We start from the raw sequence: 43,641 nt of genomic DNA on the forward strand, positions 1-43,641 counted from the left end.
AACGGCAAGCGTCTGCCGGAGAAAGACGACCAATTCACCATTACTACCCAGATCCAGACCCGGGAGGGCTGGCTACCGCACCCACTGGATGAGGCTCTGCGCCAGGAGGGTCAGGGCAAGAAACTACGCAGCATTCCCGTCACCCTGCCCTTCAATGATCCGGACCTGAATCTGCGGGCGGAGTACACCTTCTTCGAGCGCAAGAGTGGCCGGCCCCTGTGCAGTGGCGACGGTGAGAGCTGTCGACGCCGCACCGACCAGGGCCTGGAACAACTGCCCTGCCCGTCACCCGACCTATGCGAATTCGGCGCCCACGATCTGTGCAAGCCCTACGGACGGCTGTATGTACGGATCGGGGAAGAGGATGAACTGGGCTGCTTCGTGTTCCGGACCACTGGCTACAACAGCATCCGCACCTTGGCGGCCCGGCTACGCTACTTCCACGCCATCAGTGGTGGCAACCTAGCCACCCTGCCTCTGGAATTGAAGCTACGCGGGAAGAGCACCACCCAGAGTCACCGGGCACCGATCTACTACGTGGATCTGACACTGCGCGCAGAGCAATCCATGGTGGAGGCCGTCAGCCACGCCAGGGAAGCGGCCAAGGTCAGGGAAAGCCAGGGCATTCACCAGGCAGAATTGGACAAGGTAGCCCATGCCGGCCTGCTCAACGCTCAGTTCGAATACTCGGAGGAGGAAGGGTTACAGGTTGTGGAGGAGTTCGTGCCGGAAGGCACTGCCCCACCCGGCAATGCTCAACCACAGCCCGTACAGGGACTCAGCCAGAAGCTGGCCGGGAAACAGGCAGGTTAATCAATCATGGCCAGCAGGCCTTTGCGACGTTTGGCAGTCAGACGCCGGTAGCCCTTGAGTAGTTGGGCTTCGGCGTCATTGCGTACCTGGGCGTCATACTTGGACTTCAGCTCTGAGGCACCCTCAACCTGATCGCCGCAGATCAGATGATCCAGCGATACACCGAGGACCGCCTTCAACTTCGGCAGTAAACGAAATCCGGGCGAATCACGGCCATTTTCCCAGGCGGATATCGTGGATTTGGTCACATGAAGCTCGTCGCCCAACTGCTCCTGGGTCAGACCCAACGCCAACCTTGCCGCCTTCAGGCGCTCGGGAAAGCTCATCACGCCCACTCCATCAATCTGATAGAGCAACGCTACGGCAGTGCCATACCTCTGTCGTACCGGAATACTTGACCCTTAAGGTATAGCATTGCAATACTTTGCGAGTCTTGAATTACATAACACTCAAACTGAGACACACCTTCCAAACCAGCGAACACAGCGCCTGAGCGAGACCGCTCTTCCCAGGCACAGCACTCGACCTGTGCTTGGCTAAAAACCATGGAAGGACAGCCACTACAAGGAATGAACAATGGAAAATAGCACCACGGGGAACGAGATCTGGTTCTACGAACTCAACGGAGAAAGGAAGGGAGGCATCTCTGAAACCGATCTCATCACCCTGATCAGGAACGGCACACTGCGCCACGGATCATCCGTCTGGAAGAAGGGATTCGCGGACTGGACCAGCATCGAAGAAACCCAGCTACGAGAGCACCTTGATGACACGGCCCCACCGCCGCTAACCGGCGCCAAAGTCAACAACACCGTTGTATGGATTCTGGCGTTCGCCCCACTGATTGGTCTCACCCTGGAATATTTTGTGGCCTACATGGTTCACAGCAGCGAGTACCGTGCCGAGCAAGCCGTTGCCAGCGGCCATTTCATTTACATCACCCTGATTCTGAATATCGCCCTGTCTTTCCTGGATGAAAAGAGACTCAAGCAAGCCGGCACTGACACCAGCACATTTGGTGGATGGGTGTGGCTGGTGCCCGTCTATCTCTACCAACGATCCCAAGCCCTGAAGCAGAACCTGGCGTACTTCATCGTCTGGATCGTCTGCTTCCTCTTAATTGTGGTTGGTGCTTAAGCCAATCACCTCATGGAACGATTTTAAAAGGGAACCATCATGAAAAACCTCAAAGTAGCCCTAGCATGCATTTCCCTGGCAGCCCTATCCGGATGTTCTTCTGAAATAGACGTCATTCGGGAAGGGCGCCTTGAATTACTCCCTGAATATACGGTTGGCCAGGCGCTGGATAACCGTAAGCTTTGTGAGAGCACAGACTGGTCTGTCATTGAGGACGAACGGGGCCGAGATGTCGTTCGTTACACCTGTGATTTCAAGGACATAGAAAAGAATTACAGGGATACAGCAAATGAAATGATCGATGCTGCAAAAAACGACAGCAGGCTGATCACATTGCAGGAAAGGTTAAACGAACTCGAATCAGAAATAGCGAGAGAAAAACAGCTATTAAAGAAAGCCCAAGATCATATCGATAGCGGGAATTCTTGGACTGAAACGAAAACAGAAAACGGCTCCGGCTACACGGTTTGGCCTCGTGTCAAACAGCAATCAATAGCCGATATTGAGAATCACGAAAGAGAGATCCGGAGCATAAAAAACCAGATCTCGATGATTGAAAAAGAAAACCAGGACTCCCTCTCTCTGGCTCAGGAGACTCTTGATAAATACAAAGGAGCCAGGGCCTTTGAAACCATTGACTGGGTAGTAATGGAGGACGGCAGTTTCATGGTCCTTTCCGGCAGCATGCATCACACCAACATATTCAAGGGCGTCATCGAGGAAACACCCCACGAAAATATACAGTCCGCCCTCTACCTTATCTACAACGAAAACTTCGACACGCTATTTGCTTATGAAGATGCGCTACAGCAGATAGCGGAGCTTTGATCATACTTCAACAAGAACCATTCGCTGACTTGAACGGGCAGCAAATCTGCCCGTTTTATCAACTCCTCAAACAAGGAAAACTCAATGAGCAAAGATATTGACATCGAAAAATATACCTCCGAAGACATCACTACTGAAAAGCTCTCTGAACTCATTGCCAAGAAAGCTTCCTTTCAAATTGTCGCGGTCAAGAACATCAGCTCCGTGGTAAACAAAGTCGAGGGCGCTATTGAAAAGAAAGGACTACGTTGCCGCGTGTACACGGAATACAGAGCGGCCTCCTTAGCCAGCTTCGCTATCCCGACCGGCTTTACCCAGGTTACTGGCTTTGCCTCAGTGATTGGCATCGCCGCTCATAACCTCGCCACTTTCAACCCTGATTATGAGATAGGTAAGAACAAACCTGCCGGCAAAGTCACCGTCATTTACAAAAAGGACTGATTCTCCACAGAATCAGTTAGTCGATCAGCCCACTTCAGGTTGGTGCACAAACTCTTCTTATACATATTCGGGATGGCAAAACCCTACAACATCAAGAGAATTTGCGAACTCGAAACAACGGCAAAGAAGATCAGTAACCCATGTCCTGATTTTGGGCTTGCTCGGCTAGGGAACGCATGGCTTCCTGACTCTGCTCATCCCGTCTTACTTCGATCAAAAGCTGATCCCAATCATCGGGAGGGTGGCCACTTTTCAACATCTTGCGGAAAACCCGGCAGGCATCATCGGAGCTCTCATACGCCCGCTTGGTGCCCTCATCATTTACCCAAGAATAGACAATCACCTTGCTTGAGGCGTGATAACGAAAGAATAACCGGTATTGCTGAAAAAACTTCGCGCGGAACCAGTGCTTGTGATCAGCGCCAAGCGTACCACCCTGACGGTACTCCGGCCTTGCAGGGTCCTGCGGGATAACCTCGAATGCTAACTTGGCAATCGCAGCCAATCGCTTGGTAGCATTTTTCTTGGCGAACCCCTCGGCATTTTTTTCTTTGTGACTTTCGACTTGTCTTGCCAGGGTTTCAAGCTGTTCCATAAATAATGGGTGAGCGTAAACCGCCCACCCACTGATAGTTAGAGTGGTCGATTGCCTCCCACTCATTCATCGTCTTCCTGTAAAGGCGCATCCAGATCAACCTCGACACCCTTCGTCAGCGACTGAATACGCTGCATTAACGCATCCTCAACCGTAAGGATGTGCTCCGGATGCTCGGCGATATCAATCGCCAGGAAATCCAGGAACGACCCCAGAGCCGGGTCATCGCCTTCGCTGGTAGCCCGCGTCAAGACCACTTCGCCATTCTGGCGGATGACATACTGAATTTTGTCTCGCTTGTTGAGCTTGAGAGCACGGCGAACCGTTTCCGGCACGGTGGTCTGATACCGATCTGTCAGCGTGGATTCGACTTCAAGCGTGGCCATGGCCGCCTCCTGCACTATGGGGGATGACACGCAAATGGTAATGCAACCGCATTACCAAAGACATCACCCTGCCTGATCCCTCTCTCCAATTCTCTCCAGAATCCAGGACTCCACCTCGTCCGAGACCCATCCCGTTGCACGGGCACCCAACGGAACCGGCTTTGGAAAGACCCCGTCCGCAATCAGCTTGTAAATGTAGGACCGTCCCAAGCCGGTGGTATCCATCACTTCTTTCAAACGCATGATTCTCATGAGCAATCTCCTTCATCTCATGAGATGCGGCATGTTGGTAAAATAAGACTGGGCGGACGACCACCCAGCCTCTCATCTCCTACCGGCTACAACGCAGATTCCGGCTTCCGTCTCCGAATTGCTTTGTCTCCTGCTTGGCAAAGTAGCTAAGACGATTGAATAGCCCCGCTATCTGGCTATCGCACTCCATAGACCCACGCCTGACCCAGTACACTCCGCCTTCACAGAAGTGCACCAGCCCCACAGCCTGCTCCATGCTCAAGCCCAGCGCCCTGGACCAGGCAAGTACGATTTTCTTGGCCAAACTGTCGGCTTCCCCGGCAGCAGGATCTACCGGCAAGTCAGGGTCGAAATCCTGAGCTCCGGCCCTGCACCCCTCTGGCATCCGCCCCAATCCCCGGTAGCACTCTCCATTCAGAAAGAGACACAGGTGGTAATGGTGATGGAAGGCATCTGCCGTCTCCTTCACACAGACATAGCCAACCTTGCAAGCAGGCCCTCGGCGCCCCTCTCGTCTACGCCGATCCATATCAGCATCAATCTGTGCTTGCAGGGACTGGATAAAGAAACCAAACAGATCGCCATCACGCATGTAGCCGTGCCTTGGCAATTTCAGATCCACCCTTACGGCCATTGTCCTGGCTTGGCGGTCTGCCTCTCGCTCCATGGCCTGATGAATTCTTTCCAGATACGGAATGAACAGCGGTCCCCGCTGTAGCTGGACGTCATATCCATTCCAGGGGCCAGAGTGGTGAAGGGTAAGGTTGGTGTTCTCGGGATGACGCTTTCTCATGATTACCTCTTAAGAAATGAGGAGGGAATTCTCCATAAGAGGTAGCTATCGAGTAATTATTAATGAAGTTATGTGCTTTGGTCATACTTATCAATGAGTTACGATATACAGTAAATACCCAAGAGGCCAACCTGCCTTATCATTACTATTACCGTTTCCACAAAGCTGAACGAGCCGCAGCATCTCTGAGCTGTAGACTGCAGCCCACTCAAAGGTTAAACCAAATCAATCGCCTTCAGTGGGAGGGGCTCCGGTGACCAAATTGCTGAAACTCGCATCTTCAGCCAGGCCGGATCCATGTGATTTATTCAGAGGATATCTCTTCCCGACACCTCGCAACCCCCATAATTCGGCCTGAGCACCTAACTCTTGCTCTTTCCCCGCATGCCTCCTGTACGATTGCCTATATAGCCGCCTTCCCAGATCAGGCAGCATGCTCACTTTCCAGCACTCCCCCCTCATCTCGTCAGGAATCCCTTCACCAGATAAGACAATAGGAGTAACCACGTGAGCGTCCCGCACTTCAAATAGTGGCAGTATAAGGCAACGTGCCCCTGACATGACCACCCTCCAGATCTCCGCATCCGAAACCAAAACTTCCCATACCCTGACTGCCTCGTGGATTGAAGCACAGACAATCGCATCCACCACAGCCAAAGGTGCCTGAGCCGCCTTGGTACCCAAATGCTGCCTTATTTCGGTCCGAAGCTCTCCATTTTCATCATTACCATCCCAGCCTCCATGATGTAGGCAACTATTAACAATCAGGCTGGCATATCGGTTGATGAGCATCTGCAGGTATCGGGAAAATCTCTCACTGGGAGTATCTCGAAAGTTCTCATGCAAGTTGCAAGGAGCCCTCAACTCTCCCCTTGCAGTAAAAGCCCTCTCAAATTCCATGGCCGTCTGGGTGCTAGGTAGTATTCCCGTATCACCTGCTCTCCACCTAGCCGATTTATTAGCCTCCCTCGCCTCCTTCTGCTGCAAACTACCAATCACTTTGGCTGCGTTGTACATACCAAAAGCCGTACGGTACCGATTCTCTTTACTACTTAGTTTGGCCTCCCTGATTAGAAAGCAGGCAGCGCCACCTATACCCATAAAGTCAGGGTGAGCGAGGTTAATGAAATATGCGCCTTTCGACATTCCCAACAAATACCTCCCGGTTACTCCTGCAACCCTGCTTCGAAGGTATCCACGCTGCATCAGCGTACTCAACTGGGATCTCAATCCGTCATCGGTCAGGCCCGCCAAGCGCTTCAGATCACTCCCCCCAACCCCATATACTGCGCCCGCTGAATTGGACCCAACCAGCAGCGCCGCCAGCACCAAACGATTGTAGGGAGTCAACCATTTCTGGCCTGGTTTGCCTGTATCATCTCCTGTCGCAGTTAACACATGTTCAGCAAGACTGCGGAGCTCAACGACCGGCTGCTCACTTTCCAGACCAGCAAGCGCTTCCTCAAGCTGAGGCTCCAACTCCAAGCACCTCCTTCTTTTTCCCAGCCCCCCATCGACAAATCGTTTCTGTAACACCCCGCTCTCAGACAACTCCCGGATTGCTTTACTCACCACCCTGTCGTTTAGCTTAAAGCGCTCGACATAGTCCTGGACTGTAAACGCAACGCCACGCCCCTCATCGTCGCAAAGCAGCCGATACAAGAAGTAACGGGTTGGCCCTGCAATAGACGCGAGACCATTCCGCCGATCAAATTCCGCTGATGTTCCTAGCAACCCAAGCACGCAACCCCCCCGAAATATGTCATCTCTTTCTATTTGTCGTAATTATACCAGATGGCATGTTTTTAGCAGTACGAATATACGTCTATAATACGTCTTACTCGTACTATTTAATTTTTCGGGGTTTTCAGCATGGCAAGGTCAGAAATACCTCTAGAGGATTGGCTCACGAATGATCAAGAAATGCTGACTTGGCTGGAGCAGCACTTGAGACGAAAAGGCGCGCCCATCCAGGTTTTAAACCCATATAACCTTCGCCCAGCGCTCCTCGATGCCGCTCATTATTTGATCATCAATAGCAGCAGCCAGAAGGAGCTCATGAACCTCAAGGCCGCATGGAGAAGATACAAATCAGACAAAAAGCACGGAAACCAGGTGGTCCAAGTCAGGCTCAGTCCACGCGTGAAAAGACAGCTTGCCAACCTCTCCAAGAGAACAAGTGTTTCCGAAACTGTTGAGAGATTAATCAAGGAGGAAGTCGGCTATTTCAAAGACAGGAATGCAGCAATCCAGAACGCGATTCAGGAGCATATTCAGCGTCACGAAGAGTCCGCCGCAGGCAAACTCGACCACCTGCAGAAGGAACGCTCGAAGCTGATATTTCATAATGAAGAGCTCCAGGCGGAGCTCTCGGAAACCCAGAAAGAGATGAGCAATATATTGTTTAGACTGGTCGAGCTTGAGGTCGCCCTTAACATACAAGCAGAGGAAAGCCTTGAGCTAACACCAGATGAGAAACAAGAAGCCCTGCACAGACACCAGTCTCTGCTCGACTACTTCCGCAAGCAGTTAAAAGCGACGGCCTCACTTGCTCAAGCCGAGAACCACAGCAGCACCAATCAAGGACCCAGACCACAGAAAACCTGAGAAGGAACAGCCACAGCACCTGGTCTCAGCCCCTCTTGAGTAGAGGGCAGGCTTAACCTCCATACCCATCCCTCAAACCAGCAAGCTGCCGGTCAATCAGCTCAGCAACACCACTATCCACTCCGAAATCTCTGGCAACGACAGCGAAATCAGCGAGAAAAGTCACGATCTCCTCAATATCGCGCTGGGCCTGCTCCCATTTGGCGTAGCCCGCCCGCGCCGCCAGCGCTTGGATGGCTTTCAGCGGCGGATTCTTGCCGAAACCGGCATAGGCAGTGGCATGCTCCTGGTATGGGTGAGGGCTAAAGGTCACATCGTAGAAAGGGGCAGGCACCCAGTCGCCGGCATCATCCTGCAGGAAAGCCCAGTTCTTGCTGTGGTCGTCCTGGTTGCAGGCAAACAGGTTGAACATGGCTCTGCGGAACTGCAGCTTGCCGACCGCTGGCGACCGGCAAAGATGGCGGCTGGCCTTGATCAGATCTTCGTAATCCAGGCTGGGGGTACGGAAATCCGCATCCAGCAGGCCGCAGGCGCTGTGCATGTGGAGTCGACCCGCTTTTTGGGGATGGCTTATCCAATCGAACCGCTTTACCCCGAGCCAGGCACGGGCGCCGCTTTGCTCTGGCGCTTCGAACAGCCGCCACTCAGGCGGCTCCAGCCCCAGCTTTCCGGCCAGGTGCAGATAGACCGCTTCACAGAGCCCTTCTTCATGGCCGAGGGGCAGATTCCTGGAGGTAAACTTGACCAGCCAGGCCTCATCGCCTGGCCTCGCCACCGTGCGGCAGCGATCTGGCTCATCCGGGGAGATGTAGAACTGCGCCTTGGGTCTGGCACCACCGGAGCTACCTGCTGCCACCAGATCCGCCAGCACCTCTTCCGTCTGACCGTCAAAAAACGCCTGCGCCTCCAGACCCAGCTTCGCCAGGTCGATGTCGCCGGTTGAGGCAAGCTGGTATTCCGAGGTCGGCGAGAATGACAGGGCACCCATCCCGGAAGCCCCTACAAACGCCAGGCGATCCATGGCGGTGATCTGGGCAGGGAGAATGCCATGCTGTCGGAACACTCGGTCTTGCAGCAGGGAACCCCAACCATCAGGCAGACTATCCCCGAACAGGCCATGCAGGCCAGAATGCGGCCTTTTGGGAGCAAGCTGCAGCTCAGTGGTTGCCTTCAGGCCAAAGGGCGACAAGTTCCCGAAGCGCCCGAGATAATCGGCATCGTACTGAAAAAAGACGCCCTGCCGGTTCTGCGCCAGCACGCCTACCGTCACCGCCTGCCCCGTTGCCAGGGTGCGGGTTACCGTCAGCTTGCGGACCGGCTTAAAGGTCATTGCTCAACACCTCATCGATACTGGATGGCAACTCAGCTTCGCTGAGGGAATGGCGAGTCAGCGCATACAGGCGACGTAGATCATCCAGACTCTGCCAGAGGAATAGCAGCTGCCGGAACGAGATTTGGCCGGTGAGCTCGAATTTCTTGATGGTGGATGCTGGCACACCACTACGCGCAGCTAGCGCATCGCGAGACAGCTTGGCCTGCTTGCGCAAACGTCGCAGATGGGTGGCAAATGCCTGCTGGACATCGGCATCGTCAAGTAGAGCGACCATATCACACCTAATGGATACTATTTTGTCCAATTATCGCATTTAATGGACAAAATAGACACCATAATGCCCAATAATAGCCTCGCGGGTGCAGCAAAGACCAGGAATCGTACTGCCGTCAGCAATTTTGACCAAATCCCTGCACTAACAGACGTGAGAGTCCTGGAGCCTTATTCAGCAATAAGACCAGCGCCGGGCCCAATGAAGAATCCGCTTCCCAGATCCTCAACCCCGACCCTTCTTCATGATTAGCTACCAGCCATCCATCCAGGTAACGCCAACGAATTGTCATCTTGCTCTCCAGTGAATAGATTCACCAGAAACCCTATCGTCACGACCTGAAAAACCGAGCACGTGGACCCTGAATTCTCAGCAGCCCACCCCTCCTCCAAAAGGCCCCGCGTATTTGCTCATTAAGCTAAATCAAGGACTTAAAAGTGGTGGGCAGCATGGTGGGCAAAGCAAAAACCACTATGCAAAAACCACAATAAACTACTGTTTTTAAAATACTTTTATTTTTTAACCAACAAGAAGATCCAGAACATCGAGTAACCCATGCCCCGACGCCAGTGGACCGAGGAGCAGCAGGCAGCCCTGAACCAGCGGCGGGTACTCTTCGCCACGCGCTATCAGCACATCACCCTGAACAAGCGCCATCGTGTCAATCGCACGGCCTGCCCCTGTTGTGGCTACCCCACGCTCAGCGAGCGTGGCCGTTATGAGATTTGCGGCCTGTGTTTCTGGGAAGACGACGGCCAGGATGATGACGATGCCGATACCTGCTGGGGCGGGCCCAATGGTGACTATTCCCTCACCGAGGCGCGTCTCAATGTGCTGCTTCACGACAGCATGTACCACCCGGACAACAACACCACCGTAACCGGGCCCGACACCGCTGAAATCAACGCCATCAAACAGGCGCTGCGCGATCTGTACACACAATTGCCCGCGCAAGCCGATGCAGATTTGCCGGCTGCCTGGAAAACGCTCCTGGAACAGGAGCGCACCCTGCGCAAAGCTCGCGACAAACGCTGGAAAGCCCTCCAGGCGCCGCCCTAGCCCTGCAGCGCCTGAAAACGGCCGGCAATGTCTTTGAGATTCTGTTGCACATAATCCACGAACGCCGACATGGCTGGGGTCGGATACTTGCTCTTGGGGTACACCACACACCAGGAACGCCGCAACGGAAAACCTTCCACCGGCAGCTCCACCAATTGCCCCAACTGCAACTCGCTACGCAGACTCAGCCGCGGCAACACCGCCACCCCCAGCCCCGCCATGACCGCATGCTTGATGGCATCGTTCGCCCCCAACTCCATATAAGAACGCACGGCCACTCTGTGCTGCTGACAGAACAACTCCAGAGTCAGACGGCTGCCGGAGCCAGACTCGCGCAGTAACAGCTTCTCCCCCAGAAAGCGCCGTGCACTGATCGTTTTCGCGTCGGCAAGCGGGTGATCCGGGGCTGCCACCGCGATGAATTCGTTGTCCAGAAACGGCAGCACATTCAGCGGTTTGTCCTCGGGCACGATACCGAGAATCATCAGGTGATCCTCGTTGTCGTCCAGCCGCCGCAGCGCTTCGGCCCGGTTCACCACGCGCAAGTTCACCGTCACATCCGGGTGAGCCGCCACAAACCCCTTGAGCAGATAGGGCACCACATACTGGGCGGTGTTCACCGCCACCAGCTTTAGCTCACCGGCCACCCGGCCTTGCTGGGCGGCCAGATCCGTCTGCAGGTTTTTCAGGGATTCAAAGATGGCCGTGGCGGTGTCCGCCAACCGCTCACCGGCGGCAGTGCAGTACAGCTTGCGCCCCACATACTCGAAGACCGGCATGCCCAATGCGGACTCCAGCTGGCGAATCTGACTACTGACCGCGGGCTGGGTCAGCCCCAACTGCTCCCCGGCGCGGCTATAGCTACGAAACTGGTGCACCATCAGGAACACCTGGAGCTGGCGGAAGGTGAGACGGCTGGTGAGCTGATGCAAGGTATGGGGCATGGTGTCTCGGTGAGTTTTTGGTCGGACGTCTGACGTCGGATGCCGGACGACAAGGTCAACATCCAGAACCCTGGTGTTTAGCGTCCGTCGTCAGGCGTCAGACGTCAGACCACCCTGCAGCCCTTATAAAGCCTGGCCTCGACGCCAACCCATAAGCAATACCTTATATTTACCTAACTATATTCTGATTTCTACTTATGGATTGACCAAAATAGGCTCCTCTCCCTCGATGGAGGAGCTTTACATGCTGAAGAAAGTCCTGATTGCCAACCGGGGCGAGATCGCGGTGCGGATCATTCGTGCCTGTGCCGAGATGGGGATTCGCTCGGTGGCGATCTACACCGAGCCCGACCGCTACGGCCTGCACGTGAAACGTGCAGACGAAGCCTACTCCCTGGGCGACGACCCCATTGCCGGGTATCTGGACCCGCAGAAGATTGTCAGCCTGGCCAAGCAGGTGGGCTGCGATGCGATCCACCCGGGGTACGGGTTCCTGTCGGAAAACGCCGAGTTTGCCCGCCTGTGTGAAGAGCAGGGCGTGCGCTTTATCGGGCCCAAATCCGAGGTCATCCACAAGATGGGTGACAAGACCCAGGCCCGCGACAGCATGCGCGCCGCCGGGGTGCCGGTGACGCCCGGCTCGGAAGGCAACCTGAAGGATCTGGACGATGCTCTCGCCTTGGCCGACGACATCGGCTACCCGGTGATGCTGAAAGCTACCTCCGGCGGTGGCGGCCGCGGCATCCGCCGTTGCGACAGCGCCGACGAACTGCGCACCCAATACCCGCGGGTGATCAGCGAAGCCACCAAGGCCTTCGGCAGCGCCGAAGTGTTCCTGGAAAAGTGCATCGTCAATCCGCGCCATATCGAGGTGCAGATTCTCGCCGACAGCGACGGCAATGTGATTCATCTGTACGAGCGCGACTGCTCCATCCAGCGACGTAATCAGAAGCTGATCGAGATTGCTCCCAGCCCCCAGCTCACCCCCGAGCAGCGCAACTACATTGGCGGCCTGGCGGTGACTGCCGCCGAAGCCGTGGGCTACGAAAATGCCGGCACGGTGGAATTCCTGCTCACCGGCAACGAAGTCTACTTCATGGAAATGAACACCCGGGTGCAGGTGGAGCACACCATCACCGAGCAGATCACCGGGGTGGACATTGTCCGCGAGCAGCTGCGCATCGCCGCCGGCCTGCCGCTGAGCTATCGCCAGCAAGACATCAGCTACCGCGGCTTTGCCTTGCAGTTCCGCATTAATGCGGAAGACCCGAAGAACGACTTTCTGCCCAGCTTTGGGCGGGTGAGCCATTACTACGCGCCGGGCGGTCCGGGCGTACGAGTGGATACCGCCATCTATACCGGTTACGAAATTCCGCCTTACTACGATTCCATGTGCCTGAAGCTGGTGGTGTGGGCGCTGCAGTGGGATGACGCCATCGCCCGTGGTGAGCGCGCCCTGGACGACATGCGTCTGCACGGCATTCGCACCACCGCCAGCTACTACAAACAGATTCTCCAGCACCCGGATTTTCGCGCCGCGAATTTCAACACCAGCTTCGTGCCCGAGCATCCGGAACTGCTGCAGTACTCGGAAAAGAAACATCCCACGGAAATGGCGCTGGCCATCGCCACCGCCCTGGCCGCCCACGCCGGCTGGTAATCCGTCGCCGATAACAGGAATTGATCATGAGCAACAGCAACGCCAAGAAAGTCGAAATTACTGATGTAATCCTGCGCGACGCCCACCAGTCGCTGATCGCCACCCGCATGCGCACCGAAGACATGCTGCCGATCTGCGAGAAGCTGGACAAGGTCGGCTACTGGTCACTGGAAGCCTGGGGCGGCGCCACCTTTGATGCCTGCGTGCGCTTCCTCAAGGAAGATCCGTGGGAGCGTCTGCGCAAGTTGCGTGAAGCCCTGCCCAACACCCGCCTGCAGATGCTGCTGCGCGGCCAGAACCTGCTGGGCTATCGCCACTACGCCGATGATGTGGTGGAAGCGTTCGTACAGAAATCTGCCGACAACGGCATGGACGTGTTCCGGGTGTTCGACGCCCTGAACGATGTGCGCAACCTGGAAACCGCCATGAAGGCCGTGAATAAATCCGGCAAGCATGCCCAGGGCACCCTGTGCTACACCACCAGCCCGGTGCACACCCCGGAGCTGTTTGTGACCATGGCCAAGCAGCTGCGCGACATGGGCGCGCACTCCATCGCCATCAAGGACATGGCCGGCCTGCTCACCCCCTACGCCACCTACGATCTGGTCAAGGCGTTGAAGGAAGCAGTGGACTTGCCGCTGGTACTGCACAGCCACTCCACGGCGGGCCTCGCGCCGCTGTGTCAGATGAAAGCCATCGAAGCGGGTGTAGATCGTATCGACACTGCCATCTCTGCCTTTGCCAGTGGCACCAGCCACCCGGCCACCGAAGCCATGGTGGCGGCTCTGGCCGGCACCGAGCATGACACGGGTCTGGACCTGACCCTGCTCTCCGAAATCGCCGATTACTTCCGCGAAGTGCGCAAGAAGTATCACCAGTTCGAAAGCGAATTCACCCGCGAAGATGTGTCCGTGCAAATCAACCAGGTACCGGGCGGCATGATGTCCAACCTGGCCAACCAGCTGAAAGAACAGAACGCGCTGGATCGCATCCGCGAAGTGTTCGACGAGATCCCCCGCGTGCGTGCCGATCTCGGTTACCCGCCGCTGGTGACGCCGTCCTCGCAGATCGTCGGCACCCAGGCGGTGTACAACGTGCTCTCTGGCGAGCGCTACAAGACCATCACCAATGAAGTGAAACGGTATTTCCAGGGTGGCTACGGCCAGGCCCCGGCGCCGGTGAACCCTGACGTGCAGAAAAAGGCCATCGGTAACGAGAGCCCCATGGAAGGTCGTCCGGCGGACCTGCTGTCACCGGAACTGAACAAGCTGCGTAGCGAGATCGGAGAGCTGGCCGGCAACGAGGAAGACGTGCTGACCTTCGCCATGTTCCCGGAGCTGGGCCGCGAGTTCCTGCAGCAGCGTGCCGACGGCACCCTGAAGCCGGAAGCCCTGCTGCCCGAGCCGGTACCCGGCAAACAGAAAGGCAGCGAAGGCACGCCCACCGAATTTATTATTGATGTGCACGGCGAAACCTATGAAGTGGCCATCACCGGTGTCGGTGAAGCCGGTAGCGGCAAGCGCAAGCTGTACCTGTCTCTCGATGGTATGCCGGAAGAAACCGTATTCGAACCCCTCAACGAATACGCCGCTGAAGGCGGTGGCAGCAAACGCCGCCGCGCCACCGACCCGGGCCATGTGACCACCGCCATGCCGGGCAACGTGGTGGATGTGCTGGTGAAGGAAGGCGACGTGGTGAAAGCCGGCCAGGGCGTCATGGTGACCGAAGCCATGAAGATGGAAAACGAAATCCAGGCCAATATCGCCGGCACCGTGAAAGCGGTGTACGTGGAAAAAGGCGACCGCGTGACCCCAGGCGAGGTACTGATCGAAATCGAAGCCTGATCCTGGCTCCCACCCCGGTGGGAGCTATGCCCTTATGACCCACAAGGAAGGTGCTTCGCAGATTGGTGAATCGGGTTGGAGGTCGGACGTCAGAAGTCTGACCAACCTGTTTTCCCGCTAATCCGCGATGAACCAAAAAAAAGCCCGGCACCAGAAATGGTGCCGGGCTTTTTTGTGGTCCGGAAAAGGCTTACTTGATCATCTTCTTGATCATGTTGACCTTGTCCTTGTACGGGGCATAACGCATCTTGATATCGAACAGGGTGGTGGCCCGCAGAATACCGCGCTTGTGGGAGAACACGTCGAACGAGTTCTTGCCATGGTAGGCCCCCATGCCACTCTCACCCACACCACCGAACGGCAGGTTGGGGTTGGCCACATGCATCACCGTGTTGTTGATGCAGCCGCCACCAAACTGGGTGTTGGCCAGCACCTGGTTTTCCACATCGCGGCTTTCGGTGAACAGGTACAGGGCCAGCGGGTATTCCGGCAGCCTCTTGATGTTACCGATCAGCTCTTCAATGGAAGAATAGGTCACCATCGGCAGCACCGGGCCGAAGATTTCTTCCTGCATCACTTCGTCATCCATGCTCACATCCTTGAGCACGGTGGGCGGAATGAACTTGTCTTCACGATTGGACTCACCACCGACCAGCACCTTGGCCTTGTCGATCAGGCCAGAGACGCGATCAAAGTGACGCTCGTTGATCATGCGGCCCAGGTCCGGACTCTGGCTCGGGTTAGTGCCGTACCACTCTTTCAGGGTCGCAACGATTTCCTTTTCCAGATCCGCCTTGATGTCCTTGTGAACATGGATGTGATCCGGTGCCACACAGGTCTGACCCACGTTCATCATCTTGCCGGCCAGAATACGGCGCACGGCCACTTTCAGGTTGGCATCCTTGTGCACGATGGTCGGGCTCTTGCCACCCAGCTCCAAGGTCACCTTGGTGAGGTGCTTGGCGGCAGCCGCCATGACAATCCGGCCTACCCGCGGGCTACCGGTGAAGAAGATGTGGTCAAAACGCTCTTCCAGCAGCGCATTGGTCACCTCGGTGCTGCCCTTGAAGACCGATACGAAATCTTCGCTGAAGCATTCCTTCATCATCTTCTCCACCACGTCGGCCACGGTGGGATTGAGCGAAGACGGCTTGAGCACCGCGGTGTTACCGGCGGCGATGGCACCGATCAACGGCTGCACCAGCAGCAGGAAGGGATAGTTGTATGGCCCCATCAGCAGGGTCACGCCCTGAGGCGTGGATTCGATACGACTACGGCCCGGCTGCGCCCACAGGGTGGTGCCCACTTTTTGTGGCTTCATCCAGCTCTTGAGGTGCTTGATGGTGTGCTTGAGATCTTCATAGGCGGTACTCATTTCGATGTACGCCTCGAACTCCGGACGACCGATGTCCTGCTTGAGGGCATCGCTGATCTCGGTCTGGTATTTCACCAGGGCATTCTTCAGCTTCTTGAGCTGCTGAACGCGGAATTCATAACTGCGGGTTGCACCGGATTCAAAATAGCGGCGCTGACGAGCCACCGCGTCTGCGGCCCAGCTCTGTTTCAGATTCTCGGTTTCCAGTACGGCACCCATATTCGGCCTCCCAGGTCAGGTGAAGTTCTCCAAGCAACACCGGAGTCTTTCACGGCGCCAGCACCCTGACCATGAGCAAAGTGCTCTCGACCTGACCAAAAACATCAGCCATCGCCCTGAATACGCCAAACCTAAACATGGCATTAAAACCTGTATACCTTTCAGTCACTTATTGCCCCCATGACGTCATAAATGGAGACCTTCGCGCATCGTGACAGTGTGCCGCGGTTCGTGAATCCCTCTACTGATGGTGGCTAGGCCTGAGTCCATCCCCTAGTATCAAGCTGTCTACCTGAATGACAATCAGCAAGGGAACGCCATGAAGAAGGATCTGACTACACGCGCAACGCGGTTTGCACGCCACAGTTTGCTCGCTCTCCCGCTTGCCACCCTGATCTCCGGGTGTGCCTCGCTTGGGATGACCGGAGACACCCCGAACACCCGTCAGCACAACGAACGCACACTGGAATCGCTGACACAGCCCAGCGACCAGCAAGCCTGCTATGACCGGCAAAAAGAACCCTATACGCCGCTGGTAGATGCCCACTTCCACCCTCGCCCCTTTGGCGGGCCGCCCATCAAGGCGGAAAAGCTGCATGCCATGCTTGAAGGTCAAGGGGTTCGCTTTGTGAACTATTTCGGTATTGGCCAGATTCTGGAGCTGGACTCCGGCTGTAACTACTACCTGGATTGCCCCGGCGTCACCGCCATGCCGAGTATCAAGAACGATTTCGTCAATGGCATGGAAACCGTGGCGTACCCCAACGAAAACCTGCACATCACCCTGTCCATGACCTTCATGGACCTGGCCCATCCGGACGATATTGTCAGTCTGATTGAACTCTACGATCGCGAATACCCGGGCATGTTCAGCTGGAGCGGCGAGTTGAATGTGGTCAAACAGGCGTTGTTGAAGAACAACCATGAACCGGCCACGCTGGAAAGCATCGATCAGTGGGGGCCGTTCATGGACGTCCTGCGTGAGCGCGGCATCCCGGTCACTTTCCATTCCGACCTGGGCAACGATGCCAACCCCACTGAATTCCTGCCCTTGATGAAACACATCCTGGAAACCTACCCGGATAACAAGATCGTCTGGGCACACATGGGGCTGTCCAAAGAACTGGGCAATATGGACCCCGCTCGCCATGTGGAAATTCTCAGCGGCCTGCTCGATACCTACCCGAAACTGATGCTGGATATCTCCTGGGACGTGCTCTACAACGAGTATCACCAGTGGGGGGATATTTATGTGCCTTTCCTGAACCAGTATTCCACCCGAATCCTCCCGGGCACCGACTTTGTGGCCGCAGCCAGCAAACCGGATGACCAGTATGGCAAGGAACTGGAAGTCACCAGCCGGGTATTGCGCGCCCTGGATGACGAGGCCTTCCAGAATATTGCTCTTGGCGCCAACTACTTCCGCCTGATGGATCTCGATTACAACGCCCCCAATGTCTGCCCTGCAGATGACAACAGCAACCGCTGATAAAAAGGGAACCGGGAATGCGAACTATCACCCCCATTTCGGCAGCGCTTTGCGCTGCCTTGCTTGCTCCGCCACTGATGGCTGATACCTCTGACCAGGAGGTGCAACGCCAGCTCGAAGAATTGCGCTCCATGCGCAATAACCTTGAACAACAAAGTCAGGAATTCGATCAACGCATCCAGCAGCTGGAAACTGAACTGTATGGAGAAAGCGCCCCCACGCCAGCCAGCAAACCGCAGCCCGGCACCAGTCTCGGCTACCGGCCGGGCAAGGGTTTTAACCTGTTCAGTTCGGATATGGGGGAAGTCAATTTTGGCGTATTCAGTTACACCCGCTACCTGAACCAAAAAGATTTCGATCGCACCTACACCGACAGTTTCGGCAACACCAGCAACATTGATCCGCGTAACGACATCCAGTTCCAGAAGGTCAACATGAGCTTCAAGGGCTGGATTTTCGATCCCAAACTGAACTACCTGTTCTATACCTGGACGTCCAACACCAGCCAAGGTGATCCCGCTCAGGTAGTGGTTGCCGGTAACGTGAGCTACCACTTCAACAAGGCCTTCAAGGTGTTCGCCGGTGTGGGCGCCCTCCCCTCAACCCGCTCCACCAACTACACCTTCCCCAACTGGCTAAAGAACGACCACCGGACCATCGCTGATGAGTTTTTCCGTGGCTCCTACACCATGGGCGTCTGGGCAGAGGGTGAGCTCGCCGAAGGGGTGCAGTACCGTACCATGCTGGGTAATAACCTGAGTCAGCTGGGTGTGAGTGGTACGCAGCTGGATGACGGGCTGAACACCTTCTCCAACGCCCTGTGGTGGATGCCAACCACCGGTGAGTATGGCCCGGGTGAAGAATTGGGCGACTTCGCATTCCATGACGAGCTGGCCACCCGCTTTGGTGTGCATTACACCTACAGCCGGGAAGATGCCCAGTCCCAGCCCGGCACCGATACGGTAGAAAACTCCCAGATTCGCCTGTCCGACGGCACCCTGATCTTCCAGTCTGATCCCTTTGATAATGGCACCCAGATCAATCAGGCCACCTATCAGATGGCGGCCATCAATGCCGGGATGAAATACCGCGGCTGGTTCCTGGAAGCTGAGTTCTACCATCGCTGGGTCGATAACTTCGATGCCACCGGCCCACTCCCCAAGGACAGGCTGGATGACAAGGGCTATCAGGTACAGGCTTCCATGATGGCCATTCCCAAAACCCTGCAACCCTATGTAGCCTACTCGGAAATTCAGGGGGAATACGGCACCCCTCACGATCTGAGCGTGGGCTTCAACTGGTATCCGTTCAAGCGCAAGGAGTTCCGTTTTAACGTGCAGGGGCTGTATCTGAAAGATTCGCCGGTGGGCTACAGCAGCGTGCCCTTCCAGCTGGGCGGCAACGGCTGGGCCTTTACCACGGATATGGTGTTGGCGTTTTAAGAGGCGCTTCACGCAGACAGCACGCTAACGATAAAACCGTAGGGCGGAAATTTCCGAAAGGAAATCTCCGCCTTTTTTATGGTTCATCGCGAATTTCCGGGAAAGCCCGATTTAATCCCCCCTTTGACGTAGGAGCGTCCAGCGGGTTATACCCGCAGATACTTGGCCGCTTTGCTGTCCGCTTTTTTGGCCAGCGGTTTCAGCTCTGCAATTTTCTTGCAGACTTCCTCACACTCTTCCTTGCTCAGCGCATGGCCTTCCACCGCCTTGTGCAGCTGGGACATGTAGTTGTCCAGCACTGAAATCACGGAAAGGTGAATCACCGGCGCCATAGACGCCTTCTTCTTTTCTGGCCGCTGTTGACGGTGTGCCTGCTCCCAGCGTTTTTCAAATTCCTTGTGGCTTAGTGACATGATTTTCTCCTCGTTCAGAACGTCAACTTGCTGACGCTGATCGCGTCCAGTGCCAGTTCACCACCGGCAATCCCTTCCAGAGACACCGGCAGACTGATGTCATTGATGGACACCTTGCCCAAACCGGCGGCCAGGCTGGCGTCGCTCAACGTCATACTGCCCACGTTAAGGTGCACGGTCGGCGTCACCGCCACACTGACCTTGAGAATACCCACGTCGATACCCAGGGACTTGTCTGATGCCGTCGCATCCGCATTGAAAGCACCACTGGTCGCCGCCGGCATGCTGATCGCCGGAATAGCCACGTTCTCCAGGCTGGCGCCCGGCAAGCGGAGCGGCTGAACGGGTGCAGCCCGATTGACACGCAGCGCCTCGCCACCGGCGGACGGTACCGTCACGGAACTCAGCGTCAGATCACCGACGCCCATCCCCGAAATGGTCAAGCCCGCCCCTGGCAGGCTCAGCTTGTCGAGGCGCACCCCGGCCAGTTCCAGACTCCCCAGATCCAGCTGATCGATGGGACGCATGTCCGCCACCAGGCCAGGAATATCGATAGTGGGGATCTGCAGGTTGATATCCCCCAGATCCGGCACCGTGATCGTGCCCAGGTCCACCGGGATATCCAGGCTGCCCATATCCTCGCTGCCATCCCAGCTACCGATCCAGCCAAGGTCAATTTCCCAATTCAACCGGAATCCCAGCTCCACAATGCTGCGCACCTGGTTGAGTACTGCCTTGGCGTTATTGACGCTGGCAGAACCACTTTCCACCTTGAGGCTGCCAATACTGGCACTCCCCAGATTGACCTTTTCGACCTTGAGATTATTGAGCGTACCGCTATCGACGCTGACCTGATCAATGGCGATTTTCCGGGAAACCTGGGCACCTATGAGCCCAAGACGGGTGAGTAAATCCCTGGACACCGGCAGGGAGTCCAGCAGACTGTCGGCAGACAGTCGTTCTTTCAGTGACATGGAATATTGCCTCCTGGCAGAGTTTCATGGCCATGCAGTCCTGCATGGCGGGGCCAACATACCCCCCATGGCTAACCCCGCCTATTCATCCAAAGGACTAATTCCCCGCGAATTGAACCCGGTTGGCAGGCAGAGAGAGAAGAACCTCCGCTGGCTCCTCGCCCCGCTCCAATCACCCCGCATTGCACGCTATACTGGCCAGCCCATCAGGCACCAGGAGTGAGATCGAGTCATGCCCTCTTTTGATATTGTTTCCGAAGTGGATGAAGTCGCCCTGCGTCACGCAACGGAAAACGCCAACCGGGAACTGGCCAGCCGGTTCGACTTTCGCGGCGTAGAGGCCAGCATCGAACAGAGCGGGCTGGCGGTCACCTTCAAGACCGAGTCGGATTTCCAGGTTCAACAACTGGAAGAGATTTTTACCAAGAATGCCGTCAAGCAAGGGATCAGCCCGGCTGGCGCCGACCGCCCTGACAAGCCAGAGCACAGTGGCAAGACGTTTTCGCTGACACTGACCTTTCGCCAGGGCATTGATCAGCCCACCGCCAAACAATTGGTCAAGCTGATCAAGGAAGCCAAGCTCAAGGTCCAGGCGTCTATCCAGGGCGACCAGGTTCGTGTGACCGGCAAGAAACGCGACGACCTGCAGGAAGCGATTGCCGTGGTGAAGGGCTCAAAAATCGAGACGCCGCTACAGTTCAACAACTTCCGCGACTAAACTCCTGTGCCGCAGACCGTTGCGGTCTGCGGCATACTTCCGCTGGCGGCGTTAGCCGCAGCTGCCTCGCACTTCATTCCAGCTCCAGCCAAGAATGTAATCAATGCTGCCGCTGATGGCATGGAAAGAATCCGTTTCCGAGGTGGAGGGCTCCGCCTTTTCACGGTTGACCTGGCGATGTCCGGTCGTGCTTTGATAGCAATAGTTCACGTATACCGTCTGGTTACAGTTGTTCTTGAGCGTCATCAAATATCGCTGCCCATTGTCATGCTGCACACTGACGGAAGCGCAGTACTGGGGGCTGGCCAATGCAGGCACCGACAGCGCCAGCAGCACCAACCCGATCACACCCTTAATGCGTTTCATACATCCCCCTCATAATGACGTTTTGTGGCGACACCCAACGATCGGGTATCGCCACAAGACTAGCCCTGCAGGGGGAAGTCCACATCCCCCATATGAGGGATACGGTGATGTGAAAGAGTTAACGAAACAGCTTTTTCACCGGTGTGAAGGTGGTATCCGCCTTGAGCTGCTTCACCTGTTTCGGGAATTGTTCCTTACGGGCTTTTTCTCCTAACCACATCAGCGCCTTATTGGCGCCGGGGGTCGCCATGCGTGCCAATTCAAGGCCCGCACGCAGGGGCGCCTGCGCCGGCCAGAAGTATTTGGCGCGAGTGCGCGGCAGGCCGAGGGTATCGCCGGCTTCATCACCGAGGATATAGCGTGTAAAACCGGCGCGCAGGGTGTACTCCAGCTTGCCCGCCTGCTTCGACAACCAGCCATCCCGGTTTTGCAGGGAGGCATTGGCCAGTGCCTCTCCCAGACGACGGGAGTCCTCATCGCTGTCACCGATAGTGGCAATCAAGTGATACAGCGCGCGCATGCTGTCCTGTTCATTGGTGGGCAGTATCCGTTCCTCCACCCCCATCAGGTAACCCACATAACGCCACAGGTGCACCACCGCTTCCCGTTCGCGACGGGAGAACAGGTAGCCCATGGCGCGCAGCCCGGTGAGAAAAATCACCGAAAACTCCAGAATGGTTCCCATGGAATCCCACTGATTGAGGGGGTAACCCCAACGCATATCCCATTTTTCAGACTTGAGCAGCATGGCGCGCACCTGGGCATGCATCATGCGCACCCGCACTGCGCTCTTGAAGCCTTCCTGATCGCGCTCCAGCCCGCCAGGGGTGGTCACGTCCATCCAGAATTTTCCGGTTTCCACCAGACGACGGTTGGCCATGCGGTCCAGCTGCCCGGTAAACACCAGCGGCTTGGCGGCGGCGCCAGCCAGATAGCCTCCCATCAGGGACATATTGCGCAGCACCAGCTCCCCGGACAGCCCCACCCGGTAAGACACTTCGCAGCCAAGGCGCAGCAGATCACGATCCAGCCAGATCGGTTCATGGTCCACCTGCCGGAACAGATCCACCAATGCGGCAGGCGGGTTGTCGATGGAATCGATGCCCTGCTCAAGCGCCTGGTCCAGCAGCTTGCGGCCATGCCCGGCAGGCAGCTCGCCGTACAGGGAGACCACCGCATCGGCCAGCGGGTCGCCAGACAGAATGGATTCACGAATCACCGCCATTTGCCCCTCGGTGGGCTGCGGATCGGAGCGCAGGATCCACTTGAACAGGGCACGCGTGCGGCGCACACCGGCACGGTTGGGATCACCCACCCGGTTGAGCTGAAGTGGGTCCAACGGCAGTTCCTGCATCATGGCAGTCATGGGGAGCTCCTTGCCTGTGTCTGTGGAGATTCAAAACCCGTGAGTTTTGAGATGAGACTAACAGTGCTCCCCGCTCTCCCCCATGACAATAGCCCTCATGACGACTGTCCTTTCCTGACAGAAACAAACGTGGCAGTTTTATTCCCTCTGCATGCTATTCGCCACTTACCATTCTGCCGCCCACCACCACATCGGAGTTGCTATGGAGCAGTCGTTCTGGGAAAACAAATGGGCCCGCAACGCGGTTGAGGCACTGTTTGCACAGCATGACATGGCCCCCTGACCGCCCGTTGACCAGGTGGCACCTGTTACCAAGCGGAAACATTAACCGTGTATCAAGGCGATATCTTTGGTTCATCGCAGATTTGAGGGAATGCCTCGCAGCACGCCCCCATGCTGTAGGAGCGTCGCTCGCGGCGCGATAAGCAGAACCGTTAAAAGCAATGTTTATCACAGAGGACACAGAGCTTAAGACCGTCTTTTCTCAGTGGTCTCTGTGGTTTGATCCAAGCTTGGGCAATCGCGCCGCCAGCGACGCTCCTACGGATAGGGGGGAGGATCAAATCGGGCTTTTGCAAATCCGCGATGCCGATGAAGTCTCCGCTCACTACCGTGACCACGATATGGAGATACGCTGCCTTTCCTCAAAGAATATCCTTGAATATGAACCCGGATTTCGGGAGAGAGGACTCACTGCACAGGAAGAAAGTTGCTGGCAGTTGATGCCGGCAGGCTCATTGCGCTGAGCAGCCACGACTACCAAGGCAACACCGAGCCATCGCTGTGCCAGAAGGTGCCACTGTTTTCCAGTGTCAGCTCATCCATGCGTTTTACCAGCGCGGCCGCAGCGTCTTCTTTCGTCAGGTGACCGCTGTTGCCCGTCATATCGGTTTTCACCCAGCCGGGATGCAGAATGGCCACGGCGATGCCTCGGCCATGGAGATCCAGCGCAAGGGATTTGCCTGCGGCATTCAAGCCGGCCTTGCTGATCCGGTAACCATACTTGTGCCCGGAGCTGTTATCCGCAATCGAGCCCATCCGTGAGGTCATCAACCCCACCTTTGCCCCCGCTTTCATGTTCGGCAAGAGCGCCAGGGTGGTGCGGATTGGCCCCAGCGTGTTGACCTCGAACTGCTCACGTATCTGGTCAAAGTCCATGTGATCCAGCGATTCGCTCAACATGATGCCGGCATTGTTGTAGAGCATATCCACCTGTGTGTCCGCTACTGCGCTGGTCAGATTGGCGATCCCGTCAGGGTGACTCACATCCACACTGTCAATCACCTCTACCCCACTTTCCAGCAGGGCCTTGGAGGGGGTGCGGCAGGTGGCCAGCACACGTTCGCCACGGGCCTTCCACGCCTGGGCCATAGCCAGACCAATGCCACGGCTAGCGCCGGTAATCACGATTGTTTGACTCATTGCTCACTCCGGTTCATGTTCACTTGAAGGGTGACGTTAACGTCCCCACAGTGAACACATGCACCTTGTGCATTTCAACTTCCGAAACCCGGATCAAGGAGTTCCCATGAGCATTTCCGTCGGCGACACCCTCCCCAATGTCACTATCAAGACCAATGGCGAAAACGGCCCTGAAGATTTTTCCACTGGCGATTTTTTCAAGGGACGTAAAGTGGTGCTGTTTGCCGTACCCGGGGCATTTACTCCCGGCTGCTCCAACACTCACATGCCGGGCTTTGTAGTGAATGCCGATGCCATTCTGGAAAAAGTCGATGCCATCGGCTGTATGGCGGTAAACGATGCCTTTGTGATGGATGCCTGGCAAAAAGACCAGAACGCCGAGCACATCACCATGCTGGCAGACGGCAACGTGGAGTTCACCAAGGCCCTCGGCCTGGAGCTGGATGTTTCTGCCGCCGGCCTCGGCACTCGCTGCAAGCGCTTTGCGCTAATCGCCAATGATGGCGTTGTGGAATATCTTGGCGTGGATGACAAGGGTGTGGACAAAAGCAGCGCAGAGTCAGTGCTGGCCCAACTGGGCTAATCATTTACAGAGCCCGGTGAAAATACTGAGGGAGCAATCGTTCGACCGCGAAGGTCCCAGGCCAACCCTTGATTCGCGGTGGAACCACCGCTCCCACAGTTTCCGTTAGCGCTGTGGGTGCCCCTGTGGCGCCCAGCAACGCTTTCCTGTAAGGAATTCGACACCGGTAGACGCCCTCAGCAAGCAGATCCACAAAGCAGGAGCGTAGGTTATTCGCTCCGCTCACCCTTCGGGCCGCCCTGCGGGCGTTCCTTCGCTGCGCTCGGTGGCAGCGCGATCAACCTTTTTAATTCCCCGATATTCGATTCCGCTCAACGAACCGGGTGGAGTCCGTGCCAAAAGACCCGCCATAACTTTCCCTCACCATGATCCGGTCACCGATGCCATGCAAACGATACTGATCAAGCATGGTCAACCCGTAATTAGGCAAGTGAGTGGTATCCACTTCCTTGTTGGTCTTCTCGCTGGCCGTCACCTTGTGGTCAACGTAATTCTGTTCGTAGGCCAATTCGAGCAAGGGAGCGTTTTCATCCACATCGGCCACCGCATGGCCATAAATGGAGCGGTCTTCGTCATCATGAAAATCCGGCTGGTAATAGGGCCAGATCTCTTCTTCAAGAAAGTTTTCACGGAACCAGTGAGGCGAGAACGAACTTTGCCCGGTGGCAAGAAAAGCACCGCGAATACGTGAGGAAACCTGACGCACGGGCGACGGATCACCGGGGTTCGCCAACTCCTTTACGGCAGCATGAATCCCTGCCCCTGCTCCCAACGACGACCCGGTGATAAAAATATCGTCCGGATTGATATTGAACACCGCTGCGTGATAACGGAAAAACTGGATCGCGTGACTCATGTCATCCCGCGATACCGGGTAACCCTGCTCATCCAGATCCTTTGCCGGGTGACGAAAATCCAGCGCCGCGACCGTCACCCCCCCTGCACCGCCACCGCCTATTTCCAGATAGGACTCAAGCGTCCCTTTCTTGGGCCCCAACAGGGTTTCCTTGTTGTTGTTGGCCGAATGGGCGTAGAGGATCAGGGTGTTGGGTTCTCCCGCATGCACCCGGCCATCAGACGTCGGATAATACACATCAATACGCAACCCGTTTGGCTCGCTATCCGGCCCCACCAGAGGCAACCAGCTAACCGTGCTGTCGCCATAATAAATATTGCTGTAGTAGCCACATACCGGGTTGCAGCTACCGCTGGCGTGGAAATGCTGATCCATCACATCGCTGTTAAAGGGGGGCGGTACGTCTGCGCCCGCAGGCGGTGTTGATGCCACAATAGTCCTGGCACCACAGGCCTGCCCGCCCTCATCCGCATTCACACAAATTTCCACATCGATGCTGTCACCGTTTTCCAGCCCCCAGGGGTACGTGACCGAAAACTCGTCACCATCATGGTCACCTTTACTGCGGGTCGCCAACAGGTTTCCGTCCACATAGTAGTAATGGCTTGAACTGGTCGGCTTGAGAACATCGTAAAAAATATCGAAAGGCTGACCCGGTGGCACATGATCCTTGATGCCAACGGTATGGATTTCCACTGCCTGCTTGAGCTCAAGAACCTGGCCTGCACGCACACGAATAGCATCACAGACCAGCTCATTGCCCTCTTTCAGACAGATCCGGATATCCTTGCTCACACCCGCTGAGAAACCGCCCGGATAGGTCACAGAGAAACGCCCGGCCTCACTGCCCATTGCGCTGTTGGAGCGTGTCAGCTTGAGGCTGTTATCCACGTAGTAGTAGTGGTCCGAATTACTGTCAGCAGTGACATCGTATTCCACAACAAAGGGCTGGTTGGGCGTGACCACATTACCGTGGTCCACAGCGAGAATACGAACCTGAAACGGCGCAGCCACCAATGTTAGCGGTAGCCATACCCACACAAGACAGATTGCATATCGCATTACCCGTAGAGAGCCTTTCATGTCCCTCCTCCTGCGCGGTGTGCGCCAAAATCAGGGGATGGAACGAGCATAGGCTTGGGTGAATTGCTGCGCCATGGACAGGCCAGTTTTTTGATGCAGGCACAGAGAATTTTATTCCTGAGGCTAATAGCCCACAGCAGAAACCCTCTTCACCTGTCTAATCGGTAGATCAGGGGTTTGACCTAGGCTAGATTTCCAACGCAAGACCGAGCGTTCCGGTGAAGTCATCTTTTTCCGGGGTAATGCCGTTGCTGTCCGGCTGGGGGCTCTCGATCCGCTTCCAGGTTCCTGAAAGACGCAAATCCAGCCGCTCGGTCAGATCCACATCGAGCGCCAGATAAAAATCGTGTTTGGCCCTGCCTGCCTTGCTCTCTGTCAGGGTCACCTGGTAATCCATTTCCAGCTCGATATTGTCCGTCAGATCCTGATCATAGAAGGACCCCAACAACACCGCGGGCGTCGACACTGTGCGGTCTTCACCAGGGGCCACATCCACATATTCGGTGCGCTGATAACCCGGACCGATGGAAACCGACCAATCCAGTTTCGGGGTATCATAAATTTGATAACCCGCACCAAAACCGACCGTCCATTCAGCCTCACGGTTCTGAAAGGGGTCACGGTAATATTCCGCTTGTACCGGCCGAAAAAACCAACGATGACTGATGCGGTAATCATGCGTCAGACTGGCGGTATGGTTGTTCGCCAGCTCTTCTGATTCCGACTCGGAGTAGTTGCCGGTATAACTCATCCGCGTGTTGTTTTTCACGGTGCGCCGCTTCAGCACCGCCTTGGCATTGGCATCCTTCTGCTCCACATTCCCGCTACGGAAATTGAAGCCCACCGAAATATCGGCGGTCCACAGATCAAATTCCCTGGGTGACGCGGTGGCAATTCCTACCACCCGCTCGAACGCCACCGGCTCACCACCAATGAGCAGCTTGCCCTTTTCTGTGGTCAGGCGGCCAAGCACGATCTCGCCCCCATCCAGTAGAACGGACATGGTGCGGCCCGTACGGATATAGGCGACATCCTCCCAGTCGATGGAAATCAGATCGAAGTGATCACTGTCGATCTCGATGGCCTCGTCATTGAGCACCTTGAGTCGCCCCTTGATCCATTCGCCAGTATCCAGCTGGATCCAGTCCCATTGCTGGACATCAAACGAGGGGGGCTGCCAGATTTCCGGAGGGGTGCTAGCGGTATCGAAGGTCTGATCCGCAGCCAGGGCAGCCACCGGGCAAGCAGCCACAACAAAAGAGGCAGCCTGAACGGCTGCCCTTGCAGCTCGCCCGGAACGAAAACCGGGCGAGGAATGCCGGGCGGTTTTCACCGCCCGGTTATGTACGACTTTTTTCATTACTTACCGTAAGGTTTGGCCTCGTACGGGTTACCCCCCAGTGCCGCTGAAATATCGGCAATGGCCTTCTGGGCACGTACGCTGTTACCGGCAGCATCCAGCGGCGGAGAAATGGCCGCAATACCGAACTTGCCAGGGGAAACCGCGATGATACCACCGCCAACACCACTCTTGGCAGGCAAACCGGTCTTGTACAGCCACTTGCCCGCATCATCATACAGGCCAGCAGTCGCCATCACCGCCAGGATTTCCGGCATATCTTCCGGCTTCACCAGCTGCTTGCCGGTGACCGGGTTGGTGCCTGCATTGGCCAACGTTGCAGCCATGGTTCCCAGGTCTTTGGCGTTCACACCCACAGAACACTGACGGGTATAAATGTCGGTGGCCTGCAGCGGGTCACCTTCAATGTGGCCATAGGCATACATCAGGTGAGCGATGGCCTGGTTACGCTGATTGGTATCCGCTTCGGACTTGTAGATATCTTCCAGCACGGTAAGTTCCCGGCCAGCAAAATCACTGTAGTAACCCAGGATCTTGTTCCAGATTTCGTTGTAGCTCTTGCCCGAGACCATGCTGGTGGTGGTAATCGCACCGGCGTTCACCAGCGGGTTCATTTCGTGGCCCTGGTGCTGCTCGATGGCATAGATGGAATTGAACACCTGGCCGGTGGCGTCCACGCCCACATTTTTCGGCAGGGCATCAATGCCTTTCTCTTCAGTCACCTTGGCCATGGTAAAGACCTTGGAGATCGACTGAATGGACACTTCCGATTCAATATCGCCGACGGTGTAGACCTTGCCATCCACCGTGACCAGGACGATGCCGAAGATATTGGAATCCACCTTGGCCAGCGCCGGGATGTAATCCGCATTGGCGCCTTCCTTCAGGCCCTTGTACTTGTCATAGGCCTTTTTCAGGGCATCGTTGATATTTTTCTCGGTCAACTTGCTGTCCACCGGCGAGGCCGCCGGTGCATCTGTTTCCGCCGAGCAGCTGGCACTGGCCATCGCCAGCATGCCAGCGAACATCAGACTGAAAAACTTACGCGAATATTGCATTGCTCATGCTCCCTCTGAGTGAGTCGTTGTTCTTACAGCAGGTTGCCGCTGGAAAAACTGTATTTGACGCTGAACTGCACACGGCGGTCATAGCCGGTGGTGCCATCATTGGCGGTACGTTTGCCGAACAGATACTCCATCCCCATCATCACTTTGTCATTGGGGGTATGCAGCAAGTTAACGGACGCATACTCGCCCTTGTTGAAGGCATCTGCGGTCTGGAAATCCATGTTGTCGATTTCCGTGGAGCTGTAGCCGAACGACGTGCTGTAGGCGTCGTTCCAGTAGTGATCGTAGTAGGCGATGATGCCGGTAAGCGGCACGACTTTGTAATCGGGGTCTGCCGCATCACCATCCGGCGCCATATCGACACCGCCATCATTCATGTAATTGGAAATACCATTACCGTGAACCACACCCAGAATGATGCGATCCTTTTCAAACATATTGATCGTTGAGGTCAGGTTAACCCCCCAACCCAATTCGCTGTCGTCCGGGCTGCCATCGGGGCCACCGGGGGTGTCATAGCCCACCTGCCGGAGAATACCTGCCACCTGGAAGTGGCCCCAGTCGCCAACCTGGCGAAAATGGGCAGTAATATCCGGGTATTCATCGTCACCCGACGTGCCAGGATCCAGACCGCTGTCGACACCACTACCCGGGTTCTCAATAGCAACGGCGACAGTCGAATCCCCGCTCACCGGGGTCCAGCGAATCTGCGGATTACGCAGGAACACCATCCCGGACGGGCCCCAGTAATCGATCACGTTGGGGAATACATCGCCGTCCATGAACACACTGTTGGTCTGGCCGGCAAGAATGGATTTCCACTCACCATAGGCATGGCGAAGACGAATCGTGGTCTGACCCTCATCCGCGCCGACACCAAACATATCGAACTCGAATTTGGTGGTCAGCTCGCTATCACCGGCCATGGTGCTGGCGTTTACGCCCAGACGGCTCTGACGAACACTCAACACGGCCTGACCATCGCTGCCCACGGTGTCCTGGTCGTAAGGAATACGCCCGGGCCTCAAGGTGTCCTCCCACTCGGGAGTCACACGATCAAAGCCCTGCACATAATCCACCATGCCAAAGCCATACACTTCGAAAGAGGAATCTGCCACAGCAGTCAGAGGGGCCAGCAGCAGCGCTGCGCCGAGGCCACGGAGAGAAGTCGTACCCATAGTCATGCATCCCTGTTTGTTCTTGTCGCCGCAACCCGATCCCTGTTGCTGGAACCAGTCGCGCTCCCAAGCGGTAATTGCAAATTGGTCCGACTGTGATATGAACACATTATCAACCCGGAGTCACGACACTGACACACCGTTATCGCACTTTAATGACAACGGCATCACACTCCCTTCACAGATGCATGAAAACCGTCGCGTTATTGTGGCGTCTTTACTGAATAACAAGACTCAAAGGGAGTTCTTGCAAAGGAGGTCCGGCAACAACGATGAGCATTCTTCAGCTTCCCCATGCCCGCCCTGCTGCCATCCTTCTGGATTGGCATGCGACCCTGGTCGATACTCATGACGCCATGTACCACGCGGTGGATGACGTGCTTCCGCACCTCGAAGAACTGGACCTGTGGGACCGGCTTCTCGACCCTGACGATTCCAAAACCATCGAAGATGCCAAGCTGCTGATCTATGTAAAAGATCACCGGCGCCTGCATCCCAAAATTGTTGCCCAGCGAAAAATTTCCCGTACCGATATTTTTGAAGTGCTGTTTGGCAGTGATCAGGACGCCAAAGGTCGCGCCCATCAAGCCTTCGATAATGCTTACAAAAAATACGTTGAGGATGTCCACCCGCTGGAAGCCGACATCCGCCAACAACTGGAACGCATCCGGGCCATCGACATTCCTACCGGCCTGATTTCCAATCGCAAACGGGATTTCCTGGAACATGAACTGGCACTGGTCGACGGTACTGGCTGGGAAGACCTGTTCGATGTGGTGGTATGCGGCAGCGACGTTGAGCGCCGCAAACCCGCCCCGGACATGTTGCTCGAAGCCTTGAACCGCCTACACCTGCCCGCCGACGAACGCTGCTGGTACATTGGCGACAGCACCACCGACGTAATTGCCGCCAAGGAAGCCGGCATCACCTCCATTTTCTACAATGGCGCCGGTTGGCCGCAAAGCTGGCTGGACAAGATTTTTCCGGACACCATCAAGCATCCGCACCGACCGGATGCCGTCGTCGGCAGCATTGCGGAACTGGCCGATCTGGCGCGACATCTGCTGGCCCAGCACAAGAGAGTCGTCCGGGCGCAATCCTGACAGGCCGGAGAATTGGCCCAGTTGCACCCGTATCCCAACGCCTTTGGTGGTACATTCGTGCCAACAAACTCCACAGGACCGCACAATGAGCCAACCTCGCCTGCATGTTTTTACCGATGACGCCCTGGGTACCTGCGATGCCACCGAGCTTGCCCAGCAACTGGCTCAGGGTGGCGTCAGTGCCAGCGAGGTCACCGAAGCGGCTATTGCCCGACTGGAGCGGGCCGCGCCCCTGAACGGATTGACCCTGGCCGCGTTCGATACCGCCCGCCAGCGAGCGAAGCAAAATGCGTTTTCCGGACGCTTTGCCGCAGTCCCCAGCCTGATCAAAGACAATATCGACATAGAAGGGCTTGCGACCCTCCATGGCAGTGCCGCCATGGGACACAAACCCATGAAAAAAACCAGTGCGCTAGCCAAACAGTATCTGGCCCAGGGCTTTAACCTGCTGGGCAAAAGCAGCTTGCCCGCGTTTGGCTTCACCGCCTCCACAGAAATGGCCCACAGCCCTGCGACCCGCAACCCCTGGCATCTGGCGCATTCTGCAGGGGGCTCTTCCGGTGGCAGCGCGGCCCTGGTGGCGGCCGGCGCCGTTCCCATCGCCCATGGCAACGATGGCGGCGGCTCCATCCGCATTCCCGCCGCGGCCTGCGGGCTGGTGGGACTCAAATGCACCCGCGGCAGACTGGTGACCCAGGAAGCCGGCAAGGCCCTGCCAATCAATATCATCAGTGATGGTGTGCTGACCCGCACCGTGCGCGACACGGCCAATTTTTTTGCCGAAGCGGAAATCAGCTATCGCAACCGCAAACTGCCACCTATCGGCCAGGTCAGCGGCCCGGGGAAACAGCGCCTGCGCATCGGCCTGATGGTGGACTCCATTGCCGGTGATCCAACCTGTGCGCAAACACGCCTTGCGGTAGAGGCCACAGCCAAACGCCTGTCGGACCTGGGGCACCATGTAGACGTGGCACAGATTGATCTGCCACAACGCTTCGTGGACGACTTCCTGCTGTATTGGGCCATGCTGGCCTTTTTCGTCAGCAAGTTCGGTCGTGTACTGTTCCCCCAGGGGTTCGACCGGCAGCAACTGGACCCGCTGACCCTCGGCCTTGCCCGTTATTATCAGCAACGGTTCCTGAAGACCCCGGGCATGTTGCGTCAGCTCCGCCAGAGCCAGGCCCGTTACGCCGAAGTCTTCAGCCAGTTTGATGTTATGCTCACGCCTGTACTGGCTCACACCACACCAGAACTCGGTTACCTGGGTGCCGCCGTGGACTTCGACACCCAATTGGAACGCCTGCTGCGCTATACCACCTTCACCCCGGCCAACAATGCGGCAGGTAGCCCCGCCATCTCCCTGCCGCTGGGACAAGCAGAAAACGGTTTGCCCATTGGCGTTCAGCTCAATGGACGCCACGGCGACGAACGCACCCTGCTGGAACTGGCGTTTGAGCTGGAAGCAGAGCAACCGTTCCGTCGCCTTGATCAGGTTTGAGGAGCCCACGCCCGCACAGGAAGCGCACGGGGTTTTACACAATCTGGGAGCACTCTCATGGAAGATCTGGCCGATGCCCTCGTGCGTGGCATCGCTCGTGCGTTCGGCTTTTTTATCATCAACGTGCTATTTGAATTCTGCTTCTATTATCTTGGCTGGGTTATCATCAAACTCGTGACACTGGGCCACTTGCCACGGGGCGAGCACCAGAATGGTTGGAGGTCCCATAGCCATGAGGGAACCTGGGTCAGCGCCATCGGCCTACTGGCGTTTGTCATCGCCGGGATGCTGGGATGTTATCTTGCAGGCCTGCTTTAACGGGGAAGACGATGAACAAAAACACAATCAGTGGCGGTGTCGTTCATGATCTACCTCGTGATCTTCGCGATGCGCTATTAACCGATCAGGCCATGCTGACCCAGTGGGAAGACATCACCCCCCTGGCCCGTAACGAATGGATCTGCTGGATTGAGGATGCCAAGAAGGCGGAAACCCGTGCCGGCCGCATTCAGCGAGCACAGGAAAATCTGGTCGCCGGAAAACGTCGACCCTGCTGTTGGCCCGGCTGCCCACACCGGGAACGTACCGGCAAGGCGTAGCCGATAAGAGATTATTGATGAATAGAAGGATCGCCCCCATCAGCGAAACTGACTCGGCGACACCCCGTACCACTTCTTGAACGCCCGAGAGAACGCACTCACCTCGCAAAAGCCCAACAGAAACGCCATCTGCGTCACCGTCATGCCTGGCGTGCGCAGGTGCCGTTCTACCAGTGTCTTGCGGGTGTCTTCCACCAGCTGTTTCCAGGTCAGCCCCTCCTCACTCAAGCGCCGCTGCAGGCTACGGGTACTCATACAACACTCTTGCGCCGCATCAGCCTGGGCCGGCTCCCCATCCGGCAGGCGCTGCTCGATCCACAAGGCCAGCTTACTGGCCAGTGAAGCCTGTTCTGATGCCGCCAAACGCTGAGCCAGCGTCGCATCCAACATGGCCGCCAGCTGAATATCACTGGCCGCCAACATCTGCTGGGCATTGGCCTTGTCGAACGCCAGGCTGTAATGGTCTGCCTCAGTCGCCTCACAACGAAAGTAACGGCCCATGGCCTGGCGCAATCCTGTTTCTATCCAGGGCGGCGCCGATACCGCCACCGGGTTATGTTCCCGGTGAATGCGAATACGTAGCAAGCGCACGATAGTCGCCATGACAAACACAATTGCCTGGGGGTGCGGTTGATGATCGGTATTGGAGCTAAAGCGTAACGCCACACTTTGGTCGTCGACAATCAACTCGGTGGCAACCAGATCGCTGATCAGCCGGTGAAAGCGGGTAATCCGGTTGAGCACGCTGTACAGATCGCCCCCTGCCGCCACGGCCAGCCCCAACGCCCCGAAAGTGTTGTATTGGGCATGCCGCGCCACCTCAATGGCCATGCCGGGATCATTCAGTTCCTGCAGACAGTCATCCAGCAAAGCCGTGGAAATCTCGGCATCCAACTTTGCCTCGGGATCCCGCACCATCTGTGGATTCAGCCCATTGCGGCGCAAAATGGCGTCACCATCCAGACCCCGCTCATGCAGCAAATGCAATAACGGCCCCATCAACAGCGCCACCGCCTGTTTTTTTTCTGTCATTGGCGTCCCCGGTCAAACGGTTGGCGGGCAAAGCCGAGTTTTCCTCGTCGGAGCCACCTAGAGTAGATGCCATCGAGAAATGGAGATTTCCCATGGCTACATCACCTGCCCGCGGCAAATCCGCGACGGATAAAAAAATACAACGTGAAATTCTTGCCATCAGTGATGATGTCCGCCAGAAGCATGGCTGGCTCAAGCATCAGAACACCATCGGCTTTGGCATCTTCAGCATTGCCGTGATTGGCACTGTCGTCAACGCTGTTCTTTACCTGCAAGGCCTGATGCCGGGCTGGGCAGTGATTCTGCTCACCGCCTTCTGGACCTCATTGCTGCACGAACTGGAACATGACCTGATTCACTTGATGTATTTCAAGAAGAACAAGTTCATGCATAACCTGATGATGACCGGCATCTACCTGCTGCGTCCCAACGTCATCAACCCCTGGGTGCGCCGCCACCTGCATTTCCATCATCACAAGCATTCCGGCATGGAAACCGATCTGGAAGAACGCGGTATCACCAATGGAGAAAAATGGGGCTTCAAGCGCCTGCTAATGGTGGGCGACGGCATGCTCGCCGTGTATCTGCGCGCAGGCAAATACCTCACCGAGCCCACCCGTCTGTACCGTCGCGGTCTGATCACCCGCCAGGATCTGAAAAACTTCCGCCTGATCAGCCTGGTCAGCTACAGCCCTCTGGGTATTGCCACCCATGCCATCTGGCATTTCTTTGTGCTCTACCACCTGGCCAACGGCATCGCCTGGCTGGCCGGCACCAACATTGCCTGGCCGGCACTGGTAACGGCTCAGCTGAGCTGGATCACCCCGCTGATCGTGGTGCTGATCGCTCCCAACATGTTGCGCACCTTCTGCCTGCACTTCATCTCGTCGAACATGCATTACTACGGCGATAACGAACCGGGCAAGATCACCGAACAGTGTCAGGTACTGAACGTATGGTGGCTGTGGCCGATGCAGGCGTTCTGCTTCAACTTCGGCAGCACCCACGCCATCCACCACTTCGTGGTCCGCGACCCCTTCTACATCCGCCAGATGACCGCCAAACGCGCCCACAAGGTGCTGAAGGAAAACGGCGTACGCTTCAATGATCTCGGCACCTTCCGCCGCGCCAACCGCATGCACGACCGTCCGCAGGCCGCTTGATTAGCAAACGCTTACAAACCAGAAGCCCGCCAAGTGCGGGCTTTTCTGTTTTCAACGGAACGCCGCCTTCCAGACACACGCACTTTGCAATTCTCTTTATAATCAAGCACTTTGCTGTCGTCGAATCCGGAAATTCCCGCCAGGAGTTATAAGGAAGCTTCTATATAACTCCGTGTAGGAGATTTGCCATTACTCCATAGCCTGTTGATATGGCAGGATTTTATCGGACGGGGAGCGACTGCGGTTCCGGAGTTATATAGAACCGAGTTATAAGGAACGTTCTAATTAATACGCTGTTATGCATTAGATGTTACCCAAGCATTTTGCAGATATTAACTCGAAGGAATGATCTTGAATTTTCCAATAAGCATTAAAGCAAATGTAAATAGCCACAATGGCAACTTTACTAGAGATATAGAGCTTCAAGGAGGGCTAACCGTTCTCATTGGTCCAAATGGTGGTGGTAAAACTCACCTTCTGAGAGGTTTAAAACAGCCGCTTGGTTCCGCAGCAAATGGGAAAAAGGTTCGCTTTCTGTCTGCTGGAAGAATGGGGCTACTTGAGCAATATCGCTCAGATTATAACGGTCATCACGGAAGTAACCCGAATTATGAGAACGCGAATTTTGGGTCAAAACACGACACAACCCGAAGGCATCAAACGGAAACGCTAAATGGTGATTTTCAAACTCTTTCTGAGCGCGCAGATATATTAATTAAGGTGCAAGAGCGATTAAGAAAGCTGTTCAAACGGGATTTTATAATTGAATGGGATGCCGGAACTTTAAAGGTGGTATTTGCAAGATTAGATACCACAGATAAACCATACTCGTCAGGTCGAGAAGCATCAGGATTACTTCATCTTGTCGGTATTCTGGCAGCCTTGTATGACGATGAGGTAGGAGTCTTATTAATTGATGAGCCTGAAGTGTCGCTCCACCCACAACTGCAGTCATTTTTATTGAATGAAATTATCACAGCAGCTGGACACCCATCTGAAGGTGGGTATAAAAAGATAGTGATTATGGCTACGCATTCGACAGAAATGCTCCGAATCACCAAGCCTAGTGACCTAGCGTCGCTAATATTTTGTCATGATTTAGATAAACCGCCTGTCCAGCTAAATCCCAACAATGAACAATTGAAAAACAGAAAGCTCCAAGCTTTGATCGCCCGGCTAGGCCAAGAGCATAAACTTTCACTGTTTTGCCGAAGGCCGCTCTTAGTAGAAGGGCCAAGTGATGTAATGATTGCGTCGTTCATTTCCAACAAACTTGAGCTTCATCTAGAAGCTGCAGGGTCTCAATTGCTACCGGTAATTGGCAAAGGTCAAATGCCAGTTGTAGCAAAGTTCATGAGACTAATTGGGAAAAATCCAGTAGTTCTCGCAGACGCTGACGCATTTACAGATGACATGGACCTGGTCCAATGCTTTTTAGCCAATTCCCCTGCTGCAGATGCAAGTGCCTCGAAACTTGGAGCGCCATCAGCTATAAAACTCGCATCTTCAACATATAGCGATTTTTGTTCATTAGTAGGTCCTAATTGGGAGGATATATCTAAACTGGCTGAAATGCATCCTTACTACGTTAACGCCGAAGAGCCAGTTGATGAGAAAGTCAAAAGAAGATCTGCTTTTTGCACACTAATGAGTTTGGCTGGCTCGGATTTAAATGGTTTAACCAACGCCGATAAATGGTCTTCCATGCAAGACCGGCTAGAGGTTGTATTGCGATTACTAGAAAAATCTGGGTGTTTTATTTTAAGGAAGGGGGCGATTGAATCATATTATCAAGCTTCTGATATTTATACGTCAGAAGGAAAGCCCACTGCTGCCGTCGATGAAATTGAGTACTTAGATCAGAGTTCAATTACAGAAATCAGAGAAAACCTAGGTGATGTAGTCCGTTGTATTGAACACGCATCTGACGGAAAACGGATTGATGAGGCTGAATCACTAAGTGATATACTCCTGTCCATTGCAGCACCAGCAATTGCCAGATTAAGCGCAAATGAAAAGACAACTACCCAAGACATCAATATATTAGCTAAAACTATTCTTGGGGAACGCGCCAATATATTTAAATGTTCTGTTGATGGTGGAAAATTAACGATAGACATAGAAAGTAAGATTCTTAATGTTAAAGGCTTTCCTGTGACAATAGATAAAGACGATGACGTAGTTAAAATCATTGAACGTGTCTTGCGTAGCAATGCATAACAAGTTGCTGCACACGGAAAAATTACTCGCTGCGCTCCCAATTTTCCGGTGAGCAAGGCGTTAGCCTTAAAGGAGAGAAATAATGCCAGAGGGAGTTTTGGCTGGAATTTTATTAACCATTGGGGCGGTTGGTGCCGCCTTTTACACTGCTACAGGCCCAGCCAATCAAGCGCCTTGGATGAGAAACCCAATATTTTCACTTCTCGGCAATGTCGGGGGTTTTATCTGCGGATTTGCGGGTATTTATGTGCTTGGAACTTCCATCGGCTGGCTGTCAGGCTTGGGTGCATGGGCCGTAACAGGGTTTGTATCAGCCATGGTTGTGAGGGCCGCAATGTCGATATTCCCACTTGTATTCCTGCTTTCCATTGTTTGTATGGGGGTAGGTCTCTATCTCTGGTTGTTCGGTGGGGCTGTAGGCTAACAATGCCATGCATGCGACAAGCGCATGATGGCGGGCGTTAAGCATCAGAGGAAGATGGAAGTGAGAGGCGTGAATAAACCAATAACCGCTTATATCTTATGTTTGTATTTGGTCGGAGCGGCTATTTATAGCTTGGCAGGGCTGTCTTGGTCGGCTCCTCCTGCCTTGTTGACGATGGCGGTCATCTATCAACTCTTAAGGTTGACGGCAGGCGCTGCATTGTTCTTCCGCTTCGGCATTGCTCCATATTTATTGGTGGTGGTTCTGCTGTGGTCGGTTGTTGCAACACTTCAAGGTTACAGTGTGCATCCGCTATCTCACCAATCTATATATGTAATCATTTATACGGTGGTCAGCATAGTATTCCTTGCCTCTATTGCTCTATATTCATTTCATTTAAAGAGGAAAGGTTATTTTTTGGGTGGGAAAGGTTCTTAACAAGCACCTCCAGGCCGACCTTCGGCGGCTGAGGCGGGCGTTATGTGTTCTCAGGCTAGGTGTGGGCTGATGAAGTGGTTTTCTTTTGGGGTGGGAGTTCTATGCATTATTTATGCAGGCCTCTATTTTATAGGACTTCTTCCCGTTGGCTTTTGGCAGTCGGCAATTGATCTGGTTATGGGAGGCGAGCCTGGTGCGTATTATCAAATTGTGCCAGCAGATTCGTCTGAGTATCAGGGGGTGGCGGCTCTTTCCCTCGGGGTGGTTCTTATCGCTTTATCAAGGTGGCAGGTTCAAAGGTGTAAAGCTGATGAGTGATTTCTGCGATAGGGTTTCACATAACAAGAGGCGGCAGGCAGACCCAATTTCCGCTCCTGCGTCGCTCCAATTTAGCTGCTGCGCCAGGCGCTATAGAAAAATTAACGTGGGGTAGGGATTTTGAAAAACTTTCTTCTTGTGGCTATTTTGGGTTTTGCTGCGTGGAGTTACTACACAAACAACCTGGATGCGGGTACAGGCGTTATAATCCATCCGCATGCCACGGAGAAGGATGCAATGGAGGGGGCTGTTGGTACTTACCAACAAGATTTTCGATGCGATGGTCGACTGCATTGCAGTCAGATGACTTCCAGAGCTGAAGCCGAATTTTTCACAAAAAACTGCCCGAATACAAAGATGGATGGTGATCGAGATGGGATACCTTGTGAAAATGACCACCGATTTTGATGGCGGGTGCAATAACAAGCGACGGCAGGCAGACCAAATTTCTGTTCCTTCGTCGCTTTAGTAGGCCCCTTCTTCTAACTTGGGAGGTCTTCACTAAAGCAGTAAAAATACAGTAACCATAATTAAATGATAACTTATTCAAACATGACTTCGGGGAAATAGTGAAGATCATCGGTTACTTGATTGGCGGAGCCTTTCTGGTCATAACTCTACTCGGGCCAGCTATCGGCTTGTATCTGGTATCAAAGGATACCGTTGCTGCATGGCGCTATAGCGGGACCGAACAGGCCCAAATCATTGATTGCCGATCTTTTCGGGCAGGCGGCCAGAATTCACGATACAACCGTGTTCCTGTTGTGCGGCGGCCTTCTGGAAAAACGCTCTCCGGAACGGTGGATGAAATACGCTACTTCTGGGAATGTGATAACCAGATCGGCACCACCGTTGAAGTGATTTACGATACCAACAACCCCGACAATGCCAAGATCAATACTTTTGTGGAGATGTGGTTTCTTCCCATCGTTATCGGGGCCGTTAACTTGATCTGGTACGCTGCAGTGATTATCGGTTATGCCAGAAAATATCGAAACCGGAATCAATGACATAATTGCCTGTAAGCCCGGCAGCGTTAAAAGGAAACATCATGAAGGGATTGCTTTCACTTTTATTGTTTTGCCTGTGTGCAGTGGCTTGGTCATCCGGTATCTACCGGTGGGTAGACGATCAGGGCAATGTCCACTTTTCTGACTCACCTTCCGAGGCGCATGCCTCGGAGAGTTTGAAGCTCAAAATCAACACCTTTGAAAGCGTCACCTACGACAGTCTCTCCGTTGAACTGCCACCGTCTGAAAAACGCCATAGGGTTGTCATGTACTCCGCCAGCTGGTGTGGCGTGTGCACAAAGGCAAGGCGCTATTTCGAAGCCAATAACATTGGCTTTACCGAATACGATGTTGAAACCAGCCAAACAGGAAAAGTCGGATTTGAAAAGCTGAACGGGAAGGGCGTACCCATCATTCTGGTCGGCGACAAGCGCATGAATGGTTTCAGCGCCGCTATTTTTGAGACGCTCTATCAATAGCCCTCATCACATCGTTAGCTGAATCTTTCACCATAGCCCTTACGCTCACGTTTCCGACCCTTCTGCCAGCTGACGATAGTTAACAGTGAATAGTGAACAGTTAACAGCGAAAACAAAAAAAGCCGCTGCCCGATTTGGGCGCGGCCTTTATCATTCCTGCCTGAAAAGTGCTCACACACGCGCTATTCACTGTTAACTGCCTTACGCCCTACTCCTTGTGGCGAAAAAAACGCTGGATGCTGGAAAAGTCTTTTTCAGCATAGCCATGATTACCATGGGCGGCATACAGTGATTTCGCCAGATTCCCCATGGGTGTCGCCGACTGACTGCTTAGTGCAGCTTGCAGCGCCAACCCCAGATCCTTGTTCATCAGTTTGACGGCGAAGCCGCCTTCGTACTCGTTTGACGCCGGCACATTTTCCATGACGCCGGGCCAGGGATTGTACTTGTCCAGCGACCAGTTATCCCCGGAGCTGGCTTTCATGATCTCGGAAAGCACCGCAGGATCGAGACCATGATCTGCCCCCATCTGCAAGGCTTCTGCCGTACCAATCATATGGATGGCGAGGAGCATGTTGTTACAGATTTTGGCCAGCTGCCCTGCGCCATTGCCCCCGGCACGAAATACCTGCGCGCCCATGCACTCGAGCACGGGACGTGCCCGATCAATAGCCTCTTCCTGACCACCACAGATAAAGGTCAGCGTACCGGCTTTGGCGCCGCCCACCCCACCGGAGACCGGCGCATCGATCATCACCCTGCCCTGCTCTTTGGCGATGGCTGCCACCTCACGGGCTGTGTCGGCATCTATGGTGGAGCAGTCGATAATCAGGGCGCTGCCATCGATATGCTTCAGCACACCCGCTTCACCCAGATAGAGGCCACGCACGGCGCCCGCCGACGGCAACATGCTGATGACAACGTCAGCGCCCTGCACCGCTTGCGCGGCACTGTCTGCCGCCTTGGCCCCCTGTTCCACCGCCGCCTTGAGAAGTTCGGGCACCAGATCAAAGGCAACCACCTCATGGCCGGCCTTGACCAGGTTGGCCGCCATGGGGCCACCCATATGACCGACACCGAAGAATCCGATTTTCATTGTTATCTCTCCCTGCCTCTTATACGGACGGATATTGATACGTATTTGGCAAAGGGTCTGACGTCGAACGTCAGACGCTTGAACCCGATTTTATCGTCCGACGTCCGACCTCAGACGTCCGACTTTTTCTTTACAGAAACGACAAATCCTTGAGCACATTGCGCGCAATGATCACGCGCATAATCTCATTGGTACCTTCCAGAATCTGGTGAACGCGGGCATCACGCAGGTAGCGTTCCAATGGATATTCGCGGATGTACCCATAGCCCCCGTGCAGCTGAAGCGCCTGGTTACAGACGTTGAAACACAGGTCCGTGGCCATGCGTTTGGCCATGGCGCAGAGCATGCTTTTGTCGCGGTGATTGTGATCCAGCTTCCAGGCGGCCAGCCGTACCATCTGCTGTGCCGCGACCAGCTCCGTTGCCATGTCTGACAGGGAAAACTGCACGGTCTGGAAATCGCCGATGGCCTGGCCAAATTGTTTGCGTTCCTGCACATACTGCTGCGCTTGCTTCAAGGCCGCCTGGGCCACACCCAGTGAGCAACTGGCAATATTGATACGCCCGCCATCAAGGCCACTCATGGCGATTTTGAAGCCCTGCCCTTCTTCACCCATCAGGCACTCGGCCGGGATACGCGCCTGTTCCAGGATCACCGCACGGGTAGGCTGGCTTTTCCAGCCCATCTTGTCTTCATTGCGCCCGTAGGAAATCCCCGGCGTGTCTGCAGGCACGGCAAAGCAGGAAATGCCGCCAGCTCCCTGCCCACCCGTACGCGCCATCAATACCAGCACATCGGTATCACCTGCCCCGGAAATAAAGGCCTTGGCGCCATTCAGTACATAGCTGTCACCGTCCTTTCTCGCGGTGGTTGTCAGCGACGCGGCATCGGAGCCGGCGTTAGGCTCCGTAAGACAATAGGACGCCAGTTTTTCACCCGACATCAACGCATCAGCCCAGCGTGCACGGGTGGCATCATTGCCATAGCGCGTCAGCATCCAGGTGGCCATGTTATGAATGGTGATAAAGGCGGTGGTGGACGTGCAGCCCTGAGAGAGCTGTTCAAAAATCAACGCGGCATCCAGGCGTGACAGCCCCATGCCACCGTGTTCTTCGGCACAGTACAGCGAGCAGAAACCCAACTCGCCCGCCTGACGAATCGCATCCTTCGGGAAAACGCTATTGGCATCCCATTCTGCGGCAAACGGTGCCAGAGCCTTTTCGGAAAACTGTCTGGCCGTTTCGCGGAAGGCCAGCTGCTCTTCAGTAAAAGAAAAATCCACGGTTGATCCTTTCAAGATCGCTGATAGTTAACCCTTCTCGCCGTAGGAGCGTCGCTGGCGGCGCGATTTCTGCCTCGGTTATCGCGCCGCCAGCGACGCTCCTAC

General features: G+C 55.2%; 46 protein-coding genes. 24 read left to right on the forward strand and 22 right to left on the reverse strand.

What is annotated here, in order from left to right; translation table 11 throughout:
* Positions 1-813, forward strand: an 813-nt coding sequence (locus A15D_RS13055) for a hydrolase or metal-binding protein (RefSeq protein ID WP_102792310.1), incomplete at its 5' end; no start/stop codon positions are given.
* Here the strand turns inward: A15D_RS13055 and A15D_RS13060 are convergent.
* Positions 810-1,139, reverse strand: coding sequence for a helix-turn-helix domain-containing protein (locus A15D_RS13060; protein WP_062814935.1), 330 nt, complete (start codon positions 1,137-1,139; stop codon positions 810-812). The genes A15D_RS13055 and A15D_RS13060 overlap by 4 nt on opposite strands.
* Before the next feature lie 250 nt (positions 1,140-1,389).
* Between A15D_RS13060 and A15D_RS13065 the strand changes: the two genes are divergently transcribed.
* From A15D_RS13065 to A15D_RS13075, 3 genes are all read left to right on the forward strand, one after another.
* Positions 1,390-1,950, forward strand: coding sequence for a DUF4339 domain-containing protein (locus tag A15D_RS13065; protein WP_062814936.1), 561 nt, complete (start codon positions 1,390-1,392; stop codon positions 1,948-1,950).
* A gap of 39 nt (positions 1,951-1,989) precedes the next feature.
* On the forward strand, positions 1,990-2,778 hold the full coding sequence (locus A15D_RS13070) for a hypothetical protein (protein WP_062814937.1): 789 nt from the start codon (positions 1,990-1,992) through the stop codon (positions 2,776-2,778).
* 84 nt (positions 2,779-2,862) lie between these two features.
* Complete coding sequence (locus A15D_RS13075) at positions 2,863-3,219, forward strand: hypothetical protein (RefSeq protein WP_035249895.1); 357 nt, start codon at positions 2,863-2,865, stop codon at positions 3,217-3,219.
* Between the two features lie 130 nt (positions 3,220-3,349).
* On the opposite strand, the gene A15D_RS13080 is transcribed toward A15D_RS13075, so the two are convergent.
* The 5 genes from A15D_RS13080 to A15D_RS13100 all read right to left on the reverse strand — a co-directional run bounded on the left by A15D_RS13080 (position 3,350) and on the right by A15D_RS13100 (position 6,817).
* Positions 3,350-3,880 (reverse strand): type II toxin-antitoxin system YhaV family toxin, encoded by a 531-nt coding sequence (locus A15D_RS13080; RefSeq protein WP_255407679.1) that lies wholly within the window; start codon positions 3,878-3,880, stop codon positions 3,350-3,352.
* On the reverse strand, positions 3,877-4,200 hold the full coding sequence (locus A15D_RS13085) for a type II toxin-antitoxin system PrlF family antitoxin (protein WP_035249893.1): 324 nt from the start codon (positions 4,198-4,200) through the stop codon (positions 3,877-3,879). Before A15D_RS13085 ends, A15D_RS13080 begins: the two co-directional genes overlap by 4 nt.
* Positions 4,201-4,263: 63 nt before the next feature.
* Positions 4,264-4,452 (reverse strand): AlpA family transcriptional regulator, encoded by a 189-nt coding sequence (locus tag A15D_RS13090; protein ID WP_035249891.1) that lies wholly within the window; start codon positions 4,450-4,452, stop codon positions 4,264-4,266.
* Between the two features lie 79 nt (positions 4,453-4,531).
* Complete coding sequence (locus tag A15D_RS13095; protein ID WP_035249889.1) at positions 4,532-5,245, reverse strand: inovirus Gp2 family protein; 714 nt, start codon at positions 5,243-5,245, stop codon at positions 4,532-4,534.
* Between the two features lie 225 nt (positions 5,246-5,470).
* A complete protein-coding gene (locus A15D_RS13100) occupies positions 5,471-6,817 on the reverse strand; it encodes a hypothetical protein (protein ID WP_146026883.1) in 1,347 nt (448 codons plus the stop codon).
* 300 nt (positions 6,818-7,117) lie between these two features.
* On the opposite strand from A15D_RS13100, the gene A15D_RS13105 reads away from it, so the two are divergent.
* Positions 7,118-7,852 (forward strand): hypothetical protein, encoded by a 735-nt coding sequence (locus A15D_RS13105; protein ID WP_146026884.1) that lies wholly within the window; start codon positions 7,118-7,120, stop codon positions 7,850-7,852.
* 52 nt (positions 7,853-7,904) lie between these two features.
* Here the strand turns inward: A15D_RS13105 and A15D_RS13110 are convergent, their stop codons facing one another.
* Together A15D_RS13110 and A15D_RS13115 are read right to left on the reverse strand one after the other, a co-directional pair.
* Positions 7,905-9,182 carry a type II toxin-antitoxin system HipA family toxin gene (locus A15D_RS13110; RefSeq protein ID WP_035249880.1) on the reverse strand — a complete coding sequence of 426 codons (1,278 nt, stop codon included), beginning with the start codon at positions 9,180-9,182 and terminating at the stop codon, positions 7,905-7,907.
* Positions 9,172-9,459: a helix-turn-helix domain-containing protein gene (locus A15D_RS13115; protein ID WP_035249877.1), complete on the reverse strand. Its 288-nt coding sequence runs from the start codon at positions 9,457-9,459 to the stop codon at positions 9,172-9,174. Before A15D_RS13115 ends, A15D_RS13110 begins: the two co-directional genes overlap by 11 nt.
* A gap of 552 nt (positions 9,460-10,011) precedes the next feature.
* On the opposite strand from A15D_RS13115, the gene A15D_RS13120 reads away from it, so the two are divergent.
* The gene (locus A15D_RS13120) at positions 10,012-10,515 is read left to right on the forward strand and encodes a CPCC family cysteine-rich protein (RefSeq protein ID WP_102792311.1); all 504 of its coding nucleotides are present in this window, start codon (positions 10,012-10,014) and stop codon (positions 10,513-10,515) included.
* Here A15D_RS13120 and A15D_RS13125 read toward each other — a convergent pair.
* Positions 10,512-11,459 carry a LysR family transcriptional regulator gene (locus tag A15D_RS13125; protein ID WP_102792312.1) on the reverse strand — a complete coding sequence of 316 codons (948 nt, stop codon included), beginning with the start codon at positions 11,457-11,459 and terminating at the stop codon, positions 10,512-10,514. The genes A15D_RS13120 and A15D_RS13125 overlap by 4 nt on opposite strands.
* 244 nt (positions 11,460-11,703) lie before the next feature.
* Between A15D_RS13125 and A15D_RS13130 the strand changes: the two genes are divergently transcribed.
* Entirely contained in the window at positions 11,704-13,119 is a 1,416-nt protein-coding gene (locus A15D_RS13130) for an acetyl-CoA carboxylase biotin carboxylase subunit (RefSeq protein WP_102792313.1), read from the forward strand.
* A 26-nt stretch (positions 13,120-13,145) separates the two neighbouring features.
* Complete coding sequence (oadA, locus tag A15D_RS13135) at positions 13,146-14,963, forward strand: sodium-extruding oxaloacetate decarboxylase subunit alpha (RefSeq protein ID WP_102792314.1); 1,818 nt, start codon at positions 13,146-13,148, stop codon at positions 14,961-14,963.
* Between the two features lie 190 nt (positions 14,964-15,153).
* On the opposite strand, the gene A15D_RS13140 is transcribed toward oadA, so the two are convergent.
* Positions 15,154-16,557 (reverse strand): aldehyde dehydrogenase, encoded by a 1,404-nt coding sequence (locus A15D_RS13140; RefSeq protein ID WP_102792315.1) that lies wholly within the window; start codon positions 16,555-16,557, stop codon positions 15,154-15,156.
* A 319-nt stretch (positions 16,558-16,876) separates the two neighbouring features.
* Between A15D_RS13140 and A15D_RS13145 the strand changes: the two genes are divergently transcribed.
* Both A15D_RS13145 and A15D_RS13150 read left to right on the forward strand, forming a co-directional pair.
* The gene (locus tag A15D_RS13145; RefSeq protein ID WP_102792316.1) at positions 16,877-18,046 is read left to right on the forward strand and encodes an amidohydrolase family protein; all 1,170 of its coding nucleotides are present in this window, start codon (positions 16,877-16,879) and stop codon (positions 18,044-18,046) included.
* A 17-nt stretch (positions 18,047-18,063) separates the two neighbouring features.
* Positions 18,064-19,488, forward strand: a complete 1,425-nt coding sequence (locus A15D_RS13150; RefSeq protein WP_102792317.1) for a hypothetical protein — start codon at positions 18,064-18,066, stop codon at positions 19,486-19,488.
* Positions 19,489-19,634: 146 nt separating this feature from the next.
* Here A15D_RS13150 and A15D_RS13155 read toward each other — a convergent pair whose 3' ends face one another.
* Positions 19,635-19,901: a hypothetical protein gene (locus tag A15D_RS13155; protein WP_102792318.1), complete on the reverse strand. Its 267-nt coding sequence runs from the start codon at positions 19,899-19,901 to the stop codon at positions 19,635-19,637.
* A gap of 14 nt (positions 19,902-19,915) precedes the next feature.
* Entirely contained in the window at positions 19,916-20,875 is a 960-nt protein-coding gene (locus tag A15D_RS13160; RefSeq protein ID WP_102792319.1) for a hypothetical protein, read from the reverse strand.
* A gap of 232 nt (positions 20,876-21,107) precedes the next feature.
* Here A15D_RS13160 and A15D_RS13165 point away from each other — a divergent pair, with 232 nt between their 5' ends.
* Positions 21,108-21,593 (forward strand): YajQ family cyclic di-GMP-binding protein, encoded by a 486-nt coding sequence (locus A15D_RS13165; protein WP_022986083.1) that lies wholly within the window; start codon positions 21,108-21,110, stop codon positions 21,591-21,593.
* Positions 21,594-21,644: 51 nt separating this feature from the next.
* Here A15D_RS13165 and A15D_RS13170 read toward each other — a convergent pair whose 3' ends face one another.
* From A15D_RS13170 to A15D_RS13185, 3 genes are all read right to left on the reverse strand, one after another.
* Positions 21,645-21,959: a hypothetical protein gene (locus A15D_RS13170; RefSeq protein ID WP_102792320.1), complete on the reverse strand. Its 315-nt coding sequence runs from the start codon at positions 21,957-21,959 to the stop codon at positions 21,645-21,647.
* Between the two features lie 118 nt (positions 21,960-22,077).
* On the reverse strand, positions 22,078-23,325 hold the full coding sequence (locus A15D_RS13175) for an oxygenase MpaB family protein (protein ID WP_102792321.1): 1,248 nt from the start codon (positions 23,323-23,325) through the stop codon (positions 22,078-22,080).
* A gap of 756 nt (positions 23,326-24,081) precedes the next feature.
* On the reverse strand, positions 24,082-24,747 hold the full coding sequence (locus tag A15D_RS13185; protein ID WP_102792323.1) for an SDR family oxidoreductase: 666 nt from the start codon (positions 24,745-24,747) through the stop codon (positions 24,082-24,084).
* Between the two features lie 106 nt (positions 24,748-24,853).
* On the opposite strand from A15D_RS13185, the gene A15D_RS13190 reads away from it, so the two are divergent.
* The gene (locus tag A15D_RS13190; RefSeq protein WP_102792324.1) at positions 24,854-25,330 is read left to right on the forward strand and encodes a peroxiredoxin; all 477 of its coding nucleotides are present in this window, start codon (positions 24,854-24,856) and stop codon (positions 25,328-25,330) included.
* A gap of 286 nt (positions 25,331-25,616) precedes the next feature.
* Here the strand turns inward: A15D_RS13190 and A15D_RS13195 are convergent, their stop codons facing one another.
* The 4 genes from A15D_RS13195 to A15D_RS13210 all read right to left on the reverse strand — a co-directional run bounded on the left by A15D_RS13195 (position 25,617) and on the right by A15D_RS13210 (position 30,874).
* On the reverse strand, positions 25,617-27,269 hold the full coding sequence (locus A15D_RS13195) for an alpha/beta hydrolase (protein WP_146026885.1): 1,653 nt from the start codon (positions 27,267-27,269) through the stop codon (positions 25,617-25,619).
* Between the two features lie 187 nt (positions 27,270-27,456).
* Positions 27,457-28,629 (reverse strand): YdiY family protein, encoded by a 1,173-nt coding sequence (locus A15D_RS13200; RefSeq protein WP_102792326.1) that lies wholly within the window; start codon positions 28,627-28,629, stop codon positions 27,457-27,459.
* Positions 28,629-29,687: a glutaminase A gene (gene glsA / locus A15D_RS13205; protein ID WP_102792327.1), complete on the reverse strand. Its 1,059-nt coding sequence runs from the start codon at positions 29,685-29,687 to the stop codon at positions 28,629-28,631. Before glsA ends, A15D_RS13200 begins: the two co-directional genes overlap by 1 nt.
* A 32-nt stretch (positions 29,688-29,719) precedes the next feature.
* Positions 29,720-30,874: a DcaP family trimeric outer membrane transporter gene (locus A15D_RS13210; protein ID WP_233192237.1), complete on the reverse strand. Its 1,155-nt coding sequence runs from the start codon at positions 30,872-30,874 to the stop codon at positions 29,720-29,722.
* Between the two features lie 272 nt (positions 30,875-31,146).
* Here A15D_RS13210 and A15D_RS13215 point away from each other — a divergent pair, with 272 nt between their 5' ends.
* The 4 genes from A15D_RS13215 to A15D_RS13230 all read left to right on the forward strand — a co-directional run bounded on the left by A15D_RS13215 (position 31,147) and on the right by A15D_RS13230 (position 34,074).
* Positions 31,147-31,977: an HAD family hydrolase gene (locus A15D_RS13215; RefSeq protein WP_102792328.1), complete on the forward strand. Its 831-nt coding sequence runs from the start codon at positions 31,147-31,149 to the stop codon at positions 31,975-31,977.
* 85 nt (positions 31,978-32,062) lie between these two features.
* On the forward strand, positions 32,063-33,475 hold the full coding sequence (locus A15D_RS13220) for an amidase (RefSeq protein ID WP_102792329.1): 1,413 nt from the start codon (positions 32,063-32,065) through the stop codon (positions 33,473-33,475).
* A 57-nt stretch (positions 33,476-33,532) separates the two neighbouring features.
* Entirely contained in the window at positions 33,533-33,793 is a 261-nt protein-coding gene (locus A15D_RS13225) for a hypothetical protein (protein WP_102792330.1), read from the forward strand.
* Positions 33,794-33,804: 11 nt separating this feature from the next.
* Positions 33,805-34,074: a YdeI/OmpD-associated family protein gene (locus tag A15D_RS13230; protein WP_102792331.1), complete on the forward strand. Its 270-nt coding sequence runs from the start codon at positions 33,805-33,807 to the stop codon at positions 34,072-34,074.
* Positions 34,075-34,113: 39 nt separating this feature from the next.
* On the opposite strand, the gene A15D_RS13235 is transcribed toward A15D_RS13230, so the two are convergent.
* Positions 34,114-35,106, reverse strand: a complete 993-nt coding sequence (locus tag A15D_RS13235) for an AraC family transcriptional regulator (RefSeq protein WP_102792332.1) — start codon at positions 35,104-35,106, stop codon at positions 34,114-34,116.
* Between the two features lie 92 nt (positions 35,107-35,198).
* On the opposite strand from A15D_RS13235, the gene A15D_RS13240 reads away from it, so the two are divergent.
* The 8 genes from A15D_RS13240 to A15D_RS13275 all read left to right on the forward strand — a co-directional run bounded on the left by A15D_RS13240 (position 35,199) and on the right by A15D_RS13275 (position 41,158).
* On the forward strand, positions 35,199-36,269 hold the full coding sequence (locus A15D_RS13240) for a fatty acid desaturase (RefSeq protein ID WP_102792333.1): 1,071 nt from the start codon (positions 35,199-35,201) through the stop codon (positions 36,267-36,269).
* Positions 36,270-36,620: 351 nt separating this feature from the next.
* On the forward strand, positions 36,621-38,489 hold the full coding sequence (locus tag A15D_RS13245; RefSeq protein WP_102792334.1) for an ATP-dependent endonuclease: 1,869 nt from the start codon (positions 36,621-36,623) through the stop codon (positions 38,487-38,489).
* A gap of 82 nt (positions 38,490-38,571) precedes the next feature.
* Positions 38,572-38,913, forward strand: a complete 342-nt coding sequence (locus A15D_RS13250; protein WP_102792335.1) for a hypothetical protein — start codon at positions 38,572-38,574, stop codon at positions 38,911-38,913.
* Between the two features lie 69 nt (positions 38,914-38,982).
* A complete protein-coding gene (locus tag A15D_RS13255) occupies positions 38,983-39,351 on the forward strand; it encodes a hypothetical protein (RefSeq protein WP_146026886.1) in 369 nt (122 codons plus the stop codon).
* 69 nt (positions 39,352-39,420) lie between these two features.
* A complete protein-coding gene (locus tag A15D_RS13260; protein WP_146026887.1) occupies positions 39,421-39,669 on the forward strand; it encodes a hypothetical protein in 249 nt (82 codons plus the stop codon).
* Positions 39,670-39,972: 303 nt separating this feature from the next.
* Positions 39,973-40,077 carry an excalibur calcium-binding domain-containing protein gene (locus A15D_RS17370; RefSeq protein ID WP_233192238.1) on the forward strand — a complete coding sequence of 35 codons (105 nt, stop codon included), beginning with the start codon at positions 39,973-39,975 and terminating at the stop codon, positions 40,075-40,077.
* Between the two features lie 161 nt (positions 40,078-40,238).
* Positions 40,239-40,679 (forward strand): DUF3592 domain-containing protein, encoded by a 441-nt coding sequence (locus A15D_RS17175; RefSeq protein ID WP_146026888.1) that lies wholly within the window; start codon positions 40,239-40,241, stop codon positions 40,677-40,679.
* Positions 40,680-40,720: 41 nt separating this feature from the next.
* The gene (locus A15D_RS13275) at positions 40,721-41,158 is read left to right on the forward strand and encodes a DUF4124 domain-containing protein (RefSeq protein ID WP_102792340.1); all 438 of its coding nucleotides are present in this window, start codon (positions 40,721-40,723) and stop codon (positions 41,156-41,158) included.
* A gap of 208 nt (positions 41,159-41,366) precedes the next feature.
* Here A15D_RS13275 and mmsB read toward each other — a convergent pair whose 3' ends face one another.
* Together mmsB and A15D_RS13285 are read right to left on the reverse strand one after the other, a co-directional pair.
* Positions 41,367-42,254, reverse strand: a complete 888-nt coding sequence (gene mmsB / locus A15D_RS13280; protein WP_102792341.1) for a 3-hydroxyisobutyrate dehydrogenase — start codon at positions 42,252-42,254, stop codon at positions 41,367-41,369.
* Positions 42,255-42,384: 130 nt separating this feature from the next.
* Entirely contained in the window at positions 42,385-43,536 is a 1,152-nt protein-coding gene (locus A15D_RS13285; RefSeq protein WP_102792342.1) for an acyl-CoA dehydrogenase family protein, read from the reverse strand.
* Positions 43,537-43,641 lie beyond the last annotated feature (105 nt).

It is taken from the genome of Alcanivorax sp. MD8A, assembly GCF_002888555.1.
GTDB lineage: Bacteria > Pseudomonadota > Gammaproteobacteria > Pseudomonadales > Alcanivoracaceae > Alcanivorax.

Excerpts from the sequence above, each read along its gene's own strand:
- A15D_RS13060 (WP_062814935.1), bottom strand. The coding sequence starts at position 1,139 with ATGAGCTTTCCCGAGCGCCTGAAGGCGGCAAGGTTGGCGTTGGGTCTG.
- A15D_RS13065 (WP_062814936.1), top strand. The coding sequence starts at position 1,390 with ATGGAAAATAGCACCACGGGGAACGAGATCTGGTTCTACGAACTCAAC.
- A15D_RS13070 (WP_062814937.1), top strand. The coding sequence starts at position 1,990 with ATGAAAAACCTCAAAGTAGCCCTAGCATGCATTTCCCTGGCAGCCCTA.
- A15D_RS13075 (WP_035249895.1), top strand. The coding sequence starts at position 2,863 with ATGAGCAAAGATATTGACATCGAAAAATATACCTCCGAAGACATCACT.
- A15D_RS13080 (WP_255407679.1), bottom strand. The coding sequence starts at position 3,880 with ATGAGTGGGAGGCAATCGACCACTCTAACTATCAGTGGGTGGGCGGTT.
- A15D_RS13085 (WP_035249893.1), bottom strand. The coding sequence starts at position 4,200 with ATGGCCACGCTTGAAGTCGAATCCACGCTGACAGATCGGTATCAGACC.
- A15D_RS13090 (WP_035249891.1), bottom strand. The coding sequence starts at position 4,452 with ATGAGAATCATGCGTTTGAAAGAAGTGATGGATACCACCGGCTTGGGA.
- A15D_RS13095 (WP_035249889.1), bottom strand. The coding sequence starts at position 5,245 with ATGAGAAAGCGTCATCCCGAGAACACCAACCTTACCCTTCACCACTCT.
- A15D_RS13105 (WP_146026884.1), top strand. The coding sequence starts at position 7,118 with ATGGCAAGGTCAGAAATACCTCTAGAGGATTGGCTCACGAATGATCAA.
- A15D_RS13110 (WP_035249880.1), bottom strand. The coding sequence starts at position 9,182 with ATGACCTTTAAGCCGGTCCGCAAGCTGACGGTAACCCGCACCCTGGCA.
- A15D_RS13115 (WP_035249877.1), bottom strand. The coding sequence starts at position 9,459 with ATGGTCGCTCTACTTGACGATGCCGATGTCCAGCAGGCATTTGCCACC.
- A15D_RS13120 (WP_102792311.1), top strand. The coding sequence starts at position 10,012 with ATGCCCCGACGCCAGTGGACCGAGGAGCAGCAGGCAGCCCTGAACCAG.
- A15D_RS13125 (WP_102792312.1), bottom strand. The coding sequence starts at position 11,459 with ATGCCCCATACCTTGCATCAGCTCACCAGCCGTCTCACCTTCCGCCAG.
- A15D_RS13130 (WP_102792313.1), top strand. The coding sequence starts at position 11,704 with ATGCTGAAGAAAGTCCTGATTGCCAACCGGGGCGAGATCGCGGTGCGG.
- oadA (WP_102792314.1), top strand. The coding sequence starts at position 13,146 with ATGAGCAACAGCAACGCCAAGAAAGTCGAAATTACTGATGTAATCCTG.
- A15D_RS13140 (WP_102792315.1), bottom strand. The coding sequence starts at position 16,557 with ATGGGTGCCGTACTGGAAACCGAGAATCTGAAACAGAGCTGGGCCGCA.
- A15D_RS13145 (WP_102792316.1), top strand. The coding sequence starts at position 16,877 with ATGAAGAAGGATCTGACTACACGCGCAACGCGGTTTGCACGCCACAGT.
- A15D_RS13150 (WP_102792317.1), top strand. The coding sequence starts at position 18,064 with ATGCGAACTATCACCCCCATTTCGGCAGCGCTTTGCGCTGCCTTGCTT.
- A15D_RS13155 (WP_102792318.1), bottom strand. The coding sequence starts at position 19,901 with ATGTCACTAAGCCACAAGGAATTTGAAAAACGCTGGGAGCAGGCACAC.
- A15D_RS13160 (WP_102792319.1), bottom strand. The coding sequence starts at position 20,875 with ATGTCACTGAAAGAACGACTGTCTGCCGACAGTCTGCTGGACTCCCTG.
- A15D_RS13165 (WP_022986083.1), top strand. The coding sequence starts at position 21,108 with ATGCCCTCTTTTGATATTGTTTCCGAAGTGGATGAAGTCGCCCTGCGT.
- A15D_RS13170 (WP_102792320.1), bottom strand. The coding sequence starts at position 21,959 with ATGAAACGCATTAAGGGTGTGATCGGGTTGGTGCTGCTGGCGCTGTCG.
- A15D_RS13175 (WP_102792321.1), bottom strand. The coding sequence starts at position 23,325 with ATGACTGCCATGATGCAGGAACTGCCGTTGGACCCACTTCAGCTCAAC.
- A15D_RS13185 (WP_102792323.1), bottom strand. The coding sequence starts at position 24,747 with ATGAGTCAAACAATCGTGATTACCGGCGCTAGCCGTGGCATTGGTCTG.
- A15D_RS13190 (WP_102792324.1), top strand. The coding sequence starts at position 24,854 with ATGAGCATTTCCGTCGGCGACACCCTCCCCAATGTCACTATCAAGACC.
- A15D_RS13195 (WP_146026885.1), bottom strand. The coding sequence starts at position 27,269 with ATGAAAGGCTCTCTACGGGTAATGCGATATGCAATCTGTCTTGTGTGG.
- A15D_RS13200 (WP_102792326.1), bottom strand. The coding sequence starts at position 28,629 with ATGAAAAAAGTCGTACATAACCGGGCGGTGAAAACCGCCCGGCATTCC.
- glsA (WP_102792327.1), bottom strand. The coding sequence starts at position 29,687 with ATGCAATATTCGCGTAAGTTTTTCAGTCTGATGTTCGCTGGCATGCTG.
- A15D_RS13210 (WP_233192237.1), bottom strand. The coding sequence starts at position 30,874 with ATGGGTACGACTTCTCTCCGTGGCCTCGGCGCAGCGCTGCTGCTGGCC.
- A15D_RS13215 (WP_102792328.1), top strand. The coding sequence starts at position 31,147 with ATGAGCATTCTTCAGCTTCCCCATGCCCGCCCTGCTGCCATCCTTCTG.
- A15D_RS13220 (WP_102792329.1), top strand. The coding sequence starts at position 32,063 with ATGAGCCAACCTCGCCTGCATGTTTTTACCGATGACGCCCTGGGTACC.
- A15D_RS13225 (WP_102792330.1), top strand. The coding sequence starts at position 33,533 with ATGGAAGATCTGGCCGATGCCCTCGTGCGTGGCATCGCTCGTGCGTTC.
- A15D_RS13230 (WP_102792331.1), top strand. The coding sequence starts at position 33,805 with ATGAACAAAAACACAATCAGTGGCGGTGTCGTTCATGATCTACCTCGT.
- A15D_RS13235 (WP_102792332.1), bottom strand. The coding sequence starts at position 35,106 with ATGACAGAAAAAAAACAGGCGGTGGCGCTGTTGATGGGGCCGTTATTG.
- A15D_RS13240 (WP_102792333.1), top strand. The coding sequence starts at position 35,199 with ATGGCTACATCACCTGCCCGCGGCAAATCCGCGACGGATAAAAAAATA.
- A15D_RS13250 (WP_102792335.1), top strand. The coding sequence starts at position 38,572 with ATGCCAGAGGGAGTTTTGGCTGGAATTTTATTAACCATTGGGGCGGTT.
- A15D_RS13260 (WP_146026887.1), top strand. The coding sequence starts at position 39,421 with ATGAAGTGGTTTTCTTTTGGGGTGGGAGTTCTATGCATTATTTATGCA.
- A15D_RS17370 (WP_233192238.1), top strand. The coding sequence starts at position 39,973 with ATGACTTCCAGAGCTGAAGCCGAATTTTTCACAAAAAACTGCCCGAAT.
- A15D_RS13275 (WP_102792340.1), top strand. The coding sequence starts at position 40,721 with ATGAAGGGATTGCTTTCACTTTTATTGTTTTGCCTGTGTGCAGTGGCT.
- mmsB (WP_102792341.1), bottom strand. The coding sequence starts at position 42,254 with ATGAAAATCGGATTCTTCGGTGTCGGTCATATGGGTGGCCCCATGGCG.